The sequence below is a fragment of the Streptomyces sp. NPDC001544 genome, assembly GCF_042894285.1.
In the GTDB taxonomy this organism is placed as follows: Bacteria; Actinomycetota; Actinomycetes; order Streptomycetales; family Streptomycetaceae; genus Streptomyces.
This window is the reverse complement of sequence record NZ_JBIAVN010000007.1, coordinates 338,936-382,071: the sequence shown is the minus strand read 5'-3', so window position 1 is coordinate 382,071 and position 43,136 is coordinate 338,936. Positions and strand designations below refer to the sequence as shown.

Annotated in this window: 43 protein-coding genes; 12 read left to right on the top strand and 31 right to left on the bottom strand. The window is 72.7% G+C overall.

Features of this window, described 5'->3' with window-relative positions; all coding sequences use genetic code 11:
* Window positions 1-286 precede the first annotated feature (286 nt).
* From ACFY0F_RS21130 to ACFY0F_RS21115, 4 genes are all read right to left on the bottom strand, one after another.
* Window positions 287-1,381, bottom strand: coding sequence for an MBL fold metallo-hydrolase (locus ACFY0F_RS21130; RefSeq protein WP_388796193.1), 1,095 nt, complete (start codon window positions 1,379-1,381; stop codon window positions 287-289).
* Window positions 1,378-2,703 (bottom strand): aminotransferase class I/II-fold pyridoxal phosphate-dependent enzyme, encoded by a 1,326-nt coding sequence (locus ACFY0F_RS21125; RefSeq protein WP_388796190.1) that lies wholly within the window; start codon window positions 2,701-2,703, stop codon window positions 1,378-1,380. Before ACFY0F_RS21125 ends, ACFY0F_RS21130 begins: the two co-directional genes overlap by 4 nt.
* Before the next feature lie 33 nt (window positions 2,704-2,736).
* Window positions 2,737-3,627 (bottom strand): hypothetical protein, encoded by an 891-nt coding sequence (locus ACFY0F_RS21120; protein WP_388796186.1) that lies wholly within the window; start codon window positions 3,625-3,627, stop codon window positions 2,737-2,739.
* Window positions 3,628-3,789: 162 nt separating this feature from the next.
* Window positions 3,790-4,584, bottom strand: coding sequence for an RNA polymerase sigma factor SigF (locus ACFY0F_RS21115; RefSeq protein ID WP_388796183.1), 795 nt, complete (start codon window positions 4,582-4,584; stop codon window positions 3,790-3,792).
* A gap of 277 nt (window positions 4,585-4,861) precedes the next feature.
* Between ACFY0F_RS21115 and ACFY0F_RS21110 the strand changes: the two genes are divergently transcribed.
* From ACFY0F_RS21110 to ACFY0F_RS21090, 5 genes are all read left to right on the top strand, one after another.
* On the top strand, window positions 4,862-6,670 hold the full coding sequence (locus tag ACFY0F_RS21110) for a thiamine pyrophosphate-requiring protein (RefSeq protein ID WP_388796180.1): 1,809 nt from the start codon (window positions 4,862-4,864) through the stop codon (window positions 6,668-6,670).
* Window positions 6,671-6,791: 121 nt separating this feature from the next.
* Window positions 6,792-7,169 (top strand): DUF2795 domain-containing protein, encoded by a 378-nt coding sequence (locus ACFY0F_RS21105; RefSeq protein WP_388796177.1) that lies wholly within the window; start codon window positions 6,792-6,794, stop codon window positions 7,167-7,169.
* On the top strand, window positions 7,166-7,822 hold the full coding sequence (locus ACFY0F_RS21100; protein ID WP_388796174.1) for a diguanylate cyclase: 657 nt from the start codon (window positions 7,166-7,168) through the stop codon (window positions 7,820-7,822). The genes ACFY0F_RS21105 and ACFY0F_RS21100 overlap by 4 nt, the downstream gene beginning before the upstream one ends.
* A 38-nt stretch (window positions 7,823-7,860) precedes the next feature.
* The gene (locus tag ACFY0F_RS21095; protein WP_388796171.1) at window positions 7,861-8,403 is read left to right on the top strand and encodes a type 1 glutamine amidotransferase domain-containing protein; all 543 of its coding nucleotides are present in this window, start codon (window positions 7,861-7,863) and stop codon (window positions 8,401-8,403) included.
* Entirely contained in the window at window positions 8,403-10,508 is a 2,106-nt protein-coding gene (locus ACFY0F_RS21090; protein ID WP_388796168.1) for a catalase, read from the top strand. Before ACFY0F_RS21095 ends, ACFY0F_RS21090 begins: the two co-directional genes overlap by 1 nt.
* A gap of 102 nt (window positions 10,509-10,610) precedes the next feature.
* Here the strand turns inward: ACFY0F_RS21090 and ACFY0F_RS21085 are convergent, their stop codons facing one another.
* Window positions 10,611-10,898: a DUF6158 family protein gene (locus ACFY0F_RS21085; protein ID WP_388796165.1), complete on the bottom strand. Its 288-nt coding sequence runs from the start codon at window positions 10,896-10,898 to the stop codon at window positions 10,611-10,613.
* 58 nt (window positions 10,899-10,956) lie between these two features.
* Between ACFY0F_RS21085 and ACFY0F_RS21080 the strand changes: the two genes are divergently transcribed.
* Window positions 10,957-12,075 carry a Vms1/Ankzf1 family peptidyl-tRNA hydrolase gene (locus ACFY0F_RS21080; protein WP_388796162.1) on the top strand — a complete coding sequence of 373 codons (1,119 nt, stop codon included), beginning with the start codon at window positions 10,957-10,959 and terminating at the stop codon, window positions 12,073-12,075.
* Window positions 12,076-12,136: 61 nt separating this feature from the next.
* Here ACFY0F_RS21080 and ACFY0F_RS21075 read toward each other — a convergent pair whose 3' ends face one another.
* A complete protein-coding gene (locus tag ACFY0F_RS21075; RefSeq protein ID WP_388796159.1) occupies window positions 12,137-13,756 on the bottom strand; it encodes an ABC-F family ATP-binding cassette domain-containing protein in 1,620 nt (539 codons plus the stop codon).
* Window positions 13,757-13,798: 42 nt separating this feature from the next.
* Window positions 13,799-14,455: a histidine phosphatase family protein gene (locus ACFY0F_RS21070; RefSeq protein ID WP_388796156.1), complete on the bottom strand. Its 657-nt coding sequence runs from the start codon at window positions 14,453-14,455 to the stop codon at window positions 13,799-13,801.
* Between the two features lie 79 nt (window positions 14,456-14,534).
* Here ACFY0F_RS21070 and ACFY0F_RS21065 point away from each other — a divergent pair, with 79 nt between their 5' ends.
* The 3 genes from ACFY0F_RS21065 to ACFY0F_RS21055 all read left to right on the top strand — a co-directional run bounded on the left by ACFY0F_RS21065 (window position 14,535) and on the right by ACFY0F_RS21055 (window position 17,221).
* Window positions 14,535-16,031, top strand: a complete 1,497-nt coding sequence (locus tag ACFY0F_RS21065; protein WP_388796153.1) for a bifunctional phosphatase PAP2/diacylglycerol kinase family protein — start codon at window positions 14,535-14,537, stop codon at window positions 16,029-16,031.
* Window positions 16,032-16,186: 155 nt separating this feature from the next.
* Entirely contained in the window at window positions 16,187-17,002 is an 816-nt protein-coding gene (locus ACFY0F_RS21060; RefSeq protein WP_388796150.1) for a class I SAM-dependent methyltransferase, read from the top strand.
* 48 nt (window positions 17,003-17,050) lie between these two features.
* Window positions 17,051-17,221: a hydrophobic protein gene (locus tag ACFY0F_RS21055; protein ID WP_388796148.1), complete on the top strand. Its 171-nt coding sequence runs from the start codon at window positions 17,051-17,053 to the stop codon at window positions 17,219-17,221.
* A gap of 26 nt (window positions 17,222-17,247) precedes the next feature.
* On the opposite strand, the gene ACFY0F_RS21050 is transcribed toward ACFY0F_RS21055, so the two are convergent.
* The 13 genes from ACFY0F_RS21050 to ACFY0F_RS20990 form a co-directional block, all read right to left on the bottom strand.
* Window positions 17,248-17,529 carry a gas vesicle protein K gene (locus tag ACFY0F_RS21050; protein ID WP_388796144.1) on the bottom strand — a complete coding sequence of 94 codons (282 nt, stop codon included), beginning with the start codon at window positions 17,527-17,529 and terminating at the stop codon, window positions 17,248-17,250.
* A 9-nt stretch (window positions 17,530-17,538) separates the two neighbouring features.
* The gene (locus ACFY0F_RS21045) at window positions 17,539-17,718 is read right to left on the bottom strand and encodes a gas vesicle protein (protein WP_388796141.1); all 180 of its coding nucleotides are present in this window, start codon (window positions 17,716-17,718) and stop codon (window positions 17,539-17,541) included.
* Window positions 17,715-18,512: a GvpL/GvpF family gas vesicle protein gene (locus tag ACFY0F_RS21040; RefSeq protein WP_388796138.1), complete on the bottom strand. Its 798-nt coding sequence runs from the start codon at window positions 18,510-18,512 to the stop codon at window positions 17,715-17,717. Before ACFY0F_RS21040 ends, ACFY0F_RS21045 begins: the two co-directional genes overlap by 4 nt.
* The gene (locus tag ACFY0F_RS21035) at window positions 18,509-18,850 is read right to left on the bottom strand and encodes a gas vesicle protein (RefSeq protein WP_388796135.1); all 342 of its coding nucleotides are present in this window, start codon (window positions 18,848-18,850) and stop codon (window positions 18,509-18,511) included. The genes ACFY0F_RS21040 and ACFY0F_RS21035 overlap by 4 nt, the downstream gene beginning before the upstream one ends.
* Window positions 18,847-20,097, bottom strand: a complete 1,251-nt coding sequence (locus ACFY0F_RS21030) for an SRPBCC family protein (protein ID WP_388796132.1) — start codon at window positions 20,095-20,097, stop codon at window positions 18,847-18,849. The genes ACFY0F_RS21035 and ACFY0F_RS21030 overlap by 4 nt, the downstream gene beginning before the upstream one ends.
* On the bottom strand, window positions 20,094-20,747 hold the full coding sequence (locus ACFY0F_RS21025; protein ID WP_388796129.1) for a DNA primase: 654 nt from the start codon (window positions 20,745-20,747) through the stop codon (window positions 20,094-20,096). The genes ACFY0F_RS21030 and ACFY0F_RS21025 overlap by 4 nt, the downstream gene beginning before the upstream one ends.
* Window positions 20,744-21,007, bottom strand: a complete 264-nt coding sequence (locus ACFY0F_RS21020) for a gas vesicle protein GvpG (protein WP_388796126.1) — start codon at window positions 21,005-21,007, stop codon at window positions 20,744-20,746. The genes ACFY0F_RS21025 and ACFY0F_RS21020 overlap by 4 nt, the downstream gene beginning before the upstream one ends.
* Window positions 21,008-21,036: 29 nt before the next feature.
* Entirely contained in the window at window positions 21,037-21,807 is a 771-nt protein-coding gene (locus tag ACFY0F_RS21015) for a GvpL/GvpF family gas vesicle protein (RefSeq protein ID WP_388796123.1), read from the bottom strand.
* A complete protein-coding gene (locus ACFY0F_RS21010; RefSeq protein WP_388796120.1) occupies window positions 21,804-22,229 on the bottom strand; it encodes a gas vesicle structural protein GvpA in 426 nt (141 codons plus the stop codon). The genes ACFY0F_RS21015 and ACFY0F_RS21010 overlap by 4 nt, the downstream gene beginning before the upstream one ends.
* 57 nt (window positions 22,230-22,286) lie before the next feature.
* Window positions 22,287-22,688, bottom strand: a complete 402-nt coding sequence (locus ACFY0F_RS21005; protein WP_388796117.1) for a gas vesicle protein — start codon at window positions 22,686-22,688, stop codon at window positions 22,287-22,289.
* Between the two features lie 104 nt (window positions 22,689-22,792).
* Complete coding sequence (ligD, locus tag ACFY0F_RS21000) at window positions 22,793-23,779, bottom strand: non-homologous end-joining DNA ligase (protein WP_388796115.1); 987 nt, start codon at window positions 23,777-23,779, stop codon at window positions 22,793-22,795.
* Entirely contained in the window at window positions 23,776-25,623 is a 1,848-nt protein-coding gene (locus ACFY0F_RS20995; RefSeq protein ID WP_388796112.1) for a transketolase, read from the bottom strand. Before ACFY0F_RS20995 ends, ligD begins: the two co-directional genes overlap by 4 nt.
* Window positions 25,620-27,221 carry an FAD-dependent oxidoreductase gene (locus tag ACFY0F_RS20990; RefSeq protein ID WP_388796109.1) on the bottom strand — a complete coding sequence of 534 codons (1,602 nt, stop codon included), beginning with the start codon at window positions 27,219-27,221 and terminating at the stop codon, window positions 25,620-25,622. Before ACFY0F_RS20990 ends, ACFY0F_RS20995 begins: the two co-directional genes overlap by 4 nt.
* A gap of 174 nt (window positions 27,222-27,395) precedes the next feature.
* On the opposite strand from ACFY0F_RS20990, the gene ACFY0F_RS20985 reads away from it, so the two are divergent.
* Window positions 27,396-28,361 (top strand): LLM class F420-dependent oxidoreductase, encoded by a 966-nt coding sequence (locus tag ACFY0F_RS20985; protein ID WP_388796106.1) that lies wholly within the window; start codon window positions 27,396-27,398, stop codon window positions 28,359-28,361.
* Between the two features lie 77 nt (window positions 28,362-28,438).
* On the opposite strand, the gene ACFY0F_RS20980 is transcribed toward ACFY0F_RS20985, so the two are convergent.
* Window positions 28,439-28,891: a phage holin family protein gene (locus ACFY0F_RS20980; protein ID WP_388796103.1), complete on the bottom strand. Its 453-nt coding sequence runs from the start codon at window positions 28,889-28,891 to the stop codon at window positions 28,439-28,441.
* A gap of 139 nt (window positions 28,892-29,030) precedes the next feature.
* On the opposite strand from ACFY0F_RS20980, the gene ACFY0F_RS20975 reads away from it, so the two are divergent.
* Complete coding sequence (locus ACFY0F_RS20975) at window positions 29,031-29,378, top strand: VOC family protein (RefSeq protein ID WP_388796100.1); 348 nt, start codon at window positions 29,031-29,033, stop codon at window positions 29,376-29,378.
* A 36-nt stretch (window positions 29,379-29,414) separates the two neighbouring features.
* Here ACFY0F_RS20975 and ACFY0F_RS20970 read toward each other — a convergent pair whose 3' ends face one another.
* Window positions 29,415-30,314, bottom strand: coding sequence for an arginase family protein (locus ACFY0F_RS20970; protein WP_388796097.1), 900 nt, complete (start codon window positions 30,312-30,314; stop codon window positions 29,415-29,417).
* Window positions 30,315-30,379: 65 nt separating this feature from the next.
* Between ACFY0F_RS20970 and ACFY0F_RS20965 the strand changes: the two genes are divergently transcribed.
* Complete coding sequence (locus tag ACFY0F_RS20965) at window positions 30,380-30,727, top strand: DUF6204 family protein (protein ID WP_388796095.1); 348 nt, start codon at window positions 30,380-30,382, stop codon at window positions 30,725-30,727.
* On the opposite strand, the gene ACFY0F_RS20960 is transcribed toward ACFY0F_RS20965, so the two are convergent.
* The 9 genes from ACFY0F_RS20960 to ACFY0F_RS20920 form a co-directional block, all read right to left on the bottom strand.
* On the bottom strand, window positions 30,705-31,250 hold the full coding sequence (locus tag ACFY0F_RS20960) for a GNAT family N-acetyltransferase (protein ID WP_388796092.1): 546 nt from the start codon (window positions 31,248-31,250) through the stop codon (window positions 30,705-30,707). The genes ACFY0F_RS20965 and ACFY0F_RS20960 overlap by 23 nt on opposite strands.
* A gap of 58 nt (window positions 31,251-31,308) precedes the next feature.
* Window positions 31,309-32,235: an LD-carboxypeptidase gene (locus ACFY0F_RS20955; RefSeq protein ID WP_388796089.1), complete on the bottom strand. Its 927-nt coding sequence runs from the start codon at window positions 32,233-32,235 to the stop codon at window positions 31,309-31,311.
* Window positions 32,232-34,202 carry a prolyl oligopeptidase family serine peptidase gene (locus ACFY0F_RS20950; RefSeq protein WP_388796086.1) on the bottom strand — a complete coding sequence of 657 codons (1,971 nt, stop codon included), beginning with the start codon at window positions 34,200-34,202 and terminating at the stop codon, window positions 32,232-32,234. Before ACFY0F_RS20950 ends, ACFY0F_RS20955 begins: the two co-directional genes overlap by 4 nt.
* 3 nt (window positions 34,203-34,205) lie before the next feature.
* Complete coding sequence (locus ACFY0F_RS20945) at window positions 34,206-35,510, bottom strand: M20/M25/M40 family metallo-hydrolase (protein ID WP_388796083.1); 1,305 nt, start codon at window positions 35,508-35,510, stop codon at window positions 34,206-34,208.
* Window positions 35,503-36,336, bottom strand: a complete 834-nt coding sequence (locus ACFY0F_RS20940) for a M55 family metallopeptidase (RefSeq protein WP_388796080.1) — start codon at window positions 36,334-36,336, stop codon at window positions 35,503-35,505. The genes ACFY0F_RS20945 and ACFY0F_RS20940 overlap by 8 nt, the downstream gene beginning before the upstream one ends.
* Before the next feature lie 65 nt (window positions 36,337-36,401).
* Window positions 36,402-37,130, bottom strand: coding sequence for a class I SAM-dependent methyltransferase (locus tag ACFY0F_RS20935; RefSeq protein WP_388796077.1), 729 nt, complete (start codon window positions 37,128-37,130; stop codon window positions 36,402-36,404).
* A gap of 145 nt (window positions 37,131-37,275) precedes the next feature.
* Window positions 37,276-39,774 (bottom strand): SpoIIE family protein phosphatase, encoded by a 2,499-nt coding sequence (locus ACFY0F_RS20930; protein WP_388796074.1) that lies wholly within the window; start codon window positions 39,772-39,774, stop codon window positions 37,276-37,278.
* A gap of 182 nt (window positions 39,775-39,956) precedes the next feature.
* Entirely contained in the window at window positions 39,957-42,413 is a 2,457-nt protein-coding gene (locus ACFY0F_RS20925) for an MFS transporter (RefSeq protein WP_388796071.1), read from the bottom strand.
* Between the two features lie 161 nt (window positions 42,414-42,574).
* Window positions 42,575-43,018 carry an SRPBCC family protein gene (locus tag ACFY0F_RS20920; RefSeq protein ID WP_388796068.1) on the bottom strand — a complete coding sequence of 148 codons (444 nt, stop codon included), beginning with the start codon at window positions 43,016-43,018 and terminating at the stop codon, window positions 42,575-42,577.
* Between the last annotated feature and the right edge of the window lie 118 nt (window positions 43,019-43,136).

Sequence of the window (43,136 nt, the reverse complement as noted above, 5' to 3'; positions counted from 1 at the left end):
CAGCACCAGGATCGAGGTGAACAGCACGTTCCAGGTGAAGTTCGGCTTGGTGTTCTTATTATTTTTTGGGGGGGGGTGGTGGGGGTGGGGGGGGGGGTGGGGGGGGGGGGGGGGGGGGGGGGGGGCCCCCCGGGGGGGGGGCGGGGGGGGGGGGGGGGGCCCCCCGGGGGGGGGGGGGGGGGGGGGGGGGGGGGGGGCGGCCCGGGGCGGCCCCCCCCCACCCCGAGTGCCTGGCGCAGGGCCCGCCGGGCCGTCAAGGCCTAGGGACTTTGGCGGAGTTGCGGGTTCAGAGGCCCTGGGGCAGTATCCGTGAGCCCCCCACCGGCAGGTCCCACAGGTCCTCCCGGTCCAGGCCCGCCTTCTCCCAGGCCGTGCGGACGCGGGTGAGCGGTTCCAGGACCGGCTCCGCCGAGAGGACGAACGTGCCCCAGTGCATGGGTGCCATGCGGCGCGCGCCCAGGTCCAGGGCGGCCTGCACGGCCTCCTCCGGGTCGCAGTGGACGTCGCTCAGCCACCAGCGCGGGTCGTAGGCGCCGATGGGCAGCAGGGCGAGGTCGATGCCGGGGTGGCGGCGGCCGATGCGGGAGAACCAGTGGCCGTACCCGGTGTCGCCGGCGAAGTAGACGCGCTGTCCGTCGGGGGCGGTGAGGACCCAGCCGCCCCACAGGCTGTGGCAGGTGTCGGTGAGGGTGCGCTTGGACCAGTGGTGGGCGGGCACGAAGTCGAAGCGGACACCCGACAGTTCGGCGGCCTCCCACCAGTCCAGTTCGGTGATGGCGGTGAACTTGCGGCGCCGGAACCAGCGGCCGAGGCCCGCGGGCACGAACACCGGGGTGTCGCGCGGGAGTCGGCGCAGGGTCGGGGCGTCCAGATGGTCGTAGTGGTTGTGGCTGATGACGACCGCGTCGACGCGCGGCAGCTCGTCCCAGTCGACGCCCACGGGCGTGATGCGGGCGGGGGTGCCGAGGATGCGGCGGGACCAGACCGGGTCGGTCAGGACGGTCAGCCCGCCGATGCGCACCACCCAACTGGCGTGGCCCGCCCAGGTGACGGCGACGGTGCGGGCGTCCACGCGGGGCAGCGGGCCGGGGGCGTAGGGCAGTCGTGGAATGTCGGCGAGTCCCTCCCGGTCGGGCCGTACGGCGCCTTCACGGGCGAAGCGGGCCATGGCCTTCAGGCCGGGCAGCGGGGCGGTCAGCCGGTTGTGGAAGGTTCGCGGCCACTCTCTCGTCTCGCCGAGGGGGCGGGGTTCCGTGAGCGGGGGGCCGGTGGGCGCGAGGGGTGACGTGGCCGTCGGGTCGTGGGCTTCCAGGATGTCGGCTTCCAGGATGTCGGCTTCTGGAGTGGTCTGGGTGGTGGTCGACTCGGACTGCTGCGTCATCGAGGAGGCTCCCATCGCTGAGCGTCGTCGCGGAGATCGTCGAAGACCGACCGCAAGGAGATCAAGGCGCGTTGCACGTGTGGCAGTTCCAACGGCGTGGGTGAGGTGAGGCATTCCGTGCGTTCCTCGTCCGTGCCGCCCAGCAGTGGACCGGTGGCGAGCCGCACGCGCAGCGCCGCCAGGTCGTCGCCGAAACGGTGGCCGCCGGGCGCGGGCATGCCGAGCCGGGCGGTGAGGAAGTCCTCCAGTTCCTGCGCGTCGCCGACGCCGTACGCGCCGAGCGCGGTGCGCAGCGGTTCGAGGTCGGCGTACAGGTGCCGGCCCGCCTGTGGCGGCCGGGCCAGGGCGCCGGCGGCGGTGACGGCGGTGTGCGCGGCCGCGGCCACGCGCGCGTGCAGCCGCACGGCGGTGTCGCGGCGCGCGGTGACGGGCTCGGGTTCGTCGAGCGCATACCCGGCGGCGGCAGCGACGGGCCCGGCGACGCTCGCGCCGAGCGCGGTGAGGATGTCGAGCACGCGCGCGTGGAGCGCTTCCCCGGCGTCCGTGGCGGGGAAGCGGGCGACGGCGGCGGGCCAGCCGGGCGGCAGCAGGGAGCCGGCGAGGTCGGTGACGACCGTGACATGGTCGGGCAGCATCTCGGCCGGGCCGATCAGCACCGTCTCGTGCGGGGCGTGCAGGGTGTCGCGCCAGGTCTCGTCGCTGACCAGGTGCAGCCCCTCGCCGGCCGCGGCCTCCAGGGTCTCGTGAAGCAGTTCGGGCGGTGCGACGGTGGCGGTCGGGTCGTCGGCGACGGAGAGCACGAGCAGCCGCGGGTCGCCGCCTTCGGCGCGGACACGGCGTACGGTCTCCAGCAGTGCGTACGGATCGGGGACGCCGCCGGATTCGGCGGGGGTGGCGACGTGGAAGGCGGGTCTGCCGAGCAGGCGGGCGTACGGTGCCCACCAGGCGGCGCAGGGACGGGGCACCAGGACGTCACCGCCCTGCGCGGCGGTCAGCGCGAGCAGCAGCGGCGGGGCACCGGGGCCGGCCGCGACCTGGTGGGGCTGGGTGGGCAGGCCGCGGCGCGTCCAGTATCCGCACGCCGCCTCCAGCAGCGCCGGGCCGCCGCCGACGGGCCGGGGCTCCGCGTGGCCGGCGGCGGCGGCGAGCACCGCGGCGAGTTCGGGCAGGACGGGCAGTCCGTCACCGGGCAGGGCCGGGCCGTAGCGGACGGGACCGTGGCCTTCGGGGCCGTGCGCGGGACGCGGGTGGGCCGGGTGCGCCGGGTGGTGGTCCTGGGGGCCGGGACGGGCGGAGCCGTTGCGTTCCGGGTCCGTCCGCATGTCCGCCTCCGCGCAGTCCGTGTCGCCGTCTGTTCAGAGCCCCGGGTACCCGGAGGTGCGCCGGCGCATCCGGTAGAACGCGCCCGCGCCCGATGCCGCGATCAGCACCGCGCCGGCGACCAGGGCGGGCAGGGATCCGGCGAAGGCACCGCCCTCCCCCGCGTTCACCCCGTGCCCGATGGTGGGCGGCGCGCAGGAGGGGTCGCCGCCGGGCTCGGCGCAGTCGTGGCCGCCGCCGTCCCAGCCGCCATCGGTCTGCCCGCCGCCGTCCCACCCGCCATCGGTCTGCCCGCCGCCGTCCCACCCGCCGTCGGTCTGCCCGGCGCCGTCCCAGCCGCCGTCGGTCTTTCCGGCCCCGTCCGCGCTGCCACGAGTGTTCCCCCTGCCGCTCGAGCCGCCCTCGGTCCTACCGGTGTCGTCCCCGCCGCCCGGAGTGTTCCCCGTGCCGCTCGAGCCGCCCTCGGTTCTTCCTCTTTCACCCAGGCCGCCGTCGGACTTCCCGCTGTCCGAGCCGCCCTGGGTCTTCCCGCCGTCGTCCGGGCCGCTGGGAATCGTCCCGCCCGCGCACGGCTGTGCTCCCGTACAGTCGGGGCTCGCGGGTTCCGGCACCTTGACGCCGTCGCAGGAGGGGAGCCCGGCGCATCCTCCCGCGCCCTCGTCCCACACGCCCGCGTCCGTGCCGCCGCGGTCCGCCGCGCAGGCGCCACCCGCGGCCGTCCCGTCCAAGGCCGGGGGTGAGGCGTCGGCGGGGCCGGGTATGGCGCCGCCGGCCGTGTCGCAGGACGCGGAGACCGTGACGGTGCCGCCGGTGCGGGCGGGGCCCGGGCCGCTCTGCGCGGCGGGCTTCGCGTTCGCCCCGGGGGCGGTGGCGAACGCGGCGGCGGTCAGGGCGGCGACGGCCAGGGCGCGTGCGGTGCGGCGCATGGGGCGGGCTCCTCGGGGCGACGGCTGCGACGGGCGCGGACTGTGCGCCGTCCTCTGCCATCACAGCCCGCCGCACCGCGCGCCGCGCGCGGCCGAAGCCCATTGGCGGGACACCCGGGGGCCTATCGGGTGATCCGGCGACCGGCCGGGTTTGCCGCAGAGCTACGCCACGTCCCTCATCACCTGCTCGCGCAGCCGTTCGCAGCAGCGGCTGATCAGCCGGGAGACGTGCATCTGCGAGATGCCCATCTGCTCGGCGATCCGGCTCTGCGTCATGTCGTCGAAGAACCGCATGTAGAGGATGGCCCGCTCGCGCTCGGGCAGGGCGGCCAGCCGCAGTTTGACGGCCTCGCGGTCAACGACGGTGTCGAGCGCGGGATCGGGGGCGCCGAGCGCGTCGCTGAGCGAGTAGCCGTCGTCGCTGCCCGGCATCTCCGCGTCCAGGGACAGTGCGGTGAAGCTCTCCAGCGCCTCCAGCCCGGCGCGGACGTCGTCCTCGCTCATGTTCGCGTACCGGGCGATCTCCGCGACGGTGGGCCGGCGGCCCACGATCGTCTGGGAGAGGTCCTGACAGGCGACCCGGACCCGGTTGCGCAGGTCCTGGACCCGGCGGGGCACGTGCAGGGTCCACATGTGGTCGCGGAAGTGCCGCTTGATCTCACCGGTGACGGTCGGTACGGCATAACTCTCGAAGGCGTTGCCGAGCTCGGGGTCGTACCGGTCGACGGCCTTGACCAGGCCGAGGGAGGCCACCTGCCGCAGGTCCTCGTAGCTCTCGCCGCGGTTGCGGAAGCGTCCGGCGAGCCGTTCGGCCATGGGCAGCCAGGCCTCGACGATCTCGTCGCGCAGGGCGTCGCGCTCGGCTCCGGGCGGGAGGGCGGCGAGGCGGCGGAAGGCGTCCGCGGTGTCGGGGGCGTCGTCGTGGGGGTGGTGCTTCGTGCGCGCTCGGTTCGGCATGGTGCGTCGCAACTCCCCTGGAGTGCTGGGTTCGACGGTCACCGTGGGAGCGCGTCGGTCCGGACAGACGCCCCCGTGGCGACGGTTCGCCGCTCCCACGGAGAGTGCCTCCTGTCCGAAGCACTGTTCTCGTGCGCCTGCCCCCGGGCCCCGGGAGCAAACACACCTTTTCCCGGCGGGTTCGCGGGGGTCCGTAAAGGTTTTCCGACTGTCCCCCGGGTGACTCGGACACCGCTGACCGGATCGCCCGCATCCTCACCACCAGGAGGTTGTCTCCATGAGCACCAAGGTTGCCGACCACATCCTCGCGCGGCTGCGCGAATGGGGTGTGGAGCAGGTCTTCGGCTATCCCGGCGACGGCATCAACGGCCTGCTCGCGGCCTGGGGACGGGCCGACGACCAGCCGCGGTTCATCCAGTCCCGGCACGAGGAGATGTCCGCCTTCCAGGCGGTGGGCTACGCGAAGTTCTCCGGTCGGCTCGGGGTGTGCGCGGCGACCTCGGGCCCGGGAGCGATCCACCTGCTCAACGGCCTGTACGACGCCAAGCTGGACCATGTGCCGGTGCTCGCCATCGTCGGACAGACGCACCGGACCGCGATGGGCGGCTCCTACCAGCAGGAGGTCGACCTGCACACGCTGTTCAAGGACGTCGCCTCCGAGTTCGTGGAGACGGTGACCGTTCCGGAGCAGCTGCCGAACGTACTCGACCGGGCGATCCGCACCGCGTACGCCCGCCGCTGTCCCACGGCCATCATCATCCCGGGCGATGTGCAGGAACTGGACTACTCGGCGCCCACGCACGAGTTCAAGATGGTCCCCTCCAGCCTGGGCATGAGCGAGTCGACCGCCACCCCGACGGACGACGCGCTGCACAAGGCGGTCGAGATCCTGAACGCCGGTGACAAGCCGGCCATCCTGATCGGCCAGGGCGCCGCAGGTGCGGTCGAGGAGGTCCAGGAGATCGCGGAGCTGCTCGGCGCGGGCGTCGCCAAGGCGCTGCTCGGCAAGGACGTGCTCAGCGACGAACTGCCGTTCGTGACCGGTTCCATCGGCCTGCTGGGCACGCGCCCGTCCTACGAGCTGATGCGGGACTGCGACACCCTGCTGACCATCGGCTCCTCGTTCCCGTACACCCAGTTCATGCCGGAGTTCGGCAAGGCCAGGGGCGTGCAGATCGACATCGATCCGCACATGGTCGGGATGCGCTACCCGTACGAGGTGAATCTCGTCGGCGACTCGAAGGCGACCCTGCGCCGGCTGATCCCGCTGCTTCGGGCCGACCGGGACGGGCGCCCGACGGACCGGGAGTGGTTCGACACGATCTGCTCGAACGTGCGGCGCTGGCACGAGACGATGGAACGCCGTGCGCACCAGTCGGCCGACCCGATCAACCCGGAGTTCGTGGCCAAGGCGCTGGATCCGCTGCTGCCGCAGAACGCGATCATCACCTCCGACTCCGGTTCGGTGGCCAACTGGTACGCGCGGCACATCACCATGCGGCCGGGCATGCGCGGCTCGCTGTCCGGGACGCTGGCGACGATGGGCGCCGGGGTGCCGTACGCGATCGGCGCGAAGTTCGCGCATCCGGACCGGCCGGTGTTCGCGCTGGTCGGTGACGGTGCGATGCAGATGAACGGGCTGGCCGAGGTGATCACCGCGGCGAAGTACCGGGACCGGTGGTCGGATCCGCGGCTGGTGTTCGCGGTGTGGAACAACCAGGACCTCAACCAGGTCACCTGGGAGATGCGGGCGATGGAGGGCGCTCCGTCCTTCCTGCCCTCGCAGGCGCTGCCGGACGTGCAGTACGCGGCGTTCGCCCGTTCCCTGGGGCTGACCGGGATCCGGGTGGAGAAGCCGGAGGACGTGGAGGCGGGCTGGCGCGCGGCACTGGAGGCCGACGGGCCCGCGGTGGTGGAGTTCCTCACCGACCCGGCGGTCCCGCCGATCCCGCCGCACGCCAGCTGGGAGCAGATGGAGGCGACGGCCGCGTCGATCCTCAAGGGCGACGCGGACCGCGGGTCCATGATCAAGCAGGGCTTGAAGGCGAAGGTGCAGGAGTTCCTGCCGGGGCACGACCGGCATTAGACCGGGCACGGCCGGAAGTGGACGCGGGCTGCGTTTTCCGGCGGGTATTCACCCCCTTGAGCCCGTGTCGGCGTCCGGTCGACGGGTACGCGGTGCGGACCCTGAAGATCTGGAGGGACACATGCAGCGAGGCAGTGACCGGCTGAGCGTCCACCGGGACGACGAGATGAAGCACGAGCTCCAGGGCCTGCTCCGGTCCGGGCACCCCACGCGCACGGAGGAGTGGCACGACCCGGAGCCGACCGCCGAGGACGACCCCGAGGTCTGGGGCGGCCCGGTGGCGCCGGGACGCTCCGGGGCCACGCTGGAGACGGTCCGGTTCGAGCTGGCCCGCCATCTCGGGCGCAGCGCGTTCCCGGCGGGGCCGGCCGACCTGGCCCGGGCCCTGCGTCGCAAGAACGCGCCGGACGCCCTGATCGAGGCGGTGGCCCGGCTGCCGCACGAGGATCGCTACGGCACCGTGCAGGAGCTGGCCGAGGTGCTGGTGGGCCGCGGATGAGCCGGGACCAGGCCGCGGAGATCGCGGCCACGGGCGTCACCGTCGATGTCGGTGACGCCACCACCCGGTATCTGCTGTACGGGCTGCTGCCGGGCTGGTTCGTGCCGGGGCTGGCCGACTGGGCCATGCACCGGCGCACCCGCATCGAGGACACGGCCGGGACCAAGGAGTCCCTCATCCACTCGCTGATGATGGCCGAGGTGGGCCTGCCCATCGCGCTGACCCTGCGCTACGAGGTCAACCCGCTGCTGCTGACGGTGCAGCTCGGGGCGGCCGCGGTGCACGAGGCGACGGCGCTGTGGGACGTGCGCACGGCGGTGGACAGCGACCGTGAGGTGAAGCCGGTCGAGCAGCACATCCACAGCTTCCTGGAGTCGTTGCCGTTCGCCGGGCTGAGCGCGCTGATGTGCCTGCACGCCGACCAGGTGCGCTCGTTGCTGCGCGGCGGAGGGGGCGATCCGGACGCGTGGCGTCTGGTGCCCCGTCGGCGGCCGCTGTCGCCCGGTTATCTGGCGGCGATCGGAGCCGCCATCGGCGCGTGCGTGCTCCTGCCGTACGGCGAGGAGCTGCTGCGCTGCCGGCGGGCGGCCAGGACGAGGAAGAAGCGTGGCCGGGACGACCGGGCCCGGTGGCGCGCGACCGACGATCAATAGACGTTGCAGTTGCGTATACGGAAAGGATGCTGAGCATCATGCGCATCGCGTTTCTGGTGGCTCCCGAGGGGGTCGAGCAGGTCGAGCTGACCGAGCCGTGGAAGGCGGCCTCGGACGCCGGCCACGAGCCGGTTCTGGTGTCGACGAAATCCGGAAGGATCCAGGCGTTCAACCATCTGGACAAGGCGGACACGTTCCCCGTGGACGAGGTGGTGGGCGAGACGTCGGCCGGCTCGTTCGGGGCGCTGGTCCTGCCCGGCGGGGTGGCCAATCCGGACTTCCTCAGGATGGACGAGAAGGCCGTCGCGTTCGTGAAGGACTTTTTCGATCAGGGCCGTCCGGTCGCCGCGATCTGCCACGCTCCGTGGACGCTGGTCGAGGCGGACGTCGTACGCGGCCGGACGCTGACCTCGTGGCCCAGCCTGCGCACGGACATCCGCAACGCGGGCGGCACCTGGGTGGACGAAGAGGTGAAGATCTGTGACGCCGGTTCCAACCAGCTGATCACCAGTCGCAAGCCGGACGACCTGAAGGCGTTCTGCGACGCGTTCGTGCATGTGTTCGCGGGAGAGGCCGGTTGATGGGCGTCCCGGCCGACCGGAAAGAGCAACAGCGCGAGACGCACTACGCCGACGACCCCACAGAGGGTCCGCTCACCACCGATCAGGGCGTGGAGGTCGACCACACCGACGACTCGCTGACGGCCGGCGAGCGCGGGCCGACCCTGATGGAGGACTTCCACTTCCGGGAGAAGCTCACCCACTTCGACCACGAGCGGATCCCGGAACGGGTGGTGCACGCGCGCGGTGCGGGCGCGTACGGGTACTTCGAACCGTACGAGTCCTGCGCCGAGTTCACCCGGGCGGCGTTCCTGCAGGATCCGTCCGTGCGGACGCCGGTGTTCGTGCGGTTCTCCACCGTGCAGGGCCCCAAGGGGTCGGCGGACACGGTGCGGGACGTGCGGGGCTTCGCCACGAAGTTCTACACGTCCGAGGGCAACTACGACCTGGTGGGGAACAACTTCCCGGTGTTCTTCATCCAGGACGGCATCAAGTTCCCGGACTTCGTGCACGCGGTCAAGCCCGAGCCGCACAACGACATCCCCACGGGGGCGTCGGCGCACGACACCCTGTGGGACTTCGTGTCGCTGCAGCCGGAGACCCTGCACGCGATCATGTGGCTGATGTCGGACCGGGCGATCCCGCGCAGCTACCGGATGATGCAGGGCTTCGGCGTGCACACCTTCCGGTTCGTCGACGCCGAGGGGCGTGGGACGTTCGTGAAGTTCCACTGGACGCCGAAGCCGGGCGTGCACTCCCTGGTCTGGGACGAGGCGCAGGAGTGCCAGGGCCGCGACCCGGACTTCAACCGGCGGGACCTGTGGCAGGCGATCGAGGCCGGCGAGTACCCGGAGTGGGAACTCGGTGTCCAACTGGTGCCGGAGGAGGACGAGTTCGCGTTCGACTTCGATCTGCTGGACGCCACGAAGCTCATCCCGGAGGAGCAGGTGCCGGTGCGGCCGATCGGCCGGATGGTGCTCAACCGCAACCCGGAGAACTTCTTCGCGGAGACCGAGCAGGTCGCCTTCCACACGGCCAACGTCGTGCCCGGCATCGACTTCACCAACGACCCGCTGCTGCAGGCGAGGAACTTCTCCTACCTGGACACGCAGCTGATCCGGCTGGGCGGCCCCAACTTCACCCAGATCCCGGTGAACCGGCCGGTGGCGCCGGTGCGCAACAACCATCGCGACGGTTACCACCAGGGCACCGTCCACCGGGGTACGAACTATTTCCCGAACTCCCTCGGCGGCGGCTGCCCGGCGCACGCCGGGGCGGGCGGTTCGGCGTTCACCCACTACACCGAGCGGGTGGACGGGGCGAAGATCCGCCGCCGCAGCCCCAGCTTCCAGGACCACTACAGCCAGGCCGCGCTGTTCTGGCACAGCATGGCCGACTGGGAGAAGCAGCACATCGTGGCGGCCTTCCGGTTCGAGCTGGGCAAGGTCGACGCGCGGGCGGTGCGGGCGCGGACGGTCGAGCAGCTCGCCCACGTGGACGGCGATCTCGCGGCGCAGGTGGCGCGCGGCGTCGGGGTGCCCGAGCCGTCGGCCGCTCAGTCGGCGACGGTCAAGCAGGTCTCGCCCGCGCTGAGCCTCGAATCGCTGCGCGGTGCCGGCTCCATCCGGACCCGGCAGGTCGCGGTGCTGGTCACCGACGGTGTGGACGCCGAGCAGCTGGGGTCCGTACGGGAGGCGCTGGCGGCCGAGGGGGCGATCGTGGAGGCGCTGGCGGCGACGGAGGAACCGGTGACGGGGGTCGACGGGCGATCGTATACGGTCGACCGCGCACTGCCTACGGTCGCCTCCGTCCTGTATGACGCCGTCCTGCTCCCCGGCGGCCCCACCGGAACACCCGCGATCACCGGCGACCCCGACGCGATGCGTTTCGTCCGCTCCGCATACCGGCACGGGAAGCCCATCGGGGCGCTGGGTTCCGGCGTCGGGATCCTGTCGGCGCTGGAACCGGAGGGCCTCAGGCTGTCGACGGAGTTCCACCACATGATCAGCGACCGGGGCGTGGTCACGGACACCGCGCCGGGGGCCGCGCACGCGGACTTCGTCCGGGCGTTCGTGGCCGCGATCGCGGGTCACCGGCACTGGGGCCGACCGCCGCTGCGCTGCTGAGACGCGTCAATGAGACGCGTCGCCGAGACGCGCCGCTCAGACGCGCCGCTGAGAGCACAGTGCCGCCTTACGGGGCTCCCCTTCCCGGGGAGCCCCGCTTCGTCATGTCCCGGAGCCGTCGGGCGAGGCCGACTCCGCGCAGCTGCGCTCCCTGGCCCCTTCCCGGGTGCGGCCCGCGGCGACCAGTCGGCGCGGGTTGCGGCGCAGGTACTCGCCCTCCAGCTGGGCCATGCGCTCGTTGTGGGCCCGCAGCGCGTCGTTGGAGCCGTACAGCAGCGTGTCGTGGCGCGTGCGGTGGATCGTCTCGAGCTCTTTCATGAGCTGCTGGTCGTCCAGGCGGCTGGGATCGACTCCGGTCATCGCGATGTCCCGCTCGTCGTGTGCGTTCATGCGGTACGGGTACCCGCCCCGGACGCACTACCCCCGAGCGGCATCCGGGAGGGAATCAATGGATCTCGCCTTTCTCAATCCACTGTACGAACAGTCCGGCCCCTGGGCCTCCGTGTACGTCGACACCTCCCAGCACGCGGAGGACACGCCGCACGAGCTGCACCTGACCGCCCAGGCGATGGCGCGGGACCTGAAGGACCAGGGCGCGGACGACGCCACGTGCCGGGCGGTGGAGGAGGCGATCGAGGCGCTGCGTCACTCCCCCGACCCGTACGGCAGGGCCGTGTTCGCGCGATCCGGCGAGGTCGTGCTCGACCCGCTGCTGGCGGCGCGCCCGCCGCAGGGCAGTCTCGCCGTGTGGGCACCGCTGCCGCGGGTGGCCCCGCTGCTGGACCTGGCCGGTGAGGACCCGGTGGCGATCGTGGCGTACATCGACCGGCGGGGCGCCGATTTCGAGCTGCGCAGCGCGCTGGGCCGGCAGAAGGCGGGCGCGGTCGTCGGCCGGCAGCATCCCCTCCACCGGACCAGCAGTGCCGACTGGTCGGAGCGGCACTTCCAGCTGAAGGTGGAGAACACCTGGGAGCACAACGCGGCGGAGATCGCCGACGCGCTCGCCGTCTGCCAGGACGAGACACGGGCGGACCTGTTGATCCTGGTCGGTGACGACCGGGAGCGGCGCGAGGTGCACGACCGGCTGCCCAAGCGGCTGGAGGAACGCGTGGTGGAGGCATCGCACGGCACCGGCAGCAGGCTGCTGGACACCGAGGTGGAGCAGGTACGCGCCGAGCGGGTGCGCGCCCGGGTCACGGCGGAGCTGGACCGGTTCCGGGCCTCGCGCGCCCCGGACGACGAGGGCCGCGCCGGCGCCGCCGAGGGCGTGCCCGCGCTGGTGGAGGCCGCGCGGGAACACCGTCTTCAGGAGCTGCTGCTCCGGCCGGACGGGCCCGACCTGCACCGCGAGGTGTGGATCGGGGAGGACCCGGACCAGTTGGCGGTGCGCAGGACGGAGCTGCAGGTCCTCGGTGAGCAGCACTCCTGGTCGGCACGTGCCGATGACGCGCTGCTGCGCTCCGCCGTGGCGACGGACGCCACCGCGCTGTCCCTGGCCCCGGTGCTGGAAGGCACCGGGGACGACACTCCGGCGGGCGGCCTGGGCGCGCTGCTGCGCTGGAAGTGACAAGCGGGAGAGCCTGCGGAGCGGGTCCGGTGCGGCCCGGGTGGGGCGGGTCCGGTGCTGCCTACCGGGCCCGCTCCACCCTGCGCTCGTCCCACACCGGCTCGGCCGTCTCACGTACCCGGCCGTCGCTGCCGAAGACGAGGAAGCGGTCGAAGGAGCGGGCGAACCAGCGGTCGTGGGTGACCGCGAGGACCGTGCCGTCGAAGGCCTCCAGGCCCTCCTGCAGGGCTTCGGCGGACTCCAGGTCGAGGTTGTCGGTCGGTTCGTCCAGCAGCAGGGCGGTGGCGCCGGCCAGTTCCAGCAGCAGGATCTGGAAACGGGCCTGCTGGCCGCCGGAGAGCCGGTCGCAGGGCTGCTCGGCCTGCTGGGTGAGCTCGTAGCGGCGCAGCCGGGACATGGCCGCGCCGCGGTCCTGGGAGTGCTCCTTCCACAGGATGTCGAGCAGGGTGCGGCCCTCCAGCTCCGGGTGGGCGTGGGTCTGGGCGAAGTGCCCGGGCACGACCCGTGCCCCGAGCCTCCACTCCCCCGTGTGCGCGACGTCGTCACCGGCGAGCAGGCGCAGGAAGTGCGACTTGCCCGAGCCGTTGGAGCCGAGGACGGCGACCCGTTCGCCGTAGAAGACCTCCAGGTCGAACGGTTTCATCAGACCGGTCAGTTCGAGGCCTTCGCAGGTGACGGCCCGTACACCGGTCCGGCCCCCCTTGAGGCGCATCCGGATGTCCTGCTCGCGCGGCGGCTCGGGCGGCGGTCCCGCCTCCTCGAACTTGCGCAGCCTGGTCTGGGCCGCCTGGTAGCGGGAGGCCAGCTCGTGGCTGACGGAGGCCGCCTGGCGGAGGTTGAGCACGAGCTTCTTGAGCTGGGCGTGCTTCTCGTCCCAGCGGCGGCGCAGCTCCTCGAAGCGGGCGAAGCGCTCCCGGCGGGCCTCGTGGTAGGTGGCGAAGCCGCCGCCGTGCACCCAGGCGTCGGCGCCGGCGGGTCCGGGTTCCACGGAGACGATCTTGTCGGCGGCGCGGGAGAGCAGTTCACGGTCGTGGGAGACGAACAGGACCGTCTTGCGGGTCTCCCTCAGGCGCTCCTCCAGCCAGCGTTTGCCGGGCACGTCGAGGTAGTTGTCCGGCTCGTCCAGCAGCAGCACCTCGTCGGTGCCGCGCAGCAGCGCCTCCAGCACCAGTCGCTTCTGCTCGCCGCCGGAGAGGGTGCGCACCTGCCGCCACTGGGCGCGTTCGTAGGGGACGCCGAGCGCGGCCGTGGTGCACATGTCCCACAGCGTCTCCGCCTCGTACCCGCGTGCTTCGGCCCAGTCCGCGAGCGCCTGCGCGTACGCCAGCTGGGCGGCTTCGTCGTCGACGGTCATGACGGCGTGCTCGGCCTCGTCGACGGCCCGCGCGGCCTCCCGGATGCGGGGCGGTGCGACGGAGACGAGCAGGTCGCGCACGGTCGTCTCGTCCCGTACGGAACCCACGAACTGGCGCATCACGCCGAGGCCGCCGCTGACGGTGACCGTGCCGCCGTGCGGCTTGAGCTCGCCGGCGATCAGGCGGAGCAGGGTGGTCTTGCCCGCGCCGTTGGGGCCGACCAGGGCGACGGCGGCGCCTTCGCCGACCCGGAAGGACACGTCCCCGAGCAGGGTCCTCCCGTCGGGGAGGTGGTACTCGAGGTGCGCGGCTTCCAGGTGTCCCATGGGGAGGCATTCTCCGGGGCGCCCGGGACCTGGGGCAAACGCTTATCCGGCCGCGTCGACCGGCTGCCCGGCCGGCCCGCTCTCCCCCGCCGGGGCCACGACCGTGCCCTGCCAGGTGAGCGCCTTCCAGCCGTCGGCCGGGGAGCCCTCCAGTACCACCACTCCGGTGTTGTCCAGGGGCCGGGCGGCGGCGAAGGCCACGTCGACGTTGCCGGCGCGGGCTGCGGTCCACATGCGGATGGCCGCGCCGTGGCTGACCAGGGCCACGGTGCCGGCACCGCTTTCGGCGGCCTCGGCGACGACGGCGTCGTACCGGGCCAGCGCCTCGGCGCCGCTCTCCCCGCCGGGCATGCGCAGCGCGGTGTCCCCGGCCGCCCAGGCGAACACCGTACGCATGTACAGCTCGCCCAGGCCCGAGTCGCCGGGCAGCATCTCCAGATCCCCCGCCGCGACCTCGCGTATGCCGTCCCGGACGGTCACCTCGAGACCCCGGGCGGCGGCCAGCGGGGCCGCCGTGAGCTGGGTGCGGACGAGGGTGGACGCGTACAGGGCCTCGATGTCCTCACCCGCGAGCGCCCCCGGGAGGGCGGCGGCCTGCCGCTCGCCGAGCTCGGTCAGCCCCGGGCCGGGAACGGCGGTGTCCAGCAGGAAGTCGACGTTGGACGGGGTCTGGCCGTGCCGGACGAGGAGCAGGCGCATGCGGGGTCCTTCCACCGCGGGCGGCGTCGGACGGATGTCCGCCGACAAGAAACGGGCACTTCAGGGTATCCGCACCCACATGAGCCCAGACGTCGACCTCACCGTCCCCCGGCCCGGCCCGCACGCCCTGCGCGACAAGCTGCTCGGCCTGGACTGCCGGCTGTTCGAGGCGGCCGCCGAGCGGAGCTGGCCCGGCGCCGAGCGGGTGCTGCCGCGGCTGAGCCGCAGCGCCAACCACGGGGTGCTGTGGTTCGCGACCGCCGCCGCCATGGCCGCCGTGCGCACGCCACGCGCCCGCCGGGCCGCCGTCCGGGGCCTGGCCTCGCTGAGCCTGGCCTCCCTGACCATCAACACCCTCGGCAAGCGCTCGGTGCGCCGCCCGCGTCCGGTGCTGGACCCGGTGCCGCTGGCGCGGCGGCTGAAGCGGCAGCCGATCACCACCTCCTTCCCTTCGGGCCACTCCGCGTCGGCGGCCGCCTTCGCGGCCGGTGTCGCCCTGGAGTCACCGGGCTGGGGGGCGGTGGTGGCCCCGGTGGCGTTCTCCGTCGCCATGTCCCGCGTGTACACCGGCGTGCACTTCCCCAGCGACGTCCTGGCGGGCGCCGCTCTCGGCGTGGGCGCCGCCTACGCGGTCCGGGGCCTGGTGCCGACCCGGGCGCAGGGCAGTCCACCGGCCCGGCCGCGTGCCGAGGTGCCGGCACTGGAGGAGGGCGAGGGCCTGGTGGTCGTCGCCAACACGGCCTCTGGGACCTCCGACCGGGTGCGCGCGCTGCGGGACGCCCTGCCGCGGGCGGAGGTCGTCGAGTGTGCGCCGGACGAGGTGCGCACCGAACTGGAGAAGGCGGCGGCGCGGGCCAGGGTGCTGGGGGTGTGCGGGGGCGACGGCACGGTGAACGCCGCCGCCGGGGTCGCCCTGCGCCACGGCCTCCCCCTGGCGGTGCTGCCCGGTGGGACGCTCAACCACTTCGCCCTCGACATCGGCGTGGAGGACGCACGGGACCTCGCCGGGGCCGTCGAGCGCGGTGAGGGGGTGCGGGTGGACGTCGGCCGGTTCACCGCGCGCGACCGCGAGGGCGTCTTCCTCAACACGCTCAGTCTGGGCGTGTACCCGGAGCTGGTGCGCGAGCGGGAACGCTGGTCGGGCCGGATCGGCGGCTGGTCGGCCGGGGTGCTGGGCGCGCTGCGTGTGCTGCGCGCCGACCGGCATCCGCTGGCGGTCGAGGTCGGCGGCGAGACCCGTCCGCTGTGGCTGCTGTTCGTCGGCAACGGGATCTACCACCGCATGGGGCTGGCGCCGGGCCGACGTGCCGATCTGGCGGACGGGCTGCTGGACGTACGGGTGGTGCACGGCAGCCGCCGGCCCGCGCTGCGGCTGCTCGCCGCGGCCGCGGCGGGACCGCTGACCCGTTCCCCCGCGCACGCGGCGGTGCAGGTGGGCCGGCTGCGTCTGGCCGGGGTGGAGCCCGGCACACCCCTGGCGTACGACGGCGAGGTCACCGAGGTGTCGGGTGAGGTGACGCTGGAGAAGCTGCCCGAGGCGCTGACGGTCTACCGCCCGCTCCCGCCGACACGATGAATCACGTACCCGTGCGGTCTGCCCTTGCAGCGTGTCCGCACAGCGCCGTCCGCACGGCGTCCGCATAGTGGTGTCCGTATAGCGAGATAAAAGGTCTCATCATTCGGCCGATGGGCGTACCGTGACGCTCACCGACGACCGAACGGGGTGCAGTGATGCCCAAGCCACAGGAGACCGCCGTCTACACGCACGGACACCACGAGTCGGTGCTGCGTTCGCACACCTGGCGGACCGCCGCCAACTCCGCGGCCTACCTGCTCGGCTCGCTCGAACCGCACATGCGGATCCTGGACATCGGCTGTGGGCCGGGGACCATCACCGCCGACCTGGCGGCGCTGGTCCCCGACGGGCATGTCACCGGGGTCGACCACGCACCGGGCGTCCTGGAGCAGGCGCGGGCCACGGCGGCCGGACGGGGCCTGGCGCACGTGGACTTCGCCGTCGCCGACGTGCACGCCCTTGACTATCCGGACGACACCTTCTGCGTCGTGCACGCCCACCAGGTGCTGCAGCACGTCGGCGATCCCGTGCAGGCGCTGCGCGAGATGCGCCGGGTGACGAGGCCGGGCGGCTTCATCGCCGTCCGCGATGCGGACTACTCGGCGATGACCTGGTATCCGGCGGTGCCCGGTCTGGACGACTGGCTCGCGTTGTACCTGCGGGTGGCCCGGGCGAACGGCGGTGAGCCGGACGCCGGACGCCGGCTGAAGTCCTGGGCGCTGGCCGCCGGGCTCACCGACATCACGGCCTCCTCCGCCACCTGGACCTTCGCCGACGCCGAGGAGCGGGCCTGGTGGAGCGGGCTGTGGGCGGACCGCACCGTCGCCTCCTCCTACGCCGCCCGTGCCACCGAGGGCGGTCACGCGACGCCCGGGCAGCTCGCGGAGGTGGCACGGGCGTGGCGGGAGTGGGGTGAGCGGCAGGACGGCTGGTTCGCCGTCCTGCACGGAGAAATTCTGTGCCGAAAGTGAGCCTGATCACGGATTTCCGGGAAACCCGGAATGCAGGAGGTTCACATCATGGTTCCCATCCTGCTGGTACTGCTTCTGGTGCTCATTCTCTTCGGCGCCGGTTTCGCGGTGAAGTTGCTCTGGTGGATCGCCCTTGCAGTCCTCGTGGTCTGGCTGCTGGGTTTCCTGGTACGCGGAACCGCCGCGGGCGGCGGCAGGAGCCGCTGGTACAGGTGGTGAATTGACCCCGGGTGACGCCGAGGACGTCACTCCCGGGGCAGCAGTGGTCCGAGCGGCCCGAGGTCCAGGTTCAGGTCCTCGGGCCGCAGTCCGTAGCGGTCGCGCAGCTCGGCCATGCGGTCCTCCAGGAGCATCAGGGTCAGCCCGATCCGCTCCTCCTGCTCCTCGGTGAGATCGCCGGTGTCGAAGCGGCGCAGCGCCTGCCGCTCCATCAGCTGCCGCAGCAGCTCCACAACGGTCAGGACGAGTTTCACCAGGTCGCGCTCGACCGTGTCGGGCTCCAGGTCCAGACGGTTGCGCGGGGTCATGACGGCTCCTCACTCGAACGGTGACGGGACCTGCGCGTTCACCGAGCTGATCAGCGCGTTCAGGTCGATACGGACGAGGTCCACGTCCGCGATGCGCAACGTGATGTCCCCGGTGATCACCACCCCGCCGGCCAGCAACCGGTCCAGCAGGTCCACCAGGGCGATCTCGCGGCGTTCTATGACGGTCACGTGCCCTCCCCGCCCTCTTCCTCCTCACGCGGAGCCCGGGTCACGGCGTCACCGGCGAAGGAGTAGGGCGCCCACGGGCCGGTGAGTTCCACCCGCAGCCCAGGGGTTTCGTCTTTCGCGCTGTCCACCATTTCCACGAATTCCTCGGAATGCGCACGGGGCACGAGATAGGCCGCGTTGAGCACGTTACGCCCGGAGGCACCGGAGAGTTCGGGATTCTGCGGGGCGTGCAGCCGGGAGTTCTCGGCCTTTTCGGAAAGCTCCCGGTGCAGGCGGTCCGCGAATGCCTCGGCCTTCTGCCACATGTCCTCGTGCGACCGGGTCTGCGCACGCCGCTGCCGCAGGTAGTCCCGGCCCGACGCGGGCTTCGGCGAAGGGCTTTCCGGCTGGGCCTGAGCGATGTCGGCGTACACCTTCACTCCCCATTCCACCCGGCCCTCGAGCCGGTCGAGGGTGCGCCGGAACTCCTCCTCCCGGGCCTCGATCATCGTCCGTACGGCGCTGTCGTCACGGAAGACGGTGGCCAGGCGGAGCGGGAGCGGGGTGGTGACGGTGGTGAGCGCGTCGATCACGCCCTGGTGGGCGCGGGCGGTCGCGGTCAGCCAGTCCAGGTCCTCCAGACGGGCGCGCAGTGCGTCCTCGGCGAAGTCGGCCTCGGAGACCGTGCTGAGGACCGCGACCAGTCCGTGGTGGTGCAGCAGCGCCGGCGGGGCGCCCCCGATGCCCGTCAGCTGGGCCTGCAGGGGCGCGCCGAAGGGGCGGCAGACGGCGTAGACGTACCGCAGTCCGGTCATGGTTCCTCCTTCTGCGCGCGGCGCGGCTCCAGTTGCAGCTCCTCCAGCCGTGCCAGCCGCTCGCGCAGCTCGGCGTTCTCGCGCGTGAGCTCGTCCCGGCGCGCTTTGGAGGACAGGGCGGGGTCGCTCTCCCACCAGTCGATGCCCATCTCCTTCGCCTTGTCCACTGAGGCGACGATGAGCCGCAGTTTCACGGTGAGCAGTTCGATGTCGAGCAGGTTGATCCTGATGTCCCCCGCGATGACGATCCCCTTGTCGAGCACGCGCTCGAGGATGTCCGCGAGGTTGGCGCCCCCGCCCTGCCCATAGGGCTCGGGGAGCCGGTTGGGCGTCGTCATCGACGGCTCCCGCGCTCCGCGTACTCGGGTTCCTCTTCCTCCTCGTAGGCCTCCTCCTCGGGCTCCTCCTCGCCCTCGCCCTCGGCCTCGTTCTCGTACTCATCCCCCTCTTCCTCGGCGTACGGAGCCTCGTCGGCCTCTTCTTCGCCCTCTTCCTCCTCGGGCTCCTCGGGCTCTTCCTCCTCGCCCTCGGCCTCGGCGTCGTACTCCTCGTCGGGCTCCTCCTCGGCCTCTTCCTCGGGCTCCTCCTCGCCCTCGGCCTCGTTCTCGTACTCCTCGCCTTCCTCCTGCTCCTCGCCCTCCGGCTCCTCGCCGCCCTCGTCGGCCGACTGCTGCTGTTCCTCCTCGGCGACGGCGTCCTCGTGGCTCTTGACGACCTTGCCGTCCTGGATCTCTCCGCGCCAGGAGTCCTCCGCCTCGCCCTTGAGGGTGATGAACCGTGCGTAGTTCTTCAGGTCGAGCCGGACCCGGCGGCCCTGGGCGCGCCAGATGTTGCCGGTCTTCTCGAAGAGGCCGCTCGGGTAGTACTCGATGACCAGCAGGACGCGGGTGAGGTTGTCGTCGAGCCGGTGGAAGGAGACGACACCCTTGGTGTTGCCCTTGGCGCCCTCCGTCGTCCACTGGATCTTGTAGTCCGGGATCTGCTCGACCGTGCGGCCCTTCCAGCTACGGCTGGACCACCAGATCTTCGCCTGCCAGTCGGAGTCGGTCTCGCCGGCGCGGCTCGCACTCTTGACACCCTTGGCGAAGGTGGAGAAGTCCTGGTACTGGGTCCACTGGTCGTAGGCGGTGCGCACCGGCACGCCGACGTCCACGGACTCGATGATGACGGTGGGCTTGTGGCCGCTCTTGCGCTTGCCCTTGCCGCCGCCCCCGCCGCCCCCCAGGCCCTTCAGCTTGTCCATGACGGTGTCCTTCGCTCGGGAGGCGCCGAGTTCCAGCGCCGAGCGCAGCGGGCCCTTGCCCTGGGCGATCTTGCGGCCGCCTTCCAGGGCCAGCTTGGCGAAGCCGGGGCTGTTGCCCTCGGCTATGTCGTTGAGCTTGACCGTGGTCTCGCCGAGCTTGCGGCCGAAGCCGGTCAGCAGGCGCTGGGCCTGCGCCCCGAGGTATTCCTGGACCTCCTCCTTGAGGCGGTCGGCGGCCTCGCTGTGGGCCAGGTCGGTGAGGGGGTTGTTCTTCGCCGCACCGGTGGCTCCGCCCGCCGCCTTACCTGCCGCGGAGGTCGCGGATCCGACTGTCTCGGTCATCCTTCATCGCCACCCTTCGGCTGCCGGGACCGGGTGGCGTCGCCGGCCGCGGCCGTCTTCTTCGCGGCCGTCTTCCCGGCCGTGCCCTGGGTCTTCTTCGCCGTCTTCTTGGCGGGCGCCTTCTTGGCGGCCGCCTTCTTGGCGGGGGCCGTCTTCGCCGCCGCCTTCTTGGCCGGGGCCTTCTTCGCGGGGGCCTTCTTGGCGGCCGGTTTCCCGGACTCCCGGCCCTCGTCCTCGGACTCCTCCTGCTCGTCCCGCCCCTGGCGCGTGTCCGCGTCCTCGGTGTCCTCGGCGTCCTCCGTCTCGGACTCCTCGGACCCGGTGCCGGGCACCGCACCCGAGAGCCGGTCGCGGACCTGGGCGGTGCGGCCGTGCAGCCGGTCCGCGAGGGCGTTCATCTGCCGCTCGGCCATGGCGCCCGACGCGGCCTTGCCGACGCCCCGCAGGTCCTCGCGCAGCTGGTCGCCGATCTCCTTGAACTGCGGGTTGTTCTTGAGCTGCTGGTTCAGCAGGTCGCCGAGCGCTCGTGGGCTGAGGTTCAGCTTCTTGCCGGCCACCAGCGAGCCGACCGCGACGGCCATCTTCATCTTCTTGGTACGCCCGAGGACGTACCCTGCCCCTATCGCGAGGCCAAGCGCCGTTCGGTTCATATTCCTGTCCCGTTGCCCGTCGTCTCGCCGGATCCCATGGCGGTCTCCAGCCGGTCGAGAAGCTCGTCCTCGCGCCGGTCGAACTCCTCCTCGGTGATCTCGCCCGCCTCCAGCTGTTCCTCGAGGCGGGCGAGTTCGGCCCGTATGGTGGAGGGGTCGTAGTAGATCCGCTCCGCTTCGTGGAGCACCTGTCCGATCACCCACGCGCTGCCGCGCACCGGCGCGAACGGCAGCAGCAGCACCTCACTGATCAGTCCCATCCGCTACTCCCTCCGCTTCACGCGGGGCCCTACTCCGCTCCCGCGTCCGCACCGGCCGTGGTGCCCGCGGGCTCGGCGGGGCCGGGCTCGACGAAGCTGTACGGCGGCAGCGGTCCGTTGACACGCAGTTCGAGGTGGGCGAGGGACCGGCGGGCCTCCTCGACTGCGGCGAGGAAGTCCTCGGCCGAGCCGCGGTCCACCAGGAACGACACGTTGACCAGCCAGCCCGTGGACTCGGGGCCCACGCTCACGGCGTCCGTGAGCGGTGCCAGCACACGCTGCACCTCGGTGGCGTCCTCCGCCTCCTTGGCCTTGACGGCGGAGGCCACCATCTCGCCCAGGCGGATCTTGTCGTCGTAACTGCCGCCGCCCGACTTGCGGTTGGCCTCGGCCAGGGCGCGCAGCTCCGGGCTCTCGGCCATCACGCGGTGCAGGACGGCCTCTTCCACGTGGCTGGCCTTGACGTTGTACTCGACCTTGCCGTCCAGCGCCCGCAGACGCTCCTTGTAGTGGTCGGCCCGCTCGGCGAGGACGCCGGTGACCGCGGCGTCGTCCGAGGCGACGCTGCCGAACCGCATGGGCAGCACGCAGGCGGCCGCGCCGGACTCGGCCAGCACGTTCTGGTGCGCGAGCAGGTCCCTGCGCTTGGGGCGCAGTCCCTCGGGGGCGTCGCTGACGATGGCGGCGAGGTCGCCCTCCTTCAGGATCCGCACCGGCATCGGCGGCTCACCCACACCGCCCATGCCCTCGGGAAGCGCGGGGTGCGAGCCGGCGGTGATGGCGTAGACGTAGGTGCTCACTCCTGCTCCTCCTTCCTGCGTGCCGCGGTCTTGCGGGGCCGCGGCCTGGATTCCTGCTGTTCACCTTCGCCGCGTGCCTGCTTGAAGGCGTCCGAGACGGTCTCGGCGGCACCGGACAGCGCTCCCTTGGACTTGCCGCGGGCGCCGGACTCGGTGAGCTCGCCGACCAGGTCGGGCAGGCCCGGGTCCTTGCGCGGGCCGGACTCGAGGTCGAGCCGGTTGCACGCCTCGGCGAAGCGCAGGTACGTGTCGACGCTGGCCACGACGACACGCACGTCGATCTTGAGGATCTCGATGCCGACCAGGGAGACACGCACGAACGCGTCGATGACGAGACCCCGGTCGAGGACGAGTTCCAGTACGTCGTAGAGGCCGCTGCTGCCGCCTCCGCCGCCGGTCTGCTGTGCCGGGACTACGGTCATGCCGACCGCGCCTCCTTGTCTGTGTGATGGTGTACGGACGTGCTGACTGCGGGCGGCCTAGCGGCCGCGTGCGTCGGCCCGCCCGCGTTCGTAACGGCGGGCACGCCGGTAGCCGGTGAGCTGGCCCTCCGGGTCGAGTTCGACCTGGTAGCTCGCCATCAGGCTCATCGTGTCGGGAACCCTGGCGAGTTCGAGGACCTCCACCTCCAACGACCAGCCGTCCTCGGTCTGTTCGAAGGACGAGACCGACTCGGGGGTGAGGCCGGTGAGCTCCGCGAGCTGGGCGCGCGCCCCGCGCAGCACCTCCATCGGGCTCGGCCGGTGCTTGGCCGCCGTGTGCCGGTCGGTGTCCTTCTGTGGCTCCTGTGAGTCCTGTGAGTCCTGCGAGTTGTCGGTTTCCTGTGATTCTTGAGCTTTCTGTGAGCTCTGCGAATCGGATGTGTTTTTTGTGTTCGACATGGCCACCTCTCCCCTCCGTGTGGCCGGAAGGACGTTGGCCAAACCTTTGGAGCGCATGCTTCGGCGGCGCGGGCCGTCGGACCTGCGCAGGAAGGGTATGTGCATCAGCCAACCAGTTTGTCGAGCCGGCGTCTGGCCGGGCCCAGCGAGCGTCCGCGGCCGAGCAGCCCCGCCCAGGGATCACTGCGGGCCTGGTCGACGGCATCCTCGATGGTCCAGCGACGGGGGCCGAGGCCCGGGTCGTCGAGCTGGTCCCAGGAGACGGGGACGGCGACGGGTGCGCCGGGCCGCGCGCGGACGGCGAAGGGGGCGACGGCGGTCTGGGCGTAGCCGTTGCGCTGCACGTCGAGGTAGAGCCGGTCGCCGCGGTCCTTCTTGCGTGCGGCGGTGGTGAGCCGGTCGGGATGCCCGGCGGAGAGCAGACCGGCGACGTCCCGGGCGAACACGTGGACCTCCTCGAAGTCGTGACGGCCGTCCAGGGGCACGACGACGTGCAGGCCGCGCGAGCCGGTGGTCATGAGCGCCGAGGGCAGCCGCAGGTCGTCCAGCAGCCCGCCCAGCAGCCGGGCCGCCTCCCGTACCGCCCTGAAGTCGTCGGCCGAGTCGCCCGGGGGATCGAGGTCGAAGACCATCCGGTCCGGACGGTCGACGCCGTGGCCTCGGTCGGACCGCGACAGCCATCGGTGCGGGGTGAGGCAGGCCTGGTCGGCCAGGAAGACCAGGGTGGCGGTGTCGTCGCAGACGGTGTGCGTGACCGTCCCGCCCTCCTTGGCGACCTCGGCCCGGGTGATCCAGTCCGGGTAGTGGTCCGGGGTGTTCTTCTGCATGAACCTGGGGCCGTCGAGACCGTCCGGGTACCGCTCCAGCATCAGCGGGCGGCCGCGCAGATGCGGCAGCATGAACGGCGCCACGGACCGGTAGTACTCGACGAGGTCGTCCTTCGTGTACTCCTTCCGGACGCGTTCCTGCGCGCCGCCGTCCCTCTCACCGGCACTGTCGCCGTCGCCGTCGCCGGGGAAGAGCACCTTGCCGGGCCGGTGCACGTCGACCGTGCGACGGCCCGCACGCACCGTCCGCACGTCGTCGCTCACCCCACCACCGCCTCCCCCACCAGCAGCCGCCCGGCGGCGGCGATGGCCGCGGCGTCGATGCCCGCGGCGTGCAGTTGCTCGTCGGGGGCCGCCGAACCCGGCATGTTCCGCACCGCGAGCCGGACCAGCCGGGGCACGGGCCTGCCGTCGGTGAAGGCGTCCAGGACGGCGTCGCCGAGTCCGCCCTCCTCATGGTGGTCCTCGACGGTGAGCAGGCAGCCGGTCTCCTCGGCGGCCCGCCTGAGGGTGTCCCGGTCGACGGGCTTGACGGAGTACAGGTCGACGACCCGGACCCGGATGCCCTCATCCTCCAGGGCGTCGGCGGCGGCCAGCGCCTCGTGCACGGTCACACCGGCCGCGACGAGGGTCAGCCGGTCCTCGTCGCTGGAACGCAGCACCTTGCTGCCGCCGACGGGGAACTCCTCGTCGGGCCCGTAGATCACCGGGCTCTCCCCGCGCGAGGTGCGCAGGTAACGGATGCCGTCGAGGCCTTCCATGGCCGCGACGAGCTTGGCGGTCTGGTTGGCGTCGCACGGGTACAGCACGGTCGAGCCGTGGACCGCCCGGAACATCGCCAGATCCTCCAGGCCCATCTGCGAGGGCCCGTCCTGGCCGATGGCGACGCCGGCGTGGGAGCCGACGAGGTTGATGCCGGAGCCGCTGATCGAGGCCATGCGCACGAAGTCGTAGGCGCGCGTCAGGAAGGCCGCGAAGGTCGCGGCGTACGGCACCCAGCCGCGCGCCGCCATCCCGACGGCCGAGGCGACGAGCTGCTGCTCGGCGATGTAGCACTCGAAGAAGCGGTCGGGGTGCTCCTTGGCGAACTGCTCGGTGCGGGTGGAGTCGCCGACCTCGCCGTCCAGGGCGACGACCTCGCCACGGGCCGCGCCCAGTGCCGCGAGGGCCTCGCCGAAGGCGTTGCGGGTGGCCACCTTGTCGCCCTTGTCGTACGTCGGCAGCTCGAGGGAGGCGTCGCGGACGGCGTGCAGCATACGGGCGGCCTGCGGCTCCCGCACCCGGACGGTGAGGTCGCGCTCCCCGCCCAGCTCGGCGATCGCCTCCTCCGCCTCGGGCAGCGGCTTGCCGTGCAGTCCCTCGCGGTCCTGGACGGCGGCGACGCCCTTGCCCTTGAGGGTGCGGGCGAGGATCACGGTCGGCTGCCCGGTCGTCGAGGCCGCCTCGCCGTACGCACGGTCGATGGCGTCCACGTCGTGGCCGTCGATCTCCACGGTGTGCCAGCCGAACGCCTGGAAGCGGCGGGCGTAGGCCTCCAGGTCGTGGCCGTGCCGGGTGGGACCGCGCTGGCCGAGGCGGTTGACGTCCACGACCGCCGTCAGGTTGTCGAGGTGCTCGTACCCGGCGTGCTCGGCGGCCTCCCAGATCGAGCCCTCGGCGAGTTCGCTGTCTCCGCACAGCACCCACACCCGGTAGTCGGTGCGCTCCAGTCGCTTGCCGGCCAGGGCGATACCGACACTCACCGGCAGGCCCTGGCCGAGGGAGCCGGTGGCGGTCTCCACCCAGGGCAGCCGCCGCGGGGTGGGGTGGCCCTCCAGCCTGCTGCCGAGCTTGCGGAAGGTCAGCAGTTCGCCGTCCTCGATCGCTCCGACCGCCTTGTAGGCGGCGTACAGCAGCGGGGAGGCGTGGCCCTTGGAGAGTACGAAGCGGTCGTTGCCGGGATGGTCGGGACGCTCGAAGTCGTAGCGGAAGTGGCGGGCGAGAAGCACCGCCACCAGGTCCGCCGCGGACATCGAGGACGTCGGATGCCCGGAGCCCGCCGCCGCGGCGGCCCGCACGCTGTCCACGCGCAGCTGCTGCCCGAGTTCGACGAGTTCGGCGCTGTTCATGAGTCTCCTTCCGCAGGGGTGTCCGGGCGCCTGACGGGGCCCGGAGCGGGATGGTCGCCCGGCTGGTTCTTCGCGGGCTCACCGCCCGGCTGGTTCCTGGCGGGTTCACCGCCGGGCTGGTTCCTGGCGGGCTCGCCGCCGGGCTGGTTCCTGGCGGGCTCGGGGGCCGGCCGTGGCTCCGCCGGTTCGTCGCCGGGCGGGTTCTCGCCGGGCTCGTCGCCGGGCGGGTTCTCGCCGGGCTCGTCGCCGGTGTCGGCGGCCAGGGCCGCGCCCGGTCCCGTTCCGCTCGGCCGCCCGCCGGGGACGCGTGCGAGTTCCGGTGAGGCCGTGTCCAGGGGCACCGACCAGGAGCGTACGAGGCCCAACTGGACGCCCTGGCGCGGCAGTACGGCGTCCAGGAGCCAGTCGGCGGCGACCCGGACACGGTTGCCCGGCATGGCCGCGAGGTGGTAGCCGCGGGTGACCGCGCCGGCGGCCGGACCGGACAGCGGCACGCCGAACGGGTTGGCGGCGGCCTTGACGCCGCCCAGGTCGACGACGAAGCCCAGATCGCGGTGGCGGTAGGGGCGTCGCTCACCCATCCCGAGCGACGCCGCCACGTTGTGCGCGGCCGTGCCGCCGTGCCGCCAGGCGTGCTGGGCCGTCATCGGCGTGAACTTCCCCGGGTTGCCGAGGTCGGGTACGGCGGCCGCGTCACCGCACGCGAACACCTCGGGCCGGCCCGGCACCTGGAGGTACGGGTCGACGATGAGGCGCCCCCGTTCCAGGGGCTGCCTGGTGCTCTCCACAAGCGGGTCGGGCCGTACGCCGACGCACCAGACGAGCGTGCGGGTCTCCACGAAGTCGCCGTCGGTGAGCTGGACACCGTCATGGGTCGCCTCCTTCACCGAGGTGCCCATCCGGACGTCGACACCACGTTCACGCAGTACACGGTCGGCTGTATGCGACAGACGTTCGTCCATCTCCGGCAGGACGCGCGGCGCGATGTCCAGCAGCATCCAGCGGGGCCGCACGACCGGCCGACGCGGCTGCCGGCGTGCCAGCTGGTCGGTGAAGATCTGCATGTGCGCGGCCACTTCGGTGCCGGTGTAGCCCGCTCCTACCACCACGAAGGTGCACCGTGCGGCGCAGCTCTTCGGGTCGTCGGAACCTGCGGCGAGTTCCACCTGCCGGGTGACGTGGTCGCGCAGGTACAGCGCTTCGGGCAGGCCGCGGAAGCCGTGTGCGTGCTCGGCGACACCCGGAACGGGCAGCAGCTTGTTGACGCTGCCGACGGCCAGTACGAGGCGGTCGTAGGCCAGCTCGCCCGTGCCGCCCTCGGGGTCGGTGTAGTGCACGGTGCGGCCGTCCAGGTCGAGGCCGTCGGCCTCGCCGAGCACCAGGCGCACCCGCGGCAGGGTGCCGGACAGGGAGACGGCGACCCGGCGCGGTTCCAGGATCCCGGCGGCGACCTGCGGCATCAGGGGCAGGTACAGGAAGTAGTCGGTCGGGTTCAGCAGGGTGATGTGTGCCCGGCGCCGGGTCAGCCGGGAGAGGGTGCGGGCGGCCCGGTATCCGGCGAAGCCGGCGCCGACGATCACGATGCGGGGTCGACTCACGGTGCGCCTCCGGCGGTGTGGCTCGTCCGAGGTCTACCGCGTCCCCTTGGCAAAGGCCTCCAAACGCCGGGGAGGCCGGGCGTTTCGCCCCGACCCCGTGCGGTTACCCGGGCCGGGATCCCACCGATCCCGCCCGACCAGACACGGCCGCACGTGTCGCGGAGGTACATCCCCATGCCCGAATACGGCTATTTCCTGTCGACCGAGGAACACGGTCCCGCCGAGCTCGTGGAGCAGGCCCGCATGGCCGAACAGGCCGGATTCCAGGCTCTGTGGATCTCGGACCACTACCACCCGTGGAACGACGCCCAGGGCAACGCTCCGTTCGTCTGGTCGGTCATCGGCGCGCTGTCGGAGGCGGTTTCGCTGCCGATCGAGACGGCGGTGACCTGCCCCACCGTGCGGATGCACCCGGCGGTGGTGGCGCAGGCGGCGGCGACCAGCGCGGTGATGACCGGCGGGCGCTTCCGGCTCGGCGTCGGCACCGGCGAGGCTCTCAACGAGCACATCCTCGGCGACGGCTGGCCGCCGCTGCACATCCGGCTGGAGATGCTGGAGGAATCCATCCAGGTGATGCGCCGGCTGTTCACCGGTGAGGAGGTCAACCACCACGGCACGCACTACACCGTGGAGAACGCCCGCCTCTACACCGTCCCCGACGAACCGGTGCCCATCGACATCTCCGGCTTCGGCCCCAAGGCCACCCAGCTCGCCGCACGGGTGGGCGACGGCTACATCACGATGATGCCGGAGGAGGAGATGGTCACCCAGTTCCGCAAGGGCGGCGGGGGCGCCAAGCTCGTCAGCGGCGGTACGAAGGTCTGCTACGGCACCGACCGCGACGAGGCCGTCCGCCGGGTGCGCGAACTGTGGGCCAACGAGCTGCTGCCCGGCGAGATGGGTCAGATCCTGCCCACGCCCCGGCACTTCGAGCAGCTGCAGCCCCTGATCACCGAGGACAAGGTCCGTGAGAGCCGGGTCTGCGGCGACGACGTCGACGAGCACGTCTCCGCGCTGTCCGCCTTCGCCGACGCCGGTTTCGACCGTGTCTACGTCAACCAGATCGGCCCCGACCAGCGGGGCTTCTTCGACTTCTACCGCACGAAGGTGCTGCCGCAGCTCACGGGCGGCGGGAGCTGAGCCGGCCCCGCCGGCCTGCGGGCCGGCGGGGCCGGGAGGTCCTACGCGGATCCGGTACGCGGATCCGCGTACGCGGGTCAGGCCCGGTGGTGCGGTCCCTCCAGATCCTCACCCAGGTCCGCGCCCGTGCCCGGCGCCGTGTTCGGCATGGGCGGGTACGGTGTGCCGAGGCCGCCGGGAGGCCCGGCGGGCGGGGTGCCGCCGACCACGTGAGCGGGGGCCGCGGGGTGGTGGTTGTGCTTGGGCCGGGCGGCGCCGCGCAGCGCGTAGGCCGCGACTCCCAGGATCACGGCGGCGATCAGCGCGGCCGCCCAGCCGGGCAGGCCGGTGGCCAGGGCGAGGCCCAGCGCGACCGCGAGCGCGCCGCCCGCGTACAGGGCGACGGCTCCGGATGCCGCGTACAGCGTCGCCGTGCGGCGCTGCTTGCGGGTCTGCTCGCGCAGTTCGTCGCGCACGGTCTCGCGCGCCACCTGCGCCAGCTCGTCGACCAGATGCTTGTCCAGGTGCTCCAGATGATCCAAGCGGTCCATGCCCTGCGGGTACCCGCACACACGTACGCATAACGCGTTCCGTGACGGCCTCGCGCCCGCGCGTGATCCCTGCGGCCGGGCGGAGGGGATCGGGTGAAGGGCTCTCCCTCCCCCGGCCGCCGCAACTAGGCTCGCCCGTATGGATATCCAGGGAGCCGCACTGCGCATCTACGTCGACGACCTCGAGACCGCGATCCCGTTCTACGAGCGCCTGACCGGCGCCCGGGCGATGAGTTTCGCCCGCGGCGGGGTGCAGGTCGCCGCCGTCGGCTCGTTCCTGCTGATGAGCGGCCCCGAGGCGGAACTGGAGGTGCTGCGCAAGGTGACCGCGACCATCGCCGTGAAGGACGTCGAGGAGGCCCACCGGGTCCTCAGCGGCCTCGGCGCCCGGATCATCGCCGGCCCGGTCGCGACGCCGGTGGGCCGCAATCTGATCGTGATGCATCCGGACGGCGCGGTGTTCGAGTACGTGGACCAGGCCGGCTGAGCCGCTCCCCCTCCCACCCCCCTTACCGGGCTACTCTCAGGACTCCGCGAAGGCGGCCACGACGGCGTCGGTGAGCAGGGCGGCCGCCGTGCCGTCGGGGTCGAGGTCGGGGTCGTAGATGGTCACGTTGAGGCCGACGCAGCACGGGGAGGCGAGCAACGGGTGCAGCAGCGCGACGAGTTCCTCGGGCACGAGGCCGTCCGGGTCGGGGCTGTCCACGGCGGGCATCACGGCCGGGTCCAGGACGTCCGCGTCCAAGTGCACCCAGAAACCGTCGAGTTGGGGCACCTCGAAGGCCTGTACGGCCGCCTGGGCGGCGGTGTCCGCGCCCTGCTCACGGAGATCGCCGACCGTGGCCACCGGTATCTTCAGGGCGGCCAGTTCGGCGCGGTCCTCCTGGAAGCAGTCGCGGATGCCGAAGAACCGTATGTCCTCGTCCCGGAGGTAGGGCCGGAGACCCTCCAGGTCGGTCAGGTCCTCCTGTCCGCGCCCGGTGCCCAGGGCGACCTCCTCGCCGCCGGCCGCGCCGATCCGGTCGGAGTTGCCCGGGTGCCGGAAGTCGGGCGAGGCGTCGACGGCGGCCAGCCCGTACCGTCCGATGCGGCGCAGCGCGAGGGACGCGCCGAGCTGGATGGAGCAGTCGCCGCCGAGGACCACCGGGAAGTCACCGCCGCGCACATGTCGTTCGAGCCGGTCGGCGAGTTTCACGGTGTACGCGGCGAGCGCGGCCGCGTTGAACACGCCGTCGCCCTCCTGCCAGTCGCCCCGGTCGTAGCGCGGCGGGACCACCACCCCGCCCTCCGCGGCACCCAGCCGCTGGAGGATCCCCTGCTCCCGCAGGGCGCCGGCGAGCTTGTAGCAGCCGGGTACGGTTCCGGGGGCGGGCGGACGCAGGCCCAAGTTGGAGGGCGCGTCGAGCACGACGATATTCCGCATGCGGCACATCGTTCACGACGTACAGTCGGCCCTCAACCGTTTTCGACGAGGGGGCCGAAGAACGCATGGGCGAGCAGCACACCTACCGGGTCATCGTCCGGGGCACCTGGGACGGGCTGACCGAGGAGGCGCGGGCGCGGCTGCTCGCGGAGGCGGCCGATCACGGGATGGCGAGCATGCGCTTCACCGAGGAGGGCTCGCTGTCGTACGAGCCGTCGCCGCTGAAGCACTTCTCCCTGCGGTACGTGGTGGTCTCGGACGCGGCGGACGGCGAGGAGATGGCGGCGGCGATCGCGGAGGACCGGGCGGAGACCGCGCTGCGCGGCCTGGGGTACGGCTTCACCGGGCTGCGGTCGACCGTCACGGACCTCGACACGATGAAGGTCAACTTCAAGCCCGCATCTCGGCGGTGATCGCCCACCGTTCGTGGTCCCGCCAGTCCCCGTCGACGTAGATCATCTTCGGGGAGAAGCCCTCCAGACGGAACCCGGCGCCGCGGGCGAGGGCGATGGAGGCGGCGTTGCCGGGCTGCGCGTTGATCTCCAGCCGGTGCAGCCGCATGGGCCCGAAAGCGTGGTCCACCACCAGGCCGAGGCCCTCGCGCATCAGCCCGCGCCCGGCCGCGTGCGCGAAGGCGCCGTAGCCCAGGGCACCGCACTGGAAGCCGCCGCCGACGATGTTGTTGATGTTGATGAACCCGGCGATGGCCCCGTCGTCCTTCTCGCAGACCAGGAACCCGGCCTTCGTCGGGTCCTCGATGAGCCGTCCCGCGTACGCCGTGTACGCCTCTTCGGTGGCCGGCGGGAACAGCCACGGGTGGTGCAGGTCCTTGCTCTCCCGGGCACGGGCGGCGAACTCCGGACCGTCCTCGTAGGTGAAGTGACGTATCCCCACGCGGGGGCCTTCGGCGAGGTATCGGGACACGGCATGCGGCATCCGGCCAGCCTACGGCGTCATGGGCCCGGCGTCTCGTGAGCCGGGAGTGCTCCCGCTGTCAGCCGAGGGCGGGTTCGTCGAGCGTCAGGGTGGCGGCCTCCGCGTCGAGTTCCGCGGCGGTCCCGAACGGGATCGTCAGCGCCCCCTCGCAGTGGCCGAACCCGAACCGCTCGACGACGGGGACATCACCGAGGGCGCCGAGCCGGTCGACGAGCAGGGCGCGCACCCGGTCGTATTCCTCGCAGTTCTCCCAGGACCCCAGCAGCACCCCCCGCACCCCGTCGAACCAGCCCGCGCGGAGCAGCTGGGTGAGGTAGCGGTCCAGGCGGTACGTCTCCTCGCCCACGTCCTCCAGGCACAGCAGCCCGCCGCGGGCCGAGGGCCGGGCGTGCGGGGTGCCGCACTCCGCGGCGAGCAGGCAGAGGCAGCCGCCGAGGGTGACACCCCGGGCCCGGCCGGGGACCAGGGCGCGGCCGCCGGAGCGGATCGTGCAGACGGTCTCCGGAGCGAGGAGGGTGGCTTTCAGATGCTCCTGCGCCCGCGCGTTCTTGATGAAGTCGACGCCTGCCGCCATCGGGCCGTGCAGCGTGACGAGCCCCAGGCGGGTGGCGAAGGCCTCGTGCAGGGCGGTGATGTCGCTGAAGCCGACGAACACCTTCGGGCCGGCGGCCCGCATCGCCTCCCAGTCGAGCAGGTCGGCCATCCGCTGGGCGCCGTACCCGCCCCGGGCGCACAGCACCGCGTCCACGGCCGGGTCGCACCAGGCGTTCTGCAGGTCGGCGGCACGGTCCGCGTCCGTGCCGGCCAGGTAGCCGAACTCCGGATGCCGGTCGAGCACGTGCGGCGCGACGACCGGATCGAGGTCCCAGCCGCGCAGCACGTCCAGTCCGGCCTGCAGCCGTTCCTCGGGCACCGGGCCGCTGGTGGCGACGACGGCCACCCGGGCGCCGGGGGCGAGACGGGCGGGGCGGACCAGCTGCTTCATGTGACCAGCTCCAGGGTGGGAATGCCTGCCGGGTGCAGGCCGAACACCTGAGCGTACAGAGACAGCTCCGCCTCCAGCGCCCTGACCAGGGTGTCCGCCCGCCGGAAGCCGTGTCCCTCGCCCTCGAAGGCGAGGTAGGCGTGCGGCACGCCCCGTCCCTGGATCCGGGCGAGGAGGCGTTCGCACTGCGCGGGCGGGCAGATGACGTCGTCCAGGCCCTGGAGCAGCAGGAACGGCGCGGTGATCCGGTCGGCGTGTTCGGTCGGTGACCGTTCGGCGTACCGTCCGGGCACCTCGGCGAGCGGCCCGACAAGAGTGTGGAGGTAGTGCGACTCGAAGTCGTGGGTCTCCCCCGACGCCCAGTTCATGAGGTCCAGGACGGGATAGACGATCGTTGCGCAGGCGTAGACATCGGTCGTGGTCAGGGAGACCGCGGCCGTCCAGCCACCCGCGCTGCCGCCCCGGATCGCCAGCCGCCGGCGGTCCGCGGTGCCTTCCGCGGCGAGGGCTAGGGCGACGGCCGCGCAGTCCTCGACGTCGACGACGCCCCACTGCTCGCGCAGCCGGTCCCGGTAGGCGCGGCCGTACCCGGTCGAGCCGCCGTAGTTCACCTCGGCGACCCCGATGCCGCGGGAGGTGAAGTAGGCGATGCCGAGGTCCAGCGCGAGTGGCGCCCTGCCGGTGGGCCCGCCGTGCGCCCGTACGACGTACGGCGGCAGCTCGCCGTCGGGTCCGGCGCAGCCGGGGTGGTGCGGCGGGTAGACGTGGGCGTGCACCTCCCGGCCGCCGGGGCCGGTGAAGGTGCGGATCCGCGGTTCGGGGTAGTGGGCGGGGTCCACCGGGTCGGTGTGCCGGGCGCCGATCACCCGGGCGTGTCCCGTGCCTGCGTCCAGTTCGACGACCTCGTAGCCGCGGCGCGGGCCCGCCCCCACGCCCACCACACGGTCCCCCCGTACGTCGAGGGTGGGCGCGAACTCGCTCCAGGGGCCGGTCGCGTCGACGACCTCACCGGTCTCGGGATCCAGTACCCCGAGTGCGGTCGACCCGCGACCGTGGAGGACGGCGATCAGCCCGCTCGTCAGCGGTGCGAACCAGCGTTGCCCGAGTTTCCACAGCGGGCCGGCGAACTCCTCCTCGCGCGGGCAGAGCGGGACGCCGTCGCGGTACAGGTTCCACCAGCCGCTGCGGTCGCTCGCATACAGCAGACCGCCGTCCGCCGACCATTCGCACTGGGCGACGGATTCCTGCGGCCCGCCGGCCACCGTGCGTACGGTATGCAGCATGCCGTCGTCGCCCACCTCGGCACAGACCAGCTCCGTACCGTCCCACGGCATCCGCGGATGGTCCCACGCCAGCCAGGCGGCCCGCCGCCCGTCCGGAGACAGACGCGGCCCGGTCACGAACCTGTGCCGGGCTTCGATGAGTTCGCGGACGCCGCCCCGGTCCGAGGCGGCGGAGCCGTCCAGCGGCACGGCGGCCAGGACGCGGCGCACGTCGCCCGGCCCCTCCCCGGTGAACTCCTCCAGCACGCACCAGACCTCGCCCCGCTCCGGCAGCACCAGCGGCTCCGCCCAGCGCAGCCCGCCACCCACCGGCGACACCGGGGTCAGCGGGCTCGGCTCGCGGCCGGGCTCGTACCGGTAGAGCCGCTGGTCGGCGAAGTGCGCGAACACCAGGAGGGGGTGTCCGTGGTCGACCACCGCGGCCCACGGCCGGCCACCGTATTCGATCACCCTGCTGCGCACGTCCCACGGCGCGGGCAGTACCGACTCCTCCCCCCGGTCCGCCCGGCCCGCGCTCCGCACCAGCGTGCGGCGGCCGCCCTCGGCGGGCCGGGGCTCCGTCCACCACGTCTCGTCGCCGACGAAGCCCACCCATTCAGGCTGCCCGTCGTGCGCGGCGGCCAGTGCCGCGTCGATGGGCGAGGGCCAGGAACCGTGGGCCAGCGTGCGCACCCCGTCCCCCATCTCCTAGGCCGACCGCAGGAAGCGGTCGAGGACACGGACACCGAAGTGGAGCGCCTCGACGGGGACGCGCTCGTCGACGCCGTGGAAGAGCGCCTGGTAGTCGAAGCCCTCGGGGAGTTTCAGCGGCGCGAACCCGTAGCCGGTGATGCCCAGCCGCGAGAACTGCTTGGCGTCGGTGCCGCCGGGCATGCAGTACGGCACCACGTGGCCCTCGGGTGCGAACTCCTCGACGGCGGCCCGCATCCGGGCGTATGTCGGGGAGTCCACCGGCGCCTGCAGGGCGACCTCCCGGTGGTGGTACTCCCAGTCCACGTCCGGTCCGGTCAGCCGGTCCAGGGTGGCGGTGAACTCGTCCTCGCAGCCGGGCAGATACCGGCCGTCGACATGGGCGACCGCCTCGCCCGGAATGACGTTGACCTTGTAACCCGCCTCCAGCACCGTCGGGTTGGCGCTGCACCGGACGGTGGCGTCCACGAGTTTCGCGGCCGGGCCGAGCTTGTCCAGCAGCCCGTCCACGTCCCTCGGGTCGGCGTCGACCCCGTACAGGGCGGCGAGTTCGGTCAGGGCCGCGCGTACGGTCGGGGTGAGCCGCAGCGGCCACTTGTGCTCGCCGATCCGGGTGACGGCGGCGGCGAGCCTGGTCACCGCGTTCTCCCCGTTGACCCGGGAGCCGTGCCCGGCGCGCCCGCGCGCGGTGAGCTTCAGCCAGGCGGTGCCACGCTCGCCGGCGGCGATCGGGTACAACTGCCGCCCGCCGCCGTCGTGGAAGGTGAACGCACCCGCCTCGCCGACGGCCTCCGTGCAGCCTTCGAACAGTCCCGCGTGCCGGTCGGCGAGGAACCCGGCCCCGTCCTCAGCGCTGGCCTCCTCGTCGGCGGTGAAGGCCACCACGACGTCCCGCCGGGGCCGTACGCCCGCCCGGGCCCAGTAGCGCACCACCGCGAGGATCATCGCGTCCATGTTCTTCATGTCGACGGCCCCGCGCCCCCACACGACGCCGTCACGGATCTCTCCGGAGAAGGGGTGGACGCTCCAGTCACGGGCCTCGGCGGGCACCACGTCCAGGTGACCGTGCACGAGCAGCGCGTCGGCGGACGGGTCGGTGCCCTCGATCCGGGCGACGACGTTCGCGCGCCCCGGGGTCCGTTCCAGCAGCACCGGTTCCAGTCCCGCCCCGGCGAGCCGCTCGGCGGCGTACTCGGCGGCCGGGCGTTCCCGGCAGTCGCCGCCGCCCCTGTTCGTGGTGTCGATCCGGATCAGGTCGGAGGTGAACCCGACGACCTCGTCCAGCGCCCGCTCGTCAGCCATACTGCTCCTCCACCGCGGCCGAGACGATCGTGGTGACCGCCTTGAAGGTACGGATCCCCTCGTACATGGTGTCGCTGGTGTACGCCACCTTCCGTTCCCCCGTACGGTCCACTCCCGGCACGACGGTCGCGGCGAGGGCGAGGTGCTCGGCGTCGAACTCGAGGGCGACCGTGAACGGCCCGCCGCGCACCGGCTCGTGACGGACCGCCAGGGCCGCCGCTTCCTTGGCCGCGGCGCGGATGTCGGCGGCCGTCCTGGCGGGGGTCCGGCACACGGCCGCGTACCGGGACACATGGTCCTTGACCGCGACCTTCAGCGCCCCGGGCGCGTACCCGAGCGCGTCCTCGCAGGCCACGTCGTCGCCGGTGACCAGGACGACGGGTACCCCGAACTCGGCGACGACGTGCGCGTTGAGCAGGCCCTCGCTGGCCCGTACGCCGTTCAGCCACACCCCGGTGATGGAGTTCGCGAGGTAGGTGTGCGCGAGGACACCCTCCATGCCGGCGCCCGCGTGGTAGCCGACGAACGCGATGCCGTCCACGTCGCCGTGCTGCACTCCCTCCACCATGGACAGCGCCTTGTGCCGCCCGGTGAGCATCTCCACCCGCTCGTCGAGCTCTTCCAGGAGCAGGTTGCGCATGGTCCAGTGGGCCTCGTTGACAAGTACCCGCTCCGCCCCGCCCTCCAGAAACCCCAGGGCGGCGGCGGCCACGTCCGAGGTGAACATGGTGCGACAGCGTTCCCACTGGGGCGTCCCCGGCAGCACGTCGGCCGGCCAGGTCACCCCTGTGGCGCCCTCCATGTCCGCGCTGATGAGGATCTTCATACATCGTCACGCTACGCGCCGAAGGCCCCCCGGGCCAGGACCCGGCACGTCCTGACGTCCGGCGTTCAGCCTGCCGCGGCGCGCGCGAGGACGAACCAGCGCGCGGGGAGGTCGATGCGCGTGCCGTCGGCCAGGTACTCGGTCTGCGGCAGGGTCGTCTCGCCGTCGGCGAGGATCTCCAGCCCGCTCTTGCGCAGCAGCTCCGGGATCTCCTCGTCGTCGGCGTCGGCGGGCTTGAGCCCGTGCTGGAAGACCCGGCGCAGCTTGGGCGGCGGGCCGTCCGGGTCGGCGGCGGCACGGCTCAGCACCTGCCGGGAGTCGGAGGTCAGTTCCACCACGAACGCCCGCCCCCGAAAGCCGATGATCTCGGCGACGGCCCCGGCCACGGACGGGCGCGCCGCCGGCTCGCTCTGGTGGATGACGGCCCGCATGTACACGTTGCTGTCCCCCAGCCGGTCGTGCAGGGCGCGCACGGCCTCGGTGTCGGTCAGGTCCAGTTGCTGGAACTCGGGGCTGTCGCCGTCCGTGGCGCGGCGCGCGTGCTCGATGGCGGCGTGCGAGAGGTCGACGCCGACGGCGCGGGCGAACCGGGTGGCGAGGTACCGCGTCTGGGTGCCGTTGCCGCAGCCGAGGTCGACTATGGGGCGTGTGGTGTCCGCGTACGGCAGGAACAGTTCGCTGTGCGGCGCGGAGGTCAGGGACGGATCGGCGTCCCAGATGGCCTCGCCCCGCGCGTCGGACGTTTCCCGCCAGTAACTCTCCCATTTCTCGCGGTAGTTCTCCGAGACCTTCATGCGCCCTCCCCAGGGTCGGTTCCGTGATCGAAGTATCGCGTTCACGGACTGACCGGCAAGGGGCGGGTGCCCATCTTTCACCGGATGTTCGAGCCCGGCGCACACCGGTGGGTACACCGGCGCATCGTGCGCCACCGACGACGCCTCAGCCCCGGTACCGGGCCGTCGTCAGGGCCTGTTCGAACCAGACCGTCTTGCGGTGGCCGGCCGCGCTGGCGCCCCATTCGCGGGCCAGCCGGCTGACCACGCGCAGGCCGCGGCCCGCCTCGTCGTGGATGCCGGCGCCCAGCAGGGCGGGCAGCGCGGGTTCGTCGTCGGTGACCTCGCACAGCAACGCGTCGGTGCGGACCAGCCGCAGCCCGATCCGCCGGCCGTCCCCGTGCTGTACCGCGTTGGTGACGACCTCGCTGACCAGCAGCTCCGCCGTGTCCACCGCGTCGGCGAGGCCCCATAGGAGCAACTGGTCGCGGACCAGCCGGCGGGCGCGGGTCACCTCGCGCGCCTCCCGGGCGAGCTGCCATTCGGCGACGTGGCCGGCGGGGACACCGTTGAGCCGGGCCATGAGCAGCGCGACGTCGTCCTTGCGTCCGCCGCGCGTGTTGAGGGCGCGGATGATCGTGTCGCAGGCGTCGTCCATGGAGGCCGCGGGGTGCGCGGCGGACTCGCAGAGCGCGGCGAGTCCGTCGCCGATGTCGGCCCCGCGCACCTCGACCAGGCCGTCCGTGCAGAGCACCAGCCGGTCGCCGGGCGAGACCCGGACGACGGTGGACTCGAAGGGGACACCACCCACGCCCACGGGTGCGCCGGTGGGCAGGTCGAGCAGTTCGCTGCGGCCGTCCTCGGCGCGCACCAGGACGGGCGGGATGTGTCCCGCGTTGGAGAGCTGCAGTTCGCCGCGGATCGGGTCGTAGACCGCGTACAGGCAGGTGGCGAGGTAGTTCTCGCCGAGCCTGCGGGCCAGGTCGTCGAGGTTGCGCAGCAGTTGGGCGGGCGGGGTCTCCATGGCGGCCATGGTCTGTACGGCCGTACGCAACTGGCCCATCATCGCGGCCGAGTTGAGGCCGTGTCCCATGACGTCGCCGACGACGAGGGCGGTGCGTGAGCCGGGCAGCTTGATGGTGTCGAACCAGTCGCCGCCGATCCGGCCGAGCCGGGTGCCGGGCAGATAGCGGGTGGCGACGTCGCATCCGGCCATCCGCGGGGCGACCTGCGGCAGCATGCTGTCCTGGAGGGTGTCGGCGACGTTCTCCTGGTACGTGTACATACGGGCGTTGTCGAGTACGAGGCCCGCACGGGCGGCGAGTTCGGCGCCCGTGGTGCGGTCCATGTCGTCGAACGCGGGGCGGTCGGGGCGGCGCATGAGGACCATGAAGCCGAGGACCACGTTGCGCGCCTTGAGCGGCACGATCAGCAGGGAGCGGCCGCTGATGAGCGGCCTGAGGTCGCGTTTCTCGAACTCGCCGGAGATACGGGCGGCGAGTTCCTCGGTGACCCGCGGGATCAGGACCGGTTCGCCCGTGACCATGCACTGGTAGAACGGGGTGTGCTCGGGGAACGCGAAGGTCTCGCCGACCGGCACGGTGTCGTCCCAGCGGCCGGGTTCGTCGTTGTGCTCGACCCAGACCCGGTGCATCACGGTGTGCGCGTCCGGCGGGCCGTCGGGGAAGCCCTCGCCGGCCAGGACGGCGGCGCGCAGATGGGTGCCGGCGAAGTCGGTGAAGCGGGGTACGGCGGCGCTGGTGACCTCCCGGATGGTCTCGCCCAGGTCGAGGGAGGTGCCGATGCCGGAGCTGACCTCGTTGAGGAACTCCAGCCGCTCCCGGACGGCCGCGTACTCCAGGTCGTTCTCGGCGCCGGCCGGGACGACGGGCACCGTCCGCTCCTGCGGGGCGGCGTGGACCGGGCGGCGCCCCGCGCGGCGCGGCACACCCCAGTCGGGCGTCACCGGCACCCGGTCGAACTGGCTGAACTCCAGGACGGGATAACCCAGTTCGAGGACCTGGGAGACGATGCGGCCGCTGAGGCCGGGGCCCATGTTGGGGAGGATCTCGGGCAGCCGCCGGGCCAGGTCGTCGGAGGCGGGGAGTTCGGTGTGGCGGGCGAAGCCGGGCGAGATGCGCTCGGCGCTCTCGTCGTCGTAGCCGTGCTCCAGGTGCAGCCGGGCGGCGTCGGCGGCGAGCACCAGGAGCCGGGCGGGGCCCGGGCCGACGAGCGGGTAGGCCCACCACAGCACGTCGAGCCGGTCGCCGCCGGGTTCCGCACCGGGTGCGTCCTGCCCTGGCCCGTCGTGCCGTGCGGAGATGCGGGCGCGGCCCGCCGTCGGGTAGGCGGTCCGGCCGCCGAGCGAGTCCTCCAGGTCGGGGCCCAGCTCGTCGTACGTCTCGTAGGGCTCGTAGGCGTCCAGCAGCGGTTCGGCGTCGAGGCCGTCGGGCAGGGCCCCGGAGACCGGCAGCAGGTCGGCGGCCGGGTGCCCCACGGCGTCCTCCCGCTCGACGCCGAACAGCCGGCGGGCGCCCGTGCTCCAGTGCGACACCAGGCCGTCGCGGTCGACGACGACCACGGCCAGCGGAATCCGGCCGGCCCCGGCATGCCGCGGCGCGGCGCCGTCCCCGGGGCCTGCGCCCATTTCCGTGCCACGGTCCATGGCCCCGACCCTCTCTCCCCCTAGATGCGCGGGCTCCCCGTCGGCACCGCACGATCCACGTCATGATCTGTGCTGCCTACTCCACGGTACGGCCGCCGTACGTCGCGTGTGCGGCAATTGGGGAATTGCCGTGCGCGGCGCTCCGGCGCACGCTATGAGCCCTCGGTGGCGGCCGGAGCCGGTCAGGCCGGCCAGGTCGGACGGGCCGGCCCGTCCTCGTGCCCCAGTTGCAGGTCGCGTTCCGTCCGGCCGCCGCCGGCCATCTGCAGCACCGTGGCCACGGGCGGGTACCCGGCGGCGATGACGGTGTACTCGCCGGAGGCGAGGTCGACGAACCGGAACGTTCCGTCGGCACCCGTGGTGAGCGTGTCGACGACGTTGCCGGCGGCGTCGAGCAGGGTGACGCGGGCGTCCTCGACGGGGCGCCCGCCGCCGGCCCGGACGGTGCCGCGCAGTACGGCGCCGCCGGCGAGTTCGATGTCCTGGCGGGTCTCCCGGGCGGCCTGGACGGTGACGGGAAGCGCCACGGGCCGGAAGGCGGGTGCGCTGGCGGCGAGGGTGTACTCGCCGGCCACCAGCTCGGTGATGAGGTAACCGCCTTCGCGCCCGCTGCGGGTGCTGGCGACGACCTCGCCGTGCACGTTGGTGAGGGTGACGGTGGCGCCGCGCACGGGGGTGCCGTCGGCGGTGAGCACACTGCCCGCGAGGCGTCCGGCGCCGCCGAGGACGACATCGAGGTCGACGGGGCGTTCACCGACGGTGACGGAGACGGCCTGCGGCTGGTGGCCGCCGGCCGCAGCGATCAGTACGTACGGGCCCGGGCCGGGCGTGGCCAGCGCGTACCGTCCGTCCTCGCCGCTGGCGCCCCGCCCGACCTGCCGCCCGGAGACGTCGATCAGGGTGAGCGCGGCGCGGGGCACCACTGTCCCGTCGGAGTGCTGCACCGTGCCGCAGACGGGGACCGAGGCGGTGTACGGCGAGCGAGGCGAGGTGGGGGGCCTCCCGGCCGAAGGCTGGGGGCGGGCCTGCGGGATCGGGGTGGTCACCGGCACGGTCTCCTGGTCGGTGGCGGCGGCGTTGTGGGACACCAGTGGTTTCTCCTTGAGGAAGAAGGCGAGCAGCAGGCCGGCGACGAGCACCGGGACCAGGTGGAGGAAGATCCAGGGCATCGCGTCGGCGTAGGCGGCGACGCACGCGTCGCGCAGCGCGGGCGGCAGCGCGTGCACGAGCTGCGGGGTGAGCGACTCCGGGGCGGCGGGGCGGGTGCCCGCGTGCGCGGGGAGGCGCCGGTGCAGGGCGTCGGTGAGCCGGCCGGTGAACAGGGTGCCGAAGACGGCGGCGCCGACGCTGCCGCCGATCTGCCGGAAGTAGTTGCCGGCGCTGGTGGCCGCGCCGAGGTCGGCGGGGGGAACGGAGTTCTGCACGGCGAGGACGAGGACGGGCATCACCAGGCCGAGTCCCGCGCCGAGGACGGCCATCCAGATGCCGCAGTGCAGCCGGGAGGTGTCGGTCTGGAGGCGCGACAGCAGCCACATGCCGGCCACGCAGAGCACGCCGCCGAGCACGGGGTAGGCCTTGTAGCGGCCGGTGCGGCTGATGAGCTGTCCGGCGACGACGGAGCCGGCGACGATGCCGCCCGTCATGGGCAGCATGAGCAGGCCGGACTCGGTGGCGGAGGTGCCGTACACCATCTGCACGTAGGTCGGCAGATAGCCGGCGGTGGCGAACAGGGCGACGCCGACGACGAGTCCGATCAGGGCGCTGACGGTGAAGACGGGGTCGCGGAACAGCCTCAGCGGGACGAGGGGCTCTGAGGCGCGGTGCTCGGTGAGGACGAAGAGGGCGGTGGCGGCCACCGCGCCGGCGCCGAGGCCGATGACGACGCGCGAGTCCCAGGCGTACCGGGTGCCGCCCCAGCTGGTGAGGAGCACCAGGCAGGTGGAGGCCGCCGCGAGCAGAACCGCGCCGAGCAGGTCGAACCGACCCCGGGAGGGCGGCTTGGGCAGCTTCAGCACGGCGGTGACGACGGCCAGGGTGAGCAGGCCGAAGGGCACGTTGACGTAGAAGCACCACCGCCAGGAGAGGTGATCGGTGAAGTAGCCGCCGAGCAGGGGCCCGGCCACGGAGGCGAGGCCGAAGGCGGCGCCGATCAGACCGAGGAAGCGGCCGCGCCGGCGGGGCGGCACGATGTCCGCGATGATCGCCTGCACACCGGTCATGAGCCCGCCGGCGCCGACACCCTGCACCGCGCGGAAGGCGATCAGCTGGTCCATGGTCTGTGCCCGACCGGCGAGCGCGGAGCCGGCGACGAAGACGAGGATCGCGCACTGGAAGACGCCCTTGCGGCCGAGGAGGTCGCCGAGCTTGCCGTAGACGGGCAGGCCCACGGTGGAGGTGAGCAGGTAGGCGGTGATCGCCCAGGACATGCGGTCCAGGCCGTGAAGTTCACCGACGATCCTCGGCAGCGCGGTGGCGACGACCATCTGCTCCAGCGCGGCGAGGAGCAGGGCGAGCAGCAGCCCGGCGAAGACCAGCCGTACCCGGCGGGGGCTGAGCACGGCGGCCGGTGCGGGCGGCGGGACGGCCGGCCGGCCGGGTGCCACGGCCGGTTCGTCCTGTGCCAGAGTCGTCCCGCCCACGTACCGCTCCCCTCGTCGCGCTGCCGCGCGGTTCCCGCGTTGCCGCCGGCTGCGACAACTACGGGCAAGCACGACGAGTTACGGCACCGGGCCGGTTTCCGTGGGGATCCACTCGAACCGGTGAGGCGGGGCGAAACCTCGTGAGGGGCTTGGCGGTTGGTCTACTTCTCGACCTCGGTGGCGAGCCTGGCGAGGATGGCGTCGTAGATGCGGGCGAGGCCCTTGGGGGCGAAGGTCCGCTCGAAGAAGCCGCCGATGCCGCCGGCCCCGTTCCAGGTGGTGGTGACGGCGACCCGGGAGCTGCCCTCGCCGGCCGGCGTGACGCGCCAGGTGGTCACCATGGAGGAGTTGCGGTCCTTCTCCACGAGCTCGCCGTCGGTGGGCTCGCTGACCTCGAGAAGACAGTCACGGACGCGCTTGCTGGTGGCCTGGAGCTTCCAGTGGACGAGGGTGCCCTCGCCGTCCCCGCCCTCGCGGACCTCGTACTCGCTGAACTGCTCGGGGAGCAGCCTCGCGCGCGTGCCGGTGTAGTCGGCGAGGGCGTCGAACACCTTCTCCGCGTCCGCCGCGACGACCCGCTCCGTAGTGGCCTCGACCTGCGCCATTGCGTTCCTCCAGGACCTGTGTGCTCGGGGTTGGGTCAAGCCAACCACCCCGGTCCCGGGCCGCCCAAATCGGGGTGCCCCGAGCTGTCCGATGCGGTCGGAAACCACCTTCGCACGA

Coding starts and splice junctions, on each gene's coding strand:
- ACFY0F_RS21085 (WP_388796165.1), bottom strand. CDS start 10,898: ATGAACGCACACGACGAGCGGGACATCGCGATGACCGGAGTCGATCCC.
- ACFY0F_RS21120 (WP_388796186.1), bottom strand. CDS start 3,627: ATGCGCCGCACCGCACGCGCCCTGGCCGTCGCCGCCCTGACCGCCGCC.
- ACFY0F_RS20995 (WP_388796112.1), bottom strand. CDS start 25,623: ATGAACAGCGCCGAACTCGTCGAACTCGGGCAGCAGCTGCGCGTGGAC.
- ACFY0F_RS21105 (WP_388796177.1), top strand. CDS start 6,792: ATGCAGCGAGGCAGTGACCGGCTGAGCGTCCACCGGGACGACGAGATG.
- ACFY0F_RS20935 (WP_388796077.1), bottom strand. CDS start 37,130: ATGAAGGTCTCGGAGAACTACCGCGAGAAATGGGAGAGTTACTGGCGG.
- ACFY0F_RS20950 (WP_388796086.1), bottom strand. CDS start 34,202: ATGGGGGACGGGGTGCGCACGCTGGCCCACGGTTCCTGGCCCTCGCCC.
- ACFY0F_RS20930 (WP_388796074.1), bottom strand. CDS start 39,774: ATGGACCGTGGCACGGAAATGGGCGCAGGCCCCGGGGACGGCGCCGCG.
- ACFY0F_RS21075 (WP_388796159.1), bottom strand. CDS start 13,756: ATGGGACACCTGGAAGCCGCGCACCTCGAGTACCACCTCCCCGACGGG.
- ACFY0F_RS20945 (WP_388796083.1), bottom strand. CDS start 35,510: ATGGCTGACGAGCGGGCGCTGGACGAGGTCGTCGGGTTCACCTCCGAC.
- ACFY0F_RS21060 (WP_388796150.1), top strand. CDS start 16,187: ATGCCCAAGCCACAGGAGACCGCCGTCTACACGCACGGACACCACGAG.
- ACFY0F_RS21080 (WP_388796162.1), top strand. CDS start 10,957: ATGGATCTCGCCTTTCTCAATCCACTGTACGAACAGTCCGGCCCCTGG.
- ACFY0F_RS20975 (WP_388796100.1), top strand. CDS start 29,031: ATGGATATCCAGGGAGCCGCACTGCGCATCTACGTCGACGACCTCGAG.
- ACFY0F_RS21070 (WP_388796156.1), bottom strand. CDS start 14,455: ATGCGCCTGCTCCTCGTCCGGCACGGCCAGACCCCGTCCAACGTCGAC.
- ACFY0F_RS20985 (WP_388796106.1), top strand. CDS start 27,396: ATGCCCGAATACGGCTATTTCCTGTCGACCGAGGAACACGGTCCCGCC.
- ACFY0F_RS20960 (WP_388796092.1), bottom strand. CDS start 31,250: ATGCCGCATGCCGTGTCCCGATACCTCGCCGAAGGCCCCCGCGTGGGG.
- ACFY0F_RS20940 (WP_388796080.1), bottom strand. CDS start 36,336: ATGAAGATCCTCATCAGCGCGGACATGGAGGGCGCCACAGGGGTGACC.
- ACFY0F_RS20980 (WP_388796103.1), bottom strand. CDS start 28,891: ATGGACCGCTTGGATCATCTGGAGCACCTGGACAAGCATCTGGTCGAC.
- ACFY0F_RS21095 (WP_388796171.1), top strand. CDS start 7,861: ATGCGCATCGCGTTTCTGGTGGCTCCCGAGGGGGTCGAGCAGGTCGAG.
- ACFY0F_RS21110 (WP_388796180.1), top strand. CDS start 4,862: ATGAGCACCAAGGTTGCCGACCACATCCTCGCGCGGCTGCGCGAATGG.
- ACFY0F_RS21040 (WP_388796138.1), bottom strand. CDS start 18,512: ATGACCGGACTGCGGTACGTCTACGCCGTCTGCCGCCCCTTCGGCGCG.
- ACFY0F_RS21130 (WP_388796193.1), bottom strand. CDS start 1,381: ATGACGCAGCAGTCCGAGTCGACCACCACCCAGACCACTCCAGAAGCC.
- ACFY0F_RS21100 (WP_388796174.1), top strand. CDS start 7,166: ATGAGCCGGGACCAGGCCGCGGAGATCGCGGCCACGGGCGTCACCGTC.
- ACFY0F_RS20920 (WP_388796068.1), bottom strand. CDS start 43,018: ATGGCGCAGGTCGAGGCCACTACGGAGCGGGTCGTCGCGGCGGACGCG.
- ACFY0F_RS21020 (WP_388796126.1), bottom strand. CDS start 21,007: ATGGGACTGATCAGTGAGGTGCTGCTGCTGCCGTTCGCGCCGGTGCGC.
- ACFY0F_RS21125 (WP_388796190.1), bottom strand. CDS start 2,703: ATGCGGACGGACCCGGAACGCAACGGCTCCGCCCGTCCCGGCCCCCAG.
- ACFY0F_RS21115 (WP_388796183.1), bottom strand. CDS start 4,584: ATGCCGAACCGAGCGCGCACGAAGCACCACCCCCACGACGACGCCCCC.
- ACFY0F_RS21055 (WP_388796148.1), top strand. CDS start 17,051: ATGGTTCCCATCCTGCTGGTACTGCTTCTGGTGCTCATTCTCTTCGGC.
- ACFY0F_RS21050 (WP_388796144.1), bottom strand. CDS start 17,529: ATGACCCCGCGCAACCGTCTGGACCTGGAGCCCGACACGGTCGAGCGC.
- ACFY0F_RS21005 (WP_388796117.1), bottom strand. CDS start 22,688: ATGTCGAACACAAAAAACACATCCGATTCGCAGAGCTCACAGAAAGCT.
- ACFY0F_RS21025 (WP_388796129.1), bottom strand. CDS start 20,747: ATGAACCGAACGGCGCTTGGCCTCGCGATAGGGGCAGGGTACGTCCTC.
- ACFY0F_RS20955 (WP_388796089.1), bottom strand. CDS start 32,235: ATGAAGCAGCTGGTCCGCCCCGCCCGTCTCGCCCCCGGCGCCCGGGTG.
- ACFY0F_RS20965 (WP_388796095.1), top strand. CDS start 30,380: ATGGGCGAGCAGCACACCTACCGGGTCATCGTCCGGGGCACCTGGGAC.
- ACFY0F_RS21030 (WP_388796132.1), bottom strand. CDS start 20,097: ATGACCGAGACAGTCGGATCCGCGACCTCCGCGGCAGGTAAGGCGGCG.
- ACFY0F_RS21065 (WP_388796153.1), top strand. CDS start 14,535: ATGAGCCCAGACGTCGACCTCACCGTCCCCCGGCCCGGCCCGCACGCC.
- ACFY0F_RS21010 (WP_388796120.1), bottom strand. CDS start 22,229: ATGACCGTAGTCCCGGCACAGCAGACCGGCGGCGGAGGCGGCAGCAGC.
- ACFY0F_RS21035 (WP_388796135.1), bottom strand. CDS start 18,850: ATGACGACGCCCAACCGGCTCCCCGAGCCCTATGGGCAGGGCGGGGGC.
- ACFY0F_RS20970 (WP_388796097.1), bottom strand. CDS start 30,314: ATGCGGAATATCGTCGTGCTCGACGCGCCCTCCAACTTGGGCCTGCGT.
- ACFY0F_RS21090 (WP_388796168.1), top strand. CDS start 8,403: ATGGGCGTCCCGGCCGACCGGAAAGAGCAACAGCGCGAGACGCACTAC.